This window comes from Streptomyces sp. NPDC006691 (assembly GCF_042869955.1).
GTDB lineage: Bacteria > Actinomycetota > Actinomycetes > Streptomycetales > Streptomycetaceae > Streptomyces.
Map to the genome: position 1 here is coordinate 1 of NZ_JBIAGW010000019.1, position 57,671 is coordinate 57,671.

Sequence of the window (57,671 nt, forward strand, 5' to 3'; positions counted from 1 at the left end):
ATTTCCTCGGTGCCTTTCAGGTTCTCCCTCTCGGGTTTCCCTTTCCGGCGGCTCCGACTCTATCAGATCCTTTCGGGCCCGATTCCCGGTCTCCCGGGGCCAAGTCGGCTTGTCTTCACGGCCGTTGGGCCGTTCCGACTCCCGAACCCTAGCGGATTTTCCCGGCAACCCGTAATCGGGGCTTCCGGTCCCCATCGAAATGAATTCGGCATGCCGAAAACATTCCCGGTCGGGAGATCGTGCTGAGTTGGGGTGCCGCAGAATCTGCGGCGGATGGTTGTCGCAGAACCGATACGGCTCCGTGGCAACCCGAAGAACTTTACGGATCGGGACGGCCCGTGTCAACCCCGGCCCCGGCTCCTGTCCACTGGTTTTTCACCGGGTCTCCGTCGCGGGGCCCGTCACCCTCCCCGCCCCCTCGCTGAACGTCTCAGTCGAGGTCGGTGAGCCGGCCGCCCGCGTCCGGCTGGGCGTGCTCGACCCTGCGGAGCAGGCGGATCAGCATCTCGCCCAGGACGCCGCGCTCCTGCGGGGAGAGGTCCTGGAGGAGCTCCTCCTCGAAGTCGCTGGCCATACGCATGGCCTCCAGCCACTTCGTCCGGCCCTCGTCCGTCAGCTCGACGATGACGCGCACCCGGTTGTTCTCGTCCCGGTCGCGCGTGACCAGGCCCTCGCCGGCCATGCGGTCGATGCGGTGGGTCATCGCGGCCGGGGTGAGGCCGAGGCGCTTGGCGAGTTCGCCGGGGCCCAGACGGTAGGGCTCGCCCGCGAGCAGCAGGGTCTTGAGGACCTCCCACTCGGCGTTGCTGATGCCGAGCGCGGCGACCTGGCGGCCGTACGCGACGTTCATCCGGCGGTTGAGGCGGCCCAGGGCCGACACGACCTTTTCGACCTGGGGGTCGAGGTCGCGGTACTCCCGCTGGTACGCGGCGATCTGCTCGTCGAGGGTCGGCTCCTGTGGGCCGTCGGGCTCGGCGGGCTCGGGGGTCTCAGCCATGTCGCGAGTATGGCACGGGGTTCGTTGGCGTCTAAGTCCTTGAGTGTGTATTGTTAAGGCTCTAACTTTAGTGTTGAAGTCTTCAGATCTGAGCCCTTCACGTTCGAGCCCAGCGGCTCACGTCCCCGGGCGCCCCAGGTTCTCCAAGCTTCCAGACCCCCAAGGTGGTGAGTGTGACCAAGGCGATGGGTGCAGCGATGCGCCGGATCCAGGCAGGTAACGCGCTGAGCGCGTTCGGACTCGGATTCACCGTTCCGTACCTCTATGTCTATGTGGCCCAGGTGCGAGACCTCGGTGCGACGACGGCCGGTGTCGTGCTCGCCGTCTTCGCCATGGCCGCGCTCGTGGTGCTCCCCTTCACCGGTCGCGTCATCGACCGGCGCGGGCCGCTGCCGGTGCTGGTGGGCGCGGCGCTGCTCGCCTCCGTCGGCGCGCTGAGCATGGGCTTCGCCTCCAGCGTGCCCGCCGCCGTGGCCTCGGCCGCGCTGCTCGGCGCCGGCACCGCCGTGATGCAGCCCGCGCTCGCGACGATGATCGTCTGGTGCTCCGGTCCCGCGACCCGCACCCGCGCCTTCGCCATGCAGTTCTTCCTGCAGAATCTCGGGCTCGGCATCGGCGGGCTCATCGGCGGCCAGATCGTCGACAAGAACCGCCCGGACACCTTCATCCTGCTGTTCTCCATCGAGGCCGCGATGTTCCTGGTGCTCGCCGGAGTCGCCGCGTCCGTGCGCATGCCGCGCGCGGTCGCCGTTCCGGACGCGCGTCCCAAGGGTGAGCAGGACGCCGGCGGCGGGATCCGGGCGATCCTCGGGCACCGGGCGATGGTGCAGCTGTGTGTGCTCGGCTTCGTGGTGTTCTTCGCCTGCTACGGCCAGTTCGAGTCCGGGCTCGCCGCGTACGGCACCGAGGCCGCGGGGATCCAGCCCTCGACGCTCGGCCTCGCGCTGGCCGCCAACACGGCCGTCATCGTGGTCGCGCAGTTCCTGGTGCTGAAGTTCGTGGAGCGCCGGCGCCGCAGCCGTGTCATCGCGTCCGTCGGTCTGATCTGGGCCGTGGCGTGGATCGCGGCCGGTTACGCCGGGCTCGGGCACGGCAGCCAGGCGATGGCGACGGCCGCCTTCGTCTCGACGTACGCCCTGTTCGGGCTCGGCGAAGCGATGCTGTCGCCGACCGTGGCGCCGCTCGTCGCCGATCTCGCGCCGGAGTCGATGGTCGGGCAGTACAACTCGGCGTTCGCACTGGTCAAGCAGCTCGCGCTGGCCGTCGGTCCGGCGGTCGGCGGGCCGATGGGGGCCGCGCTGCACGGCCCGTACATCGTGACGTTCGTGCTGTTCTCGCTCGGGATCACCTTCCTCGCGCTGCGGCTCGGCAAGAAGCTCACGCTCGCGCAGGACCATCCGATGCTCGCGAGCGGCTCGCGCGTGGTCGCGGTGCACCTGCCGGAGCAGGCACCCGCCAACGCCTGACCCGGCCGGGGCCCGCCCGTCGGAGCCGGCCGCAGTCGATGCGGCTCGGCTCCCCGGCGGGCCCGCGCCCGGAGCGAGAGCGCTTCCGCAGCCGCCGTCCGTCTCCCCGTGGGCGTATCGCTCGTGGATCGTCGGCCACGGCCGAAGCGTCCCGGCAGGCCTCAGGGCCTGCCCGGCAGCGCGAACTCGCACCACACCGCTTTGCCGCCGCCCGGAGTGCGGCGCGAACCCCAGGACGAGGCGATCGTCGCGACGATCGAGATGCCTCGTCCTGCTTCGTCCCCGGGCTCGGCGCGGCGGCGCCTCGGCAGGTGGTCGTCGCCGTCCGTCACCTCGATGATCAGGCGGCGGTCGGTGCGGCGGAGCCGCAGGCGCATCGGCGGGGTGCCGTGCTGGAGCGAGTTGGCCACCAGCTCGCTCGCGGCCAGCACGCCCAGGTCGCGCAGCTCCACCGGGAAGCGCCAGGAGGCGAGCACGCCCGAGGCGAACGCCCGGGCGCGCGGGGCCGCTTCGATGCCGCCGAGCAGGTCGAGGGCCGCGTTGTGGAAGAGCTCGGCGGCCGGGCCCGTACGGGCGGGGTGCTGGCAGACCAGGACCGCGACGTCGTCGTCGTGTTCGGCCGTGACGCCGAGCGAGCGCAGCAGCCGGTCGCACACCACCTGCGGGGTGCCGACCGCGCCGGACAGCGCGCGCTCCAGGGCGGCCACGCCCTCGTCGATGTCCTCCCGGCGCCGCTCGACCAGGCCGTCCGTGTAGAGGACTGCGGTGGCGCCCGGCGGCAGGGCGATCGTGCCCGAGGTGTGCAGCCAGCCGCCGGTGCCGAGCGGCGGGCCCGTCGGATCCTCGGCGCGGTGGACGGTGCCGTCCTCATGGCGTACCAGAACGGGCAGGTGGCCCGCCGACGCGTACACCAGGCGGCCCTCGTTGGGGTCGTGCACGGCGTAGACGCAGGTGGCGATCTGGCTGGCGTCGATCTCGGCGGCCAGGCCGTCCAGGAGCTGGAGCACCTCGTGCGGGGGCAGGTCGAGGCGCGCGTACGCCCGCACCGCGGTGCGGAGTTGGCCCATCACGGCGGCGGCGCGCACGCCGCGGCCCATCACGTCGCCGATGACGAGCGCCGTGCGTCCCGCGCCCAGGGTGATCACGTCGTACCAGTCGCCGCCGACCGCCGCGTCCGTGCCGCCGGGCTGGTAGGTGGCGGCCACCCGCAGGTCGTCGGGCTGCTCCAGCTCCTGCGGGAGCAGGGAGCGCTGGAGGGTGACGGCGGTCTCGCGGTGGCGGCGCTCGCTGGTGCGCAGCCGCTCGGCGGCCTCGGCGTGATCGGTGACGTCGGCGGCGAAGACGAGCACGCCGCCTTCGGCGTGGCCGGGGACCTCCACCGGGGTGCACGTCACCGTGTACGACCCGGCGGCCCGGGTCTTGCGGGACTTGACCGTACGGGGCTTGCCGCTGCGCAGCACCTGGTCCATCAGCGGGAGCAGGCCGAGCTCGTCGAGCTCGGGCAGCGCCTTGGCGGCCGGGGCGCCGAGCGGGCGGTGGCCGAAGGCCGCGGCGTAGGCGTCGTTGACGTACGCGATGCGGTGTTCGGGACCGTGCAGGAGCGCGACCAGGGCGGGGAGCTGGCCCAGGACGTCCCGCACGGAGAGGTCGTCCAGGACCGGGGGCTCGGCCGTGTCGTCCGGCCAGGGCTGCGGCTGCGGCCCGGATTCGCCGCGGGCGGCGGGCACGGAGCCCCGGTCGGTCCGTGCTGCGGCGCGGCGCTGCGTACCGGGGAGCCGGGCGCTCCAACGCGTGAAGTTCACGGTGTTCCAAGCCTCGTGTGTTGCTGCGGGTGCTGTGCTGCCGGTGCCGGCCGCGGGGGCTGTGCCGCCGGTGGTGTGGTGCCGGTCCTGGTGCGGTGCTGGGTCGGTCGCGGGATCACTCTGTGCAGGTGTGGGCCCACCTATGGTCACACGTCCAGTGTGACGGACCGCACTGACAACCGTCAGTCGTCGTGGGGCGACGGGCCCTTCGCGGGCAGGCCGCCGCCCGCGGCGATCTCGAACTCGGCCCGCGGGTGCTCCAGCGAGCCGAGCGAGACGATCTCCCGTTTGAAGAGCCCGGCGAGGGTCCATTCGGCGAGCACCCGGGCCTTGCGGTTGAAGGTGGGGACGCGGCTCAAGTGGTAAGCGCGGTGCATGAACCAGGCCGGGTAGCCCTTGAGTCTGCGGCCGTAGACATGGGCGACGCCCTTGTGCAGGCCGAGGGAGGCGACCGAGCCGACGTACTTGTGCCGGTACTCCTTGAGCTCGCCGCCCCGCACCGCCGACGCGATGTTCTCGGCGAGCACCTTCGCCTGGCGCACGGCGTGCTGCGCGTTGGGCGCGCACTCCTTGCCCTTCTCGTCCGAGGTGAGGTCGGGGACGGCGGCCGCGTCGCCGGCCGCCCAGGCGTGTTCGGTGCCGGCGACGCGCAGTTCGGCGGTGCACTCGATCCGGCCGCGTTCGGTCAGGGGCAGATCGGTGGCGGCGAGGACGGGGGCGGGCTTGACGCCCGCCGTCCACACGACGGTCCGGGTGGGGAAGCGCGCGCCGTCGCTGAGGACCGCGACCCGGTGCTCGCAGCTGTCGAGCCGGGTCCGCAGGCGTACGTCGATGTTGCGGGCGCGCAGCTCGCGGATCGCGTACCGGCCCATCTCCTCGCCGACCTCGGGCAGGATCCGGTCGCTGGCCTCGACGAGGATCCACTTCAGGTCCTCGGGGCGGATGTTGTGGTAGTACCGCGCGGTGTAGCGGGCCATGTCCTCCAGCTCGGCGAGCGCTTCCACGCCCGCGTAGCCGCCGCCGACGAACACGAAGGTCAGGGCCGCGTCGCGGATGGCCGGGTCGCGTGTCGACGAGGCGATGTCCATCTGCTCGATGACGTGGTTGCGCAGGCCGATGGCCTCCTCGACGGTCTTGAAGCCGATGGCGTGGTCGGCGAGGCCGGGGACCGGCAGGGTGCGCGAGACCGAGCCGGGCGCGAGGACGAGTTCGTCGTACGCCAGCTGGATGGTGCCGGTGCCGTCCTCGGGCGAGGCGAGGGTGGTGACGGTCGCGGTGCGCCGCGCGTGGTCGACGCGGCCGGCCTCGCCGATGACGATCCGGCACCGGTCCAGGACCCGGCGCAGCGGCACCACGACATGGCGCGGGGAGATGCTTCCGGCCGCCGCCTCGGGCAGGAACGGCTGGTACGTCATATACGGGTCCGGGGCCACCACGGTGATCTCGGCCGCCCCGCTCCGCAGCTCTGCCGTGAGCCGCCGTTGCAGGCGCAGCGCCGTGTACATCCCGACGTATCCGCCGCCGACCACGAGAATGCGCACAGGTTCTGTCACCACCCCATGACGCAACGGGCCTCGGGCTTTGTCCACAGCCCCGACAAATTGTGTGACTGGAGGGTGCTGCTGGGGCGGGTGGCGACTTCTCGCAAGGGTGAGGACAGATCCGCAGGTCAAGGGGTGAGTGACACGTGCTGGGGCGGGCCCGATTCGGTCAGGTTTCGGTCTTTGGTCCGATCGGGGGGCACACCGTGCGGAGGAACCTCTTCTGAATTGAGTCCGGCTCAACTATGTTCGTATTCCGTCGAGGTGCCGGGTGATGACCGGGTCTCGGCTGTCAGGGGCGGGGAGTCTCCGGGGGGAGACGTTAATACCGGGGGATAAATGCACATTCAGGACTCTCATTGGCAGACCGCCGTCGCGGCGTCCGACGGCAACGGTCGCGTGGGTACGGGTCCGAGCGGCGGCGGATCGCGTTCCGCGCCGTTGCGGGTGGATGCCCAGCGCAACCTTGAGCACGTACTGCGCGCGGCGCGCGAGGTGTTCGGCGAGCTCGGCTACGGGGCGCCGATGGAGGACGTGGCGCGCCGGGCCAGGGTCGGGGTGGGCACGGTCTACCGGCGCTTCCCCAGCAAGGACGTCCTGGTGCGGCGGATAGCCGAGGAGGAGACGGCGCGCCTGACGGACCAGGCCCGCACGGCCCTCGGCCAGGAGGACGAGCCCTGGTCGGCGCTCTCCCGCTTCTTGCGCACCTCGGTGGCCTCGGGCGCCGGAAGGCTGCTTCCGCCCCAGGTGCTGCGGGTCGGCAGGGACGCCGAGCAGTCCGACGAGGTGCGCCCCGAGGGCGTACGTCCGGAGGCACCCCGGACGGACGGCTTCCGGACGGACGGCCCCCGGACGGATGTCCCGCGAGCCGACGGGCCCCGGGTGGATGGGCTGTCCCGTGTCGATGGGCTGCGGGCCGACGGACTGCGCGTTGACGGGCCGCGGGCCGACGGCGTACGCGACGGCCTCGACGAGGCGCGGGTGCCGCAGCAGCGTCAGGTCGGCACGGCCGATCAGGGCGCCGGCTGGGGCCGGGTCGTCGAGCAGCGGGCGGCGTCCGAGCCGGAGCTGGACGACGCGGGAGCGGCCGAGCTGCTCGACGTGGTGGGGCAGTTGGTGGACCGGGCCCGTGCGGCGGGTGCGCTGCGCGTCGATGTGACCGTGGCCGATGTGCTCCTGGTGATAGCCACGGCGGCGCCCTCGCTGCCGGACGCCGCCCAACAGGCGGCGGCCTCGGCGCGGTTGCTCGACATCCTCCTGGAGGGGCTTCGCTCACGCCCGTCCTGACGGTCAACTCGCGTACGCGTCAGGCGGGTTGAAACCCGACGGACGACCTCGACCGAGCCTGGCAGCCTTCCCCGAAAGAGTGACGGCTAGTGCTCGGGTGCGGTAAGTGTCCCCGGATGAGTGGTTGCCGGGTCTGACACTCGGCTCCGCTTGCGCTCTGTGGCAGGCTTGCCCGGTGGTCGGGTCTGGGCGTGCTTACGGGAGCTTCCGCTATGGGCGTTGAAGAGCGGGACGAGTCACTCTCGGACGGCGGCGGCCCCGAATCGGGCGGCCCCGGGGGTGGTCGTCCGCCGCGCCAGGTGCCGAGCCAGGGCGGTCCCGGCAAAGCCGTGCCGGGCGGCTCCGCGTCGGTGCCGGGGCAGAACGTCACCGGTTCCGGTTCCGAGCACCTGGGTGCGTCCGAGTTCGGCGTGAACGAGCTCGGGGTGAGCGAGCCGGGCGTGAACGAGCCCGGCGGGACCGTACTGCCCGGCCCCTGGGGGCCGATGGACGGGGTCGGCGAGCCCGGCGCGAGCGTGCCGTCGCAGCGCGAGGGCGGGCTTCGCGACGGCATGACGCTCGACCTCGCCGAGGCCGGCCAGTCCGACGCGGACCTCATCCACGCGATGCGGGCCGGTGACGACAGTGCGTACGAGCAGCTGTTCCGGCGGCACTCGGAGGCCGTGCGGCGCTATGCCCGCAGCTGCTGCCGTGACGCGCACACCGCGGACGACCTGACGGCGGAGGTCTTCGCGCGCACGCTCCAGGCGGTCCGCGGCGGAGCCGGGCCCGAACAGGCCGTGCGGGCCTATCTGATGACCACCGTGCGCCGGGTCGCGGCCTCGTGGACGAGGACCGCCAAGCGGGAGCAACTGGTCGACGACTTCGCGGTGTTCGCGCAGCAGTCGGCGCGGTCGTCCGAGGTGTCCGACGACGACACCATCGACCTGGGCGCCGATGTGCGGGCCATGCACGAGGCCGAGCAGACGCTCGCCATGCAGGCGTTCCGCTCGCTGCCCGAGCGCTGGCAGGCGGTGCTGTGGCACACCACCGTCGAGGAGGAGTCCCCGAGCGAGATCGCGCCGCTGTTCGGGCTGACCGCCAACGCGACGGCGGTGCTGGCCAGTCGGGCCCGTGAAGGACTCAAGCAGGCCTATCTCCAGGCCCATGTCTCCAGCGCGCTCACCTCCGGCGGGGACTGCGCGCGCTACGCGGACCGGCTCGGCGCCTATGCGCGCGGCGGCCTGCGGATGCGGGCCGAGCGCGGGCTCAGCAAGCACCTGGACGAGTGCGCCAAGTGCCGGGTCGCGGTCGTCGAGCTCAAGGACGTCAACGCCGGGATTCCCGCGCTGCTTCCGGTCGCGGTCATCGGCTGGTTCGCCGCCGGGTTCTCGCTCAAGGCGGCCGGGGTCGTCGCGGGCGGTGCCGCCGGGGCCGCGGGCGCCGGTGCGGCGGCCGCGGCGACGGGTGGCTCGTCCGGCGGTGCGGCGGGGGGTGCGGCCGGAGGTGCGGCGGCCTCGGAGGGGCTGGGCGCCCCGGCCAAGGCCGGTATCGCGGCGGCGGTGGCCGTCGCGGTGGCGGCGGGGGTGGTGTTCGCGCTGACCGGCAACGACTCGGCGCCGCCGAAGCCGGACGCGAAGCCGCCCGCGGTGGCGCCCGTCGCTCCGCAGAAGCCGCCGCCCCCGAGTCCGTCACCGCCCTCGGCGCCGGCGCCGGTGCCGCCCGCGCCCGCCCCCTCGCCCCCGCCGAAGAAGCCGGCCGCCCGGCCGACCCCGCCGAAGCCGACGCGTCCGGCGCCCGTGCCGCCCCGGCCGGCGCCGCCGAAGCCGACCCCGCCCCGGCCGACGCCTCCCCCGCCCCCGCCCGCGCCGACGGTGTTCCAGGTGAACCGCCTGGACTACGGCATCCTCGGCGACGGCACCAAGCCCGAGGTGCGGCTGGGCGGGTCCAGCTGGCTGTGGCAGCGCTCCGGCATGAGCGTGGGCGAGCACCGCTACGCGCACGGGGTGACCGTGCACGGCCGCTCCTCGGTGACCATCGACCTCAACCGCCAGTGCCGTACGTACGACGCGTACGCGGGGGTGGACGACCTCACCATGGGGCTCGGGGCGGTGCGGTTCTCCCTCTACGGGGACGGGGCGAGGCTGTGGCGGTCGCCAGTGCTGCGGGGTGGCGATCCCGCGGTGCCGGTGCACGCCGACATCTCCGGCCGCCGCACGATCCGGCTCGTCGTCGAGCCGGCCGGCCCGTTCGGCGGGGTCGCCCTCGCGGACTGGGCCCAGTCCCGGATCGGCTGCGGCTAGGGCCCCTCCGCGGCCCGGGTCGGCTCACTGAGGGGGCTGTGCCTTCGGCTCCGGCCTCGGGATGCCCCCGTGGTGGGTGCGCTCTGCCTCTGGGGCCGGCCGGGGAACCGGATCCCCGCGTGTGGTGGTCGAGTGCGGCTCGCTCGGGGGCCGTTCGCACCGTTCCCCCGCGACCCTGCGGGCGACCCGGCACCTCGATGCCGCGCACGGACACGGGCCCGCACCCTCGTAGGCGACCCGGCGTCCGAAGGCCGCGGCCCAGCGATCGCAGCCACCGCGGCCGAGCCGCGCGCAGGCACCCACCCGCACCCCCCGTAGGGACCCGGCGCCGAACTGTCCGGGACCGGACTACGTGGATCCGAGTTCGGTCAGGAGGTGCAGGGCTTCGGCGGGGGTCAGGGGTGGGGCGGTGGTGGCCTCCATGTATTGCTCGGGGGTGAGGGCCTGGTGGGCCCGGGTCGTGATGGCGGCCTTGACGGACCGTTCCGGGAGGGACCGCGGGATCGGGCCGCGCCAGACGGAGGCCGCCGCGAGGACCCGTACCGCGGCTTCGTGCCGGTCCAGGTCGCCGAGCAACTGGGCGGCACGCTCGGCGAGATGGGCCAGGACCATCTCCGTGCAGGCGGAGTCCAGCGCCGTGCGCAGCGCGTCCGTCATGGCGCGCAGACCCGCCGAAGGCCCCTCGTCGGCGGCGGCGATCCGGGCGCGCAGGCCGTCCAGGAGCGCGACGAAGTGCGCGGGCGGGGGATCGAACGCCGCGAACTCGCGGGCCCGCGCGTGCAGGGTGCGGGCGGCTTCGACCTCGCCCCGGTCGAGCGCGACGGTGGCGAGCACCGAGTGGACGTAGGGCATCGCGTCGGGCACCCGGTAGCGGTCCGCCTCCGCCGCGGCGTTCCGGAGGTGTTTCTCGGCAGCCGCCAAGTCGCCTTCGCGATAGGCGAGTTCACCCACGCGGGCGGTGAGGAAGGGCGCCTCCTGGTGGGCACCCACCTCGCGGGCCAGCTGGAGCGCCTCCTCGTAGGCGGTACGGGCCGGCTCCACGAGGCCGCGCACCATCGCCGCCTCGGCGGCGGCCCCGGCCACCTGGGCGCGCATCCAGCGGTCGCCCACCCGGCGCCCGAGTTCGCGCAGTTCGGCGAGGTCGTCGTCGATGTCCGCCATGCCGCCGGGCACGTCCATGCTCATGTGGGTGCGGAACATGAGGGACACCCCGACCGCCCAATCGGATCCGTGGAGGCGGCAGTTGGCGACGACCGCCTCGATGGAGGTGCGCACCATCTCGGGGGTGTCGGTGCGGAACGTCGTGAACGGCCACAGCAGCCCCGGGAAGCGGGCCGCCTGCGGGCCGCCTGCCTCGAAGGCCTTGCGCAGTACGAGGATGCGCTCCTGCACCCCGGGGTCGGTGAATTCGGACCGCTGGTCGGAGTCGGACAGCAGGAAGAAGCGGAGCAGGTCGAGGTGGAGGCGCGGCCAGTGGCGCGGGTCCGACTCGTCGGTGGGCGCAGGCGAGAGCGCCGTGATGGCCCGGGACCAGTTGGCGCCCTCGTTGCGGTAGTTGCGCAGCCACCAGAACCAGCCCATGTCCAGGGCGAGTTCGGCGGCCGCCGCCTCGTCGGGGGCGGGCCCGGCCGTGGTGCGGCGCAACACGGCCCGCACGTTGTCGAGTTCGGTCTCCAGGCGGTCGATCCAGGGGAGCTGCTCGTGCGAGCGGACGAGCGGTTCGGCCCGGCGGACCAGGTCGCGGTAGTACGCGGTGTGGGCCCTGGCCGCCTCGCGCAGCGCCTCGGGGGTCTCGGCGGCCCGCTCGGCGGCGTACTCGTGGATGGTCTCCAGCATGCGATAGCGCATGCCGGTGCCGTCCGCCGCGGGTACGGCGACGACCAGGGACTTCTCGACGAGGGCGGCGAGCTCGTCGGGGCCGCCGCACACCGCCTGGGCGGCGTCGAGGTCCCAGCCGCCGGCGAAGACGGAGGCGCGGCGCAGCACGTCCCGCTCGGCTTCGTCGAGCAGGTCCCAGGACCAGTCGACGACGGCTCGCAGGGTCTGCTGCCTGGGCAGTACCGTGCGGCTGCCGGTGGTGAGCAGGCGGAAGCGGTCGTCGAGGCGGGCCGCGATCTGACGCGGGGTGAGCAACCGCAGCCGGGCGGCGGCCAGTTCGATGGCGAGCGGCAGTCCGTCGAGGCGACGGCAGATCTCGGCGACGGCTTCGGGGTCGGCGTCCGGGTCGAAGTCGGGGCGGACGGCGCGGGCACGCTCGGCGAACAGGCGGTGGGCCGGGACGGGCGCGAGCGGCTCGACGGGTCGGACCGCCTCGCCGGGCACGCCGAGCGGTTCGCGGCTGGTGGCGAGTACGCGGAGCCGGGGACAGCGGGTCAGGAGCGTCTCGGCGAGGTGCGCCGCGGCGTCGATGACGTGCTCGCAGTTGTCGAGGACGAGCAGCGTGTCGGGCCGGCGGGAGAGGTCCTCGACGAGCCGGGCCGTCGGGTCGTCCAGGGCGGCCTTGGCGCCGCCCTGCGCCAGCAGCGTCGTCTCGCGCAGTCCGAGCGCGGAGACCACCGCTCCGGGCACGGCCTCGGGCTGGTCGAGCGGGGCGAGTTCGACGAGCCAGCTCTCGGCGGGCGCCGCCGTTGCGGCCTGTTCGGCGAGGCGGGTCTTGCCGGTGCCACCGGGGCCTATGAGGGTGACGAGCCGCGAGGCGGTCAAGTCGGCCTGAATAGCGGCGAGTTCGGCCTCGCGTCCGACGAAGGAGGTCAGCCGCGGGCGGAGGTTGCCGGGACGGGGAGGCGCCTCGGCGGGGCCGGTCGCGGGCGCCGACTCCAGCAACTGGGCGTGCAGGGCGGTGAGTTCGGGCCCGGGGTCGGCGCCGAGGGCATCGGCCAGAGTGCGGCGGGCCTTGTCGTACGCGGCGAGCGCCTCGGCGCCGCGGCCCTCGGCGCGCAGTGTACGGATGAGCTGCGCGTGCAGCGTCTCGTCGTACGGGTGGGCGCCGAGCAGTTCCGTCAGCTCGGGCAGCAGCCCGCTCGTGGCGCCGCGCCGCAGGTCCGCCTCGATGCGGCCCCGGCGGGCGGCCAGGTACTGGGCCTCGGGACGCAGGGCCGCGTCGCGTTCGGGCAGGTCGGCGAGGGCGGGGCCGCGCCACAGGGCGAGGGCGGCGCGCAGGGTGTCGGCGGCGGCCCCCGGGTCACCCGCGGCGAGCTGGGCCGCGCCCTCGGCCGCGCGGTCCTCGAAGACGTACAGGTCAATGTCGTGGCGCGCGGCGAGCAGCCGGTATCCGCCCGGCCCCGACTCCACGGCCGTCCGGCCGACCGCCCGGCGCAGCCGGCCCACCAGCGCCTGGAGGGCGGCGGGCGCGTCCTGGGGCGGGTCGTCGGCCCATACGTCGTTGATGAGCACGGACACGGAGACGGGCCGGGGGGCGCGGGACGCCAGGGCGGTCAGCAGCGCGCGCACCCTGGGCCCGCCCAGGGATATGGCGGTGCCCCGCTCGTCGTACGCCTCCGTGGCGCCCAGGATCAGGTACCGCACGCGCTCATTGTGACGGGCTTTGGCCGGGAGGGGTGAATCGTTTTCCTCCGGGCACCCCGGGCCGGTTCCAGCGGGCAACCTAACGGGCGCGCGGGGCCGATTCCCTGCGGGCAACCTGCCGGACACCCCGGGCCGGTCCCAGCGGGCAACCTGCCGGGCGCGCGGGGAGCCGCGCACCCGGCCCACCGACGGGACACCGCGTCGCACCCGGCCCACCGACGGGACACCGGATGGGGCGGGGCTTCAGGACCGCAGTGTCGGCCGTCGGGGCGGCACCACTCCGCCCGCCACCGCGCGCTGACGGGGAGCCGCCGTGCCCGTCCAGCACGTACCCCGGCGGGCCAGCAGCCGGCGCAGCCACAGTTCGGTGGAGATCAGGTCGGCCAGGCCGTCCAGCGGAAGGGGTTCACCCGCGGCGGCCGCCCGGACCGCCCGGCGGACCGTACGGGCCTCGATCAGGCCCGCGTCCGCGAGCAGCGGCGCTTCGAAGAGGGAGATCAGCGGATCGGCCGACTGGCGCAGGCCGGCCCGGGCGACGGCGGCGGAGGGGGTGAGGGAGGGGGTGCCCCAGCCGGGGGGCAGATCGCGCACCCCGGACGCCGAGAGCACCGTGCGCAGGATCGAGGCGCGGGCGCCGGGCTGGACCCGCAGCGATTCGGGCAGGGCGCGGCAGGCCCGTACGACCTGGTTGTCCAGGAAGGGGGCGTGCAGGCGCTGGCTGCGCACCTCGGCGGCCTGTTCCAGGACCCGGTGATCGGCCGCGTACCGGGCGAGGGCCGCCGACGCGCGGGCCTCGCCGGGGCGCAGCGAAGGGGCCGGGCGGGTCGCCGAGGCCATCAGGCGTACCGATACTTCGGCGAGCGCCTCCCCCGTCAGCCAGCGTGCGGCCGGGCCCGGACGGGTCCAGGACAGGGCGGCGAGCGAGATCGACAGCGGGCTCGCGCCGTCGTCGAAGCGGGGCTCGCGCAGGGCGTCCGCCGCGGATTCGATGCCGGTGCGGTAGGGGGTGCGGGCCAGTCGGCGGGCCGCGCGGTAGACGGTGAGGGGCACGAACAGGGAGTTGGCCGAGGGGCCGCCGGCCTTGGCGAGCGCGGTGGCCGGGCGCAGCAGATGCCGCCGCTGACGGTCCATCAGAAGGTCGGCCAGGCGCGCTGGATGGGCGTCCAGGACCTGCCGTGCGCCGCTTCCGGTGAAGTGGTCGGCACTGCCCGACAGGAGGCGGCGGCGGTGGCGCGGGGCCGCGATCAGGGAGGGGCCGGGCTCGTCGGTGAGCGGGCCTTCGAGGTCCGCGTACGGCAGGGACTCCTCGTCGCCGGTCACCACCACGTGGTGCAGCCGGGGGTTGGCGGCCATCGCGCCGGCCCGCTCCAGCTCCGCCTGCCGGCCCGCGCCCGGCACGGTCAGGTCGTTGAAGGTGACGGCCAGCAGCCGCTCGCCCGCACCGGTGCCGTGGCCGAGGACGGTGCCGGGTACGCCGGGCAGACCGGCCGCGAGCAGGGCGAGGGTGGCGGATGCGGGGCCGCCGGAGAGGTCGGACCCTATGCCGGGGGCAGGTCCCCCGCGGGCGGCGCGCCGCTCGGCGGGACCCATGCCGGGGACCGGGCCGGGGTCGGGCGGCAGGGTCTCGGGGGCGTGCCGGGGCGCGGTGAGCCTGGCCCGCACCGCGGACACCAGGGCGTCGCGCACTCCGTCCACCGCGGCGGCGGGCGGCAGTTGGGGCGCGGCGACCGCGAGGGAGGCGACCGGCTCGTACCCGGTGATCTCGCGCGAGCCCTCCCGCAGGACCAGCGCGTGGCCGGGCGGGATGCGGCGTACGCCCGCGTACGGCGTGGAGTCGCCGAGCGCCTCGGGCACATCGGGGCAGGCGAGCAGGGCGGCGAGGTGGCCGATGTCGAGCTGGGCCTCGATGAGGTCGGCGAGCGGAAGTGCCGCCGTGCCGTAGGCGGTTCCGCCCGCCCAGGGGGTGTAGAAGACGGGTCTCGCCCCCGCCAGGTCGCCAACGACCGTGACGCGTCTGGCCACTTGGGCGACGGCCGTATAGCTGCCGGGCCAGGCAGAGAGGTGGCGCAGTGCGCCCCCGCGCGCGGCGAACAGGCCGACGCGCAGCTCCTCGTCGGTGGCGGCGCAGCAGCCGAGGACGGCGAGCCGGGTGTCGGTGCCGACGCTGACGATGCGGATCTCGTCGGGCCGCCAGTCGCCCACCGCCCACAGCGGATCCGGGTCGCCCCACAGGAGTTGGGCCCCGACGGGGTGGACGGTACGGCCCTCGTCGGGCTCACCGACGGCGCCGGCCGTGCCGTATCCGCCCGCCGCGTACGCGCCCGTACCGTAGGTGTTCGTGCGGAAGCTTGCGGCGACGCTGCTCCACCCCACCAACCATCGCATCGCGCCTCCACAGGCTGTGGACAACTCGTGGACAACCCCGGACCGGCCCTCCGCGTGCCGCCCTGCCGGGAGGGTCCGTACGGGCCGAAGGAGGTCCGGGCCCCATGCTGCCACGACAAGGGCACGCCCGAGGGGCCCCGGGTAGCGGGCGCAACAAGTGAATTCGCCCCGGCGGGTGGCCGATTGGCATCGTTCTCGGGACGTACGGGACGGGTCCCGGGTGATCGACGGGACGGTCCGGAGGCCCGGGGGGAGGGGCGATATTCGGCCATTCTCCGGCCGTTGAGCAACGCTCACACGCGTCTCCGGAGACCCTCAACGCACAGTCCGGGAGGCGCTGTTCGCCTCCCGGACCGGTCCGCCGCCCGCGGGGATTGAGGCGGCGGTGTCCCCCAGCCCACTGGATCCATGCAGCGGGCCGACCCACGCACCACACATGGAAGCGTCCCCCTGGTGGACCGGCGAGAGCGCACGGCCGGGCGCACGGCCACACGGCGGGAGCGCGGCGGCGGCCACTCCCGCCGCACCCCGGCGCAACGGGTCCCGCGGCCGAGGCGCGCCCCCCGGGGTCGGCAACCGGCCGTACGGAAAACAATCTCGCCATACGGAAGACCGCCTCTTAACGGTCGGGATGCGGCGAACTACGCTGTGTTTACTGCTGTTCCTCACGGGTGGCATATTCCCGAGGGCTCGGCCACATGCTTTTGCGGCCGACGATCCGGACACCACACCGCCCGGGGGAACGCCGTCTGTGTCGAGGGGTGGCGCATGTCCAGGGAGCAACGCGGGCCGAACGAGAAGCTCGGCACCGTTCTCGCCCTCGCGGGAATCAGCAATGCCGGCCTGGCGCGACGGGTCAACGACCTCGGCGCGCAACGGGGCCTGACCCTTCGTTACGACAAGACCTCCGTGGCCCGGTGGGTCTCCAAGGGCATGGTGCCCCAGGGCGCCGCGCCGCATCTCATAGCCGCGGCCATCGGCGCCAAGCTGGGCCGGCCCGTCCCGCTGCACGAAATCGGCCTCGCCGACGCCGATCCGGCCCCCGAGGTCGGGCTCGCCTTCCCGCGCGACGTGTCGGAGGCGGTGCGCTCGGCGACCGATCTGTACCGGCTGGATCTGGCCGGGCGGCGGGCCGGCGGCGGCATCTGGCAGTCCCTCGCGGGCTCCTTCGCGGTCAGCGCGTACGCGACGCCCGCGTCCCGCTGGCTCATCACGCCCGCCGACTCCTCGGTGGCCCGCAGCACCGACCTGACCGACCTGCCACCGCTGAAAGTCGGCCACAGCGATGTGGCCAAGCTTCGCGAGGCGGCCGAGGACGCCCGCCGCTGGGACTCCAAGTACGGCGGCGGCGACTGGCGTTCGTCGATGGTTCCCGAGTGCTTACGCGTCGACGCCGCCCCGCTGCTGCTCGGCTCGTACAGCGACGAGGTGGGCCGTGCCCTGTTCGGCGCGACCGCCGAACTGACCCGGCTCGCCGGGTGGATGGCCTTCGACACCGGCCAGCAGGAAGCCGCCCAGCGCTACTACATCCAGGCCCTGCGGCTCGCGCGCGCCGCGGCCGACGTGCCGCTCGGCGGCTATGTGCTCGCCTCCATGTCGCTCCAGGCCACCTACCGCGGCTTCGCCGACGAGGGCGTCGACCTCGCGCAGGCCGCCGTCGAGCGCAACCGCGGGCTCGCCACCGCCCGCACCATGTCCTTCTTCCGCCTCGTGGAGGCACGCGCCCACGCCAAGGCCGGCGACGGGCACCCGGCCGAGGCCGCCCTGAAGGCCGCCGAGGCGTGGCTGGAACGCTCGCGCGAGGGCGACTGCGACCCGTCCTGGCTCGGCTTCTACTCCTACGACCGCTTCGCCGCGGACGCCGCCGAGTGCTACCGCGACCTGAAGGCGCCCCGGCAGGTGCGGCGCTTCACCGAGCAGGCCCTCTCGCGGCCCACCGAGGAGTTCGTCCGCTCGCACGGCCTGCGCCTGGTGGTCAGCGCGGTGGCCGAGCTGGAGTCGGGGAACCTGGACGCGGCCTGCGCGGCCGGCACCCGGGCCGTCGAGGTCGCGGGCCGGATCTCCTCGGCCCGTACCACCGAGTACGTACGCGATCTGCTGCACCGCCTGGAGCCGTACGGGGACGAGCCGCGCGTCGCCGAGCTGCGCGAACGGGCCAGGCCGCTGCTCGTGACCCCGGCATAGGGTCGCCGTCGGACGTTTACCGGGATTGTCAGTGGGCCAGTGCAGTATGTGATGAGGGGGTCCGGGGCCGTCCTCCGGGAAGACGCGACCGGGGTGGGAGGTGCCTGGGTGACGACGTACGACTGCGACGTGCTGGTGGTCGGCGGCGGGATCGTGGGTCTGTCGACGGCGTACGCCCTGACGCAGGCCGCGCCCGGGACGCGCGTGGTGGTCCTGGAGAAGGAGAGCGGCCCGGCCCGGCACCAGACGGGGCGCAACAGCGGGGTCATCCACAGCGGCATCTACTACAAGCCCGGCTCGCTCAAGGCGCGGTTCGCGGTGCGCGGGGCGGCCGAGATGGTGGAGTTCTGCGCGCGGCACGGCATCGCGCACGAGGTCACCGGCAAGCTGATCGTGGCCACCGAGCGCGCCGAGCTGCCGCGGCTGCACGCCCTGGTCCAGCGCGGCCGTGAGAACGGCATCCCGGTACGGGAGTTGGGCCCGGCCCAGATAGCGGAGTACGAGCCGGAGGTGCGCGGGCTCGCGGCGATCCACGTCTCCACGACGGGGGTGTGCGACTACGGGGCGGTCGCGGCCCGCCTCGCCGAGCTGTCCGGCGCCGAGGTGCGCTACGGCGCGGAGGTCGTCCGCATCGACCGGCGCCCCGAGCTCGGCGTCGCCGTGCGCACCGCCGACGGTACGGTGCTGCGCGCCCGGGCCCTGGTCAACTGCGCGGGGCTGCACTGCGACCGGGTGGCCCGGCTCGCGGGCGACGACCCCGGGGTGCGGATCGTGCCGTTCCGCGGCGAGTACTACGAGCTGGCCCGGCCCGGCCTCGTCAAGGGCCTGGTCTATCCGGTGCCGGACCCGGCGTTCCCCTTCCTCGGCGTCCACCTGACCCGGGGCGTCGACGGCACGGTCCACGTCGGGCCCAACGCGGTACCGGCCGCGGCGCGGGAGGGCTACGACTGGCGCACGGTCCGCCCGGCCGAGCTGGCCGGCACGCTCGGCTGGCCCGGCACCTGGCGGATAGCCCGCAGGCACTGGCGGTACGGGGCCGGGGAACTGCACCGGTCCTGGTCGAAGCGGGCCTTCACGGAGGCGGTGCGGCGGCTGCTCCCCGCGGTCACCGAGGCGGACCTGCGGGCCGCGCCCGCGGGGGTTCGGGCGCAGGCGGTCCTGCGGGACGGCACGCTGGTGGACGACTTCCTGATCCGGGAGTCGCCTCGCGCGATCCACGTCCTGAACGCACCGAGCCCTGCGGCGACGGCATCCCTCCCCATCGGCCGGGAGGTCGCCTCCCGCGTCCTGCACACCCTGCCCCACCCCTGACCCGGCCCCGGCCCCGCGGGCCCGGGCCCCGCCAACCCTGCCGCGGCTCTGCCCCGGGCACCGCCCCACGCGACCCGGATCCTGGCAACCCTGCCCTTCTCTGGCCCAGGTTCCGGGGCCCCTGCCCTGCCCACGCGCCGAGGCGAGCCTCTTGCGCAGTTCCCCGCGCCCCTCAGATCGCTCTCACCTGCGGAACCCGGTCGCTCCTCGCGCAGTTCCCCGCGCCCCAAAACCCTCGTCGTCCGCAGACCGCAGTCGCTCCCCGCGCCGCTCCCCACACCCCTGAGGGGCTGCTCTGGCCGAGGTGTCAGGGGGCGGCACCAACTGGCTCCGTCGAGCCTCGGCATACCCAGGGGCGCGAGGAACTGCGCGAACGGCCCAGCACGGTCCGCGGGCAAAGGCGGGGTTCAGGGGCGCGGGGAACCGCGCGAGAGGGACCAGCGCGGTCCGGGCCCAGCGCCGCGGAAGCCTAGGCCGCCGTAGAATTGGCCGCATTGTGTCTGAGCAGCCCCGCACCCCAGAGCCCCCCGCCCAGGCGACCGAGAAGGTCCTGCCCCGGGACAAGGCGCCCCGCTTCCCCGGCGGCCCCGCCGCCGACCCCGCGGGCTCGCACCACGAACGTCGCATCCGCAGCTTCCAGCCCCGCCGAAGCCGCGTCACCACCGGCCAGGGCGAGTACCTGGAACGCCTCTGGCCCCTGTGGGGCTTCGACATCGACGGGCTGCACAAGATCGACCCGGCCCGGATGTTCGACGGCCTCCCCGTCGTCCTGGAGATCGGCTTCGGCATGGGCGAGGCCACCGCGCAGATGGCCGCGGACGACCCCCGCACCGGCATTCTCGCCGTGGACGTCCACACCCCCGGCCAGGGCAACCTCCTCGGCCTCGCCGAGCGCAACGGCCTGAGCAACATCCGCGTGGCCAACGGCGACGCGATCATCCTGCTGCGCGAGATGCTGGAGCCGGACGCCCTCGACGGGCTCCGCGTGTACTTCCCCGACCCGTGGCCCAAGAAGCGGCACCACAAGCGCCGCCTCATCCAGCCCGAGTTCCTCTCGCTCGCCGCGACCCGGCTGAAGCCCGGCGCCGTACTGCACTGCGCGACGGACTGGGAGGAGTACGCCGAGCAGATGCTGGAAGTCCTCGACGCGCACCCCGACTTCGAGAACACCGTGGAGGGCGGCGGCTACGCGCCCCGGCCCGCGTTCCGGCCACTGACCCGGTTCGAGGGCCAGGGCCTCGACAAGGGCCATGTGGTGCACGACCTGATGTTCCGTCGCGTCGCGCACAGCGAATAGCTCACAGCGAATAGCTCACGGCGAATAGCTCGCGGCCAATAGCTCGCAGCAGCTGGCGGACGGTTCGGACCGGGCCGGGCGCGGCACGGCTCGTTGGTGCAGGCACCGTCGCGCATTGTCAGTGACCCTCGTTAGGGTCGTCTGGTGTCCTTCGAGTCGCTTCCGCATCGCCCGCCTCCCGGGCAGGCGCCCCAGCAGGCCGGGTCGGCCCTTCCGGCCCAGCCGGTTCCGGCGTGCGCGGAGGAACCCCGCTTCGACGGGGTCCCGCCGGACCGCGCGAAGTGGCGCTACCGTCCGCGCCGCGACTTCTGGCGCTCCAAGGCGGTCCGCGCGGGCGCACTGATCACCCTGCTCGCCCTGTGCGGCCTCGTCATCCTCGCGCTCGTACGGGACCAGACCGGCACCGAGGGCTTCCTGGTCGGGCTCGGGCTCGCGGTGCTTCCGGTGCCCCTGCTCGGCGCCGCGTTCCGCTGGCTCGACCGGGTCGACCCGGGCCCCTGGCGCAACCTCTTCTTCGCCCTGGCCTGGGGCGCCTGCGCCGCCGCGCTCGTGGCGATCATCGCCAACTCGTTCGCGACCCGCTGGATAGCGACGGCCACCGCCGACCCGTCGTCGGCCGACCACTTGGGCGCGAGCGTCATAGCGCCGATCGTCGAGGAGAGCGCGAAGGCGGCGGCCGTGCTGCTGCTCTTCCTGTTCCGCAGACGGGACTTCAAGGGCATCGTCGACGGCGTCGTCTTCGCCGGCTTCACCGCGACCGGCTTCGCCTTCACCGAGAACATCCTCTATCTCGGCAACGCCTTCGGCGAGGACCAGGCCAGTCACAGCGGAGGCCTCGCCTCGACGACCGCGGCGACCTTCTTCGTACGGGTCGTCATGTCGCCGTTCGCCCACCCCCTGTTCACCGTGATGACGGGCATAGGCTTCGGCGCGGCCGCGCTCGCGCCGGCCGGCAAACGGCTGCGGCGGGTGGCGTTCCCCCTGCTCGGCCTGGTGTGCGCGATGGGCATGCACGCCCTGTGGAACAGCTCGACGCTGTTCGGGGTGTACGGCTTCTACATCGTGTACGGGGCCTTCATGGTGCCGGTGTTCGGGCTGCTGACCTGGCTCGCGATCTGGAGCCGGCAGCGCGAGCTGCGTACCGTCGCCGCCGAGCTGCCCGCGTACGCCGCGGCCGGCTGGCTGGGCCCGGTCGAGCCGCTCGCGCTCTCCTCGATGCGGGCCCGCGCGACGGCCCGCGACTTCGCGCACCACCGCTTCGGCGGGAAGCGCGCGGCCCGGGCGGTCGCCGAGTACGAGGCGTTCGCGACCGCGCTCGCCTTCCTGCGCCACCGCGCGTACCGCAGCCGGGGCGCCACGGGACCGGGGCCCGACTTCGCCGCCCGCGAGCAGGAGTTGCTCCACCATCTGTGGGAGCGCAAGCCGATCGCGGGCCCGGCGCTGCTGTACGCGGCCGGAGCGACGGGACGCATCTGGGTGCCGCCGCAGCCGGGCCCGCCGCACCCCTACACCCAGCACGCGCAGTACGCGCCGTACGCGCCGCACCCGCACCCGCACCCGCACCCGCACCCGCAGTACGCCCCGTACGGACAGCCGGGCCCCGCCGCGGGCCAGGGCCCGGTCCACGGCCCGTACAACCCGTACAACCCGTACCTAGGCTGAGGCGGCGGTCAGCTCGGAGAGCTGGGCGTCGGTGAGTTCCAGGTCGGCTACCGCGAGCAGCGCCGGGAGCTGTTCGACGGTACGGGCCGAGGCGATGGGGGCGGCGACGGTGGGCCGGGCCGCCAGCCAGGCGAGGGCGACCGTGGCGATCTCCGCGTCGCGCTCTTGGGCGATCCGGTCGAGCGCGGCGAGCACCTTGCGGCCCCGCTCGGTGTCCAGGTGCTTGCCCGCGCCCTCGGCCCGCGCGCTGTCCACGCTCTGGCCGGGGCGGTACTTGCCGGTGAGGAAGCCGGAGGCGAGCGCGAAGTAGGGGACCGCGGCGAGGCCCGCGTGCGAGGCCGTGTCCTGGAGGGCGCCCTCGTAGGTGTCGCGGGAGACCAGGTTGTAGTGCGGCTGGAGCGCCGCGTACTTGGCGAGGCCCTCGCGGTCGGCGAAGTCCAGGGATTCCTGGAGCCGCGCGGGGCTGATGTTGGAGGCACCGAGTGCACGGACCTTGCCCTCGCGTACGAGCTCGTCCAGGGCGGTGACGATCTCCTCGACGGGGACGGAGGTGTCGTCGAAGTGGGTGTAGTACAGGTCGATGTAGTCGGTGCCGAGGCGGCGCAGCGACTCCTCGGCGGCGGCCTTGATGGTGCCCGCGGCGAGGCCCTCGTACTGGGGGTGCGAGCCGACCTTCGTGGCGACGACGACGTCGGCACGGTTGCCGCGGGCCGCCAGCCACTTGCCGATGATCGTCTCGGACTCACCGCCGGAGTTGCCCGGGGCCCACTTCGAGTAGCCGTCGGCGGTGTCGACGAAGTTGCCGCCGCCGGCGAGGTAGGCGTCGAGGACGGCGAACGACTGGGTCTCGTCGGCCGTCCAGCCGAAGACGTTGCCGCCGAGGGCGAGGGGGAACACGGAGAGGTCGGCGGAGCCGAGCGGGCGCAAGGAGGTCATAGCCCCCTAACCTCCGCCGCGGGCCCGCCTATTCCTACCCCTGGGGACCACCCTCCCACCGGTCGCCCGGGGTTGGTCGGCTCCGGACCCCAGAGAGGGGCCGGACCCCAGGGAGGCTCCGGGCCCCCAACCCCCGTTCGCGCCTCAGGGCAGCTCGTCCTCAAACGACTGCCAGGTGTTTATGCAGTCAGGCATTCAGGGGTTCAGGCATTCAGGGGTTCAGGGGTTCAGGCATTCAGGGGTTGAGCCCCTTCGACTGGAGCCAGGTCATCGGGTCGATGCCCGTACCGGACGGCGTGTGCACCTCCAGGTGCAGATGCGGCCCCGTGACGTTCCCGGTCGCCCCGACCCGCCCGATCACATCCCCCGTAGCCACCTTCTGCCCCACACTCACCGCGAGCGACGACTGGTGGCAGTACCAGAGCTCGCTCCCGTCATCGAGTTCGATGACCGTGCGATACCCGTACGCCCCCGCCCACCCCGCCGACTTGACCGTCCCGGAGTGGATCGCCTTCAGCGGCGTACCCGTCGGCGCGGCGAAGTCGAGGCCGGTGTGGTGGCCGGAGGACCACATTGAGCCGGCCTCGCCGAACGTCGAGGTGAGCGTGTACGAACCGACCGGCAGCGAGTAGCTGGCGGCGAGTTTGGCCAGCCGCTCCTCCTCCGCCTTCTTCGCCGCCGCGGCCTCCGCCGCCTCCTTCTCCGCGGCCGCCTTCGCCTCGGCCGCGTCCTGCTTGGCCTTGGCCTCTTCGGCCGCCTTCGCCGCCGCGGCCTTCTGCGCGGCCTCCTTCGCCTCGGCGACGGCCCCGGCCTTCTGCTGCGCGGCCTGCTGGAGGATCCGGGCGCGCAGCGCCTCGCCCGCGTCGGTGGCGCCCTGCTCGGCCTCGCTCGTGGTCAGGCCGGTCATGGTCAGCGGCGCGGCGGCGATCTTCTGCTCGGCCTGCGCGGCAGCGGTTGTGGGGCTGCTCGGGGTGTCGTGCGAGGCGACCAGCTCGCCGACGCCGGGCAGCGAGCCGAGGTGGGGCAGGTTCTCGCTGATGGAGTCGGGCAGGGATATGGAGACCGGCGGCTTGGCCTGCGCGGTGGCCATGCCGCCCGCACCGACGGCCGCGATGACGCCGACCCCGAGGACGGTGGAGCTGCGCGCGAGTCCGCCACGCTGCTTGGCGACTCTGTGTCTCCCCCGGACCGGACGTACGGACTCCTCGGTCGGGTCCCACTCCTCCCAGGTCTCGTTCTCGCCGGGTGCGTCCCCGTACAGGGAAACGGGAGGGAGGGGGGTGCCGAGGGCAGGCTCGCTGGACGCCACGGGGGGCGCTCCTTTCCTTCCTTCTCGCCTACCGGGTTAGCTGACGGGTTCGGAGCAGGAAGGTCTCCTACGAGCGCCCATGACGGACGTCCGATTCACCCCAAGTTGGTGGTTCCCCGGTTCCCCGAAGGGGATTCGGCGCAGGCGCGCGGTGCCGCCTTGGCGGCGGCTGGGACGACCGCGCTGCGTTATCGAACGTTAATAGACAGCGGGGGCGGATTCCAAGCCGTTCCCACTGATCATTAACGGCCAAGGCGTGGACTTAGTGCCCATTGCCAGGGCAAAACGGGCGAGTTGACGGCCTTTCAGAGTCGCTCGCGTCACACGCGTTTTCTGACGGTGTGTCAATTGTTATGCGCAGTGAGACCTTCCGGGCACCCACCGTGACGGCCCGGCGGAGCGCTCACCGGCCCCTCTCACGGCCGCCCGCCAGCCCCGCGCGCGACCGCTCACCGGACTCCCCCACAGCCGCCCACCGGACACCCTCACCGCCACTCGCCGGACACCCTCACGGCCACTCGCCGGACACCCCACGGCCGTTCGCCGGGCCTCACTTCACGATCGTCACCGTGCGCCGCCGGTCGGGCTGGCCCTCGGCCGGCCGGCCCACCGCGAGCAGCGCCATGTCGTCGCTCGTGCCGCCGCCCGTATAGCGGCGTACGTCGTCGACGAGCGCGTCCAGGACCTCGTCCGGGCCCGGGAAGATCGCGCCGCGGAGGCGGGTGGCGGGCTGGTAGAAGACGCCCGCCTCGTCGCGCGCCTCGGAGAGCCCGTCCGTGTAGAGCAGCAGCGTGGAACCGGGCGGGAAGGGGCGCACGTCCGAGCGGTCCGGCCACACCCCGAGGTCGGCCATGCCGAGCGGCAGCGCGGGCTCGCTCGGCACGAGCACGTCGAGGGACCCGTCCTGGTGGAGCAGGAACGGCTCGGGGTGGCCCCGGTTCACCAGGCGTACGGTGCCGTCGCCGCGCGGGATCTCGGCCAGCAGCGCCGTGGTGAACCCCTCGACCGCGTCGAGCCGGTCGCGCCGGGTGCCCTCGCGGGCCAGCGCCCGCTCCAGGCGCTGGGTCACCGCCTCCAGGGACGACTCCTGCTCGGCGGCCTCCCGGAACGCACCGATCACCACGGCGACGGCCTCCACCGCCTGGAGGCCCTTGCCGCGTACGTCACCGACGATGAGCCGGACCCCGTACGGGGTGTCCTGCACGGCGAACAGGTCCCCGCCGATGAAGGCGTCCGCCTGCGCGGCCTCGTACCGCGCGGCGACGTGGAGCCCGCCGATGCGGGACGCGGGCGTGGGCAGCACGGCCCGCTGCGCGGTCTCCGAGATGACGCGGGCGGAGGCGAGGCGCTCGCCGCTGCGGCGCAGGATGCGGTTGATGAAGAGGGCGAGCGCGCCCACCGTGAGCACGGTGAACAGCTCGCTCGCGCCTTCGCCGAGGTTGGGCAGATCATGTATGAACCAGAGCGCCACGACGGCGGCCACCGAGCAGAGGCCCACGGTGGCCGTGCCCCGGGCCGAGTAGAACGGCGCGGCGATGACCGGGGCACCCGCGAAGAGCGCGGCCGCGGTCAGGTCCGGCGGGGTGGAGGCATCGAAGACGAAGCCCACGATGACCAGTAGTACGGGCAGCGCCCGTACCAGGCGCCCTTCGCCCTCTGCTCGCTGCCGCACCCGTCCAGCCTGGCCCGTTTCGGCCCCGAAGGCGACTTGAGGCACCCAGGCGAGTGCCGGGCAGGCCGAGCGGCGGGCTGCGGGCGGTGCCGGGCCGCACTGCCGGGCCCTGGACCGGGCGGGGGCGGCCGGGTCAGTGGCGGCGGCAGCGGTGCGGGCCGGGGCGGCCCCGGGCGCAGCTCCCCCGGGTGTGCCGGTGATTGGCGGCCCGCTCGGGCACGCAGGGCAGCTCGACCCAGCCGCCCCGGTTCAGCCGGCATCCGTGGGTCGGAGCCGACATCCCGGCGACCGGCGCGACCCGGGCCGGTACGGACGGCCGGCCCGACTCCGCGCACCCGCCGAGCCCGAGCAGGCAGACGCCGACGAGCACCAGCGCACCCGCCGCCCCCCGCGGAGCCCGCGCCCACCAGCCACCCCTCGCCCGCCCACCCACTCGCTCACCCACCCGCTCAGCACCCGCTCGCCCAATCGCTCACGGCGAGCGCGAGACTACCCTCCGCCACCAACCTCGCCGGTCCGGGTGTCACCGTCCGAGAGATGCCGCTCGGCGTACACCGTCAGGGCATCCCGCACGAAGACGGCCGTGCCGGCGCCGTGCTGGTCGTAATTGACGCCGAAGCGAGGGTCGTCGACGTACATCTGCCCGAGCCCGATGACGTACGAGCGCCCGACGCTCGTGGTGGTGGACAGCCAGGTGACGTGCCGTCGCGCGATGTCCTGCGCGAGGTCGCCGTCGGCGGCGGCGCCCGCGCCGTGCGCCCGGCCCCAGTCCCGGGCGATGTCCTCGTGCTCCTTCAGGAAGCCCTTGCGCTGTGCCTCGGTGAGCGAGCGCCACCAGCGGTCGCTCTTCTCGTAGGCGTCCCGCCCCCAGCGCCGGCTCACCTCCTCCTCGTACTGGGTGTGGTCGAAGCCGTCGAACACTTCCTCGGCCATGAGTTCCTCTCCCCTCTCGGTCTTGTGCAGGGTGGTCCGCACGGACGCGATCTGCCGCGCGATGCGTTCGCGCTCCTGTTCGAGCAGGCGCAGATGGGTGCGCAGGGCGGCCGCCGGATCGCGCTCGCCCTCCAAGAGCTCGCCGATCACCGGCAGCGAGAGCCCCAGCTCGCGCAGGAGCAGGATCCGCTGGAGCCGGACCAGGGCGTCCTGGTCGTAGTAGCGGTAGCCATTGCTCCCGATACGGCTCGGGGCGAGCAGGCCGAGGTCCCCGTAATGCCTGAGGGTGCGGCTCGTCGTCCCGGCCTTCTTGGCGATCTCCTGGATCGACCACTCCTTGCCGTTCACACCGCCCAAGCTAGATCTTGACGTTGCGTAAAGGTCAAGGTGGAAAGGTCAAGGCGTACCGGCCCGCGGGGGAACGCGAAGAGGCCCGGCACTTGGTGACAAGTGCCGGGCCTCTTCGTTCAGTAGCGGGGACAGGATTTGAACCTGCGACCTCTGGGTTATGAGCCCAGCGAGCTACCGAGCTGCTCCACCCCGCGTCGGTAAACACAACTGTACGCCATCGGAAGGGGTGCCCCGAACCATTTACGGCGACGGCACTCCGGGACCTCGCGGGCCGCGTCGCGGAACGGCAGCGCCCGGGTCGGCTCGCGTCCGCTAGGCGTGGCGCCCCGGGGCTGGCTATCGTGCAGCGGGTGCCCGTCCCTTCCCCCGCCGCCCGACGCCCGCTGCTGTTCCTGGACGTCGACGGACCCCTGATCCCCTTCGGCCGCCCCGAGGGCTACCCGACGTACCCGGGCGCCCACACCACCAACCCGCTCCTCCCCCGGCTGAACCCGGCCTACGGACCCCGCTTCGCGGCGCTGGCGCGCGACTGCGACCTCGTGTGGGCGACGACCTGGATGGCCGAGGCGAACGAATGCGTCGCCCCTCGCCTCGGCCTGCCCGAGCTGCCGGTGCTGCCCTGGCCGGAGGAGTCCCCGGAACCCGAAGAGGAGGCCGAGGGAGAGCGACTGGGCCTGCACTGGAAGACCCGCGCCCTGCTCGCCCACGCCGACGGCCGCCCCTTCGCCTGGCTGGACGACGAGATCGGCGACGCCGACCGAACCTGGATCCCCGCCCACACCCGAGCCCCGGTGCTGCTCCACCGCGTCGACCCCCGCGAGGGTCTTACGGATGCGGACTTCGGGCTGGTGGGGACGTGGGTGCGGTCCGTCACCTCCTAGATCGCGGCCGCCCGGCCCAGCACCAGGAAGCTCTGCGCGCCCAGGCCGACCGCGAGATACGCGTAGAGCGACGCCGTACCCAGCACCCCGGCCCCCGCCACGTGGTCGATCCACAGGGCCAGCCCGATGTGCACGGCCACCGAGGCCACCCAGAGTCCAGTGGTGGCCGCCGTCCCCTTCCGCAGGACCTCACCCTGCGCGCCACGCCACACTCGTACGGTCCGCGCCCTGGCCACGCCGAAACCACCCGCGACGGCCAGGCTCGCCCCCAGGAGGGCGACGGGTAGCACGGTCAGGGAGCGGTGCGCGGTGACCGACAGCACACCGAAGGCGATCCCCCCGACCCCGAGCACGCCCAGGACGGCCAAGCCGATCAACGACCCCCCGCGCCGCACCGGCCGGGTATGCACCTGCCGTCGCACCACCAGTCCGACGACGATCACGGCCATGACGAACGAAGCCCCGCCGTTCGCGCCTTGCACCCGCCAACCCCCTTGCGCGTGAGCCTCGTTGGGCCAGAACACCGGCGCTCATCAACGCCCCCTCCCGCCCACCCTCCGAGTCAGACGCGCCTCCCGCCAGGCCGGTTGCCCCAACTCCCCGATCAGGCCCACCCCTCATAGTGCCGAGTCCCGCGGCCCGGCCCCGGCGGGTCGGCCGCCGCGCGTGATGGACACAGCGGCAGGCGGCGCAGAGTCCCCTGCCACAGCGCCAGGCGGGCAGAGTCCCCTGTCTGCGGACGCCGAGCGACCCGTCCCGCTCACGGCCTACGCTGCCGCCACCGACGGCCATGCCGGAGAAGGCGAAGGAACCACCCCGTCCCGGCCGTTCGGCCACACCCGTCAATCGGCCGGCTGCCGGTGCCCGCCGAACGATCGAGGTGTCCCCTCTCCGATCTCCGTGGCCGCCCCCGCCTCTCGCAGCATGGCGACCGCCGCATCGGCCGTCTCGCGGGCCACTTCGTGGAGGATCACTACCGGCAGTTGGAGGGTGAGTTCCTTGCTGCGCCACAGGCTGAGCCCGGTCAGCCGACGCAGCACCCGCAGGACCTCGACCCGGCACGCCCCCACGGAGGTGAGGACGACCGAGCAAGGGGGCTCGTCACAGATCAGCTCGAAGTACTGGGTCCCCACCATTCCCCTTTCGTGACGCCGCAGACGCCACAATCCGCCATCAACTGCCGCACAGAGAAGCCTCTCTGACGCAGCCTCACAATGCAGAATCGAGCCATGCCCACTGAGCTCGTTCCGGCCGCTGCCCAGCCCCTCTCCGCCCCGGCCGGCGCCACCCATGTTCCGCTCGCCGCACGGATGGCTGCCCGGCTCGCGGGCGAGGGGTCGTCGGTCGTCGACCGTGTTACCGAGGCGGCCGACACCGTGCCGTCCGCATCGGCATTCCAGTCTTCGCTGTAGCTCCGAACACGCGCCCCCTGCCTGGCCTTCCGGTCGAGCAGGGGGCGCTTCTGCGTGGTCGAGGCGTTCTATCAACCCCGACTGGTCTTGACCGCGTCGGTGTACAGCTCGGTGGTCAAGTCGTCTTCCTCGATACCGAGTTCGCCCAGGACGGCGCGGACGTCTTCAAGGGCCGCATCGACATCGTCCTCCTCGGCGAGCGTCTCCAATTCGATGAACGTGCCGTCGGTCTCCGGGACGCGGACGAGCGTGGCAAGCATCTTGCGGCCATCGGCCTGGAAGTCGTAGTTCCTGCATCGCTTCTCGAACTTGATGAGCGGTACGTACCCGAGCCCGCGGAGTACGGCGTGCACGGCCTCGGAGTCACTGACGCTCGTCTCGTGCTCCGGCTTCGCGCCCGATGCCTCGTCGACCTTGGCGCCCTTGAAGGTCAGCAGGGTGCGGGTTTCGTCCGTGCCATGGATGGTTCGGACGCGCAGCTCTTGGTCGCCGCTCTCCAGTCGGCCGGCGGGGTCGTCATAGTAGGTGTCCTGGTACACCTCGGCCCGCACCGTGGCCCGCTCATCCAGTCGCTTGAGTACCGACTCGGGCGCATGAACTCGCGCTTTCAGCTCCGCCTCGATCACCAGCGATCGCCTCCCCTACACCGTGCGTTCGGCCCCGTCGACAATCGCCTGCACCATCCGCCGGAACCCGCGGTACAGGGGCCCGTGCCGTGTCTCCATCACCTTGTAGCACGCAGACTCATGCCCCTCCCAGCCTGCGTCAAATGCGCCTACGAACATCGTCGAATCGGTGCGGATCACCCGCCACGTCGGCAGCATGCTGTACCGGTAGACCTGTACGTCGCACGTGCCGGCCAGCTCCCGCAGCCGCGCCTCGGCCAGGCGCACACCGCTCGCCAGGGATTCGACCGACTCGCCGATCTCGGCAGCCCGTTGAGCGAGCGCGTGGGACTCGGGATCGAGCAGCAGAAGACGCACCCGCAGGCCGTGCCCGCCCTGCTCGCGCGGCAGACAGGCCCGGAGCAGGGAATCGTTAAGGCCGATCAAGCCGAGGCCGCGGACCGCTAGAACGTCGAGCTCCCGCGCCGCGCGGGCCTGTTGTTGAATCTCCTCGCGCGCAGACGCCTGGGCTGCGTAGACGCGCACCACTTCGGGGAATGCGGCCAGATCGAAGGCGGCCCCGCCGGACCGCTTCTCCCGGCTGGCGGCGAGGCCGAGGAGGTGGCGGGCGTCGTCGGGCATGTCGAGGCCGTCCGCAATCCGCTCGTACACGTCGAGGCGGGACACCTCCCGATGTCCGTTGATGATCTCGTTGACGCGGCCCTGTGCCATGTCGACGGCCGCGCCGATTTTCGCCTGGCTGGCCCCGGAGTACTGCTGCACGCACCGGAAGACTGCGCCCATGTCGCGGCGGCGTAGCGCCTGGCGGACCTCAGCCGAATCCCAGGCCCACAGGGGCAGGTCGACTCCCGGCGTGATCGGCTGCACGGCCAACTCCTCTATCCGTGAACGGGATAGGAATCCATCTCACCGTGAGATTACCGCTCGGACATCGAGCGACCACGGTGCGTCACAAGATCCTTGATGCCGACGTGGCCGACGGCGGAGGCATCCATGAGCACACCCGCATCCCACCCCTTGAAGGACGCGGACAGCACGGCAATCTCCGACTGGCTCGCCGCGAGCCTGAACACCCCCGGCAACGCCCACCGCCAGTAAGCCCAGACCACCGTCGCCGGCCTCGCACTCGGCCGACGGTTCGGCGCCGTGCGGCTGGCGGACCAGATGGTTTACGCGGTGGCGACCAGCGGGCCCGCGATGACGACGGCATCCGCCGTACTGGGCGCCCTGGGCGGCCCCGTAATCCCACGCTCCGCACAGCCGCCGCTTCTACGCCCTAGTCCCCGCCTCTCCGCCCGGGCACGTCCTCGGCCCGCACGCCGAGTACCTGGGCCTCGGTTGCTTCCTCGGCGTGCCCCGGGTGGGCGATGACCAGCCCGATGAGCTCGCGAGCTACCGGTTCGTCCCCATGGCCAGGCCGGGCACCTTGTGTGATCCGAACCGCGTGCTCGGCCTGGTCGAGACAGGCACGGCCGTGCTCAACAGGAGGGCCGAGTCATGAGCCAACCACGGACCTCCAGCGCCTACGTCACCCCGGAATGCCGCGAGGCCCGCAACCTCTACTGCCGCGGCGGACACCTGCTCTGCCCCGGCCCGTTCGAGGTACGGCAGCCGCCGAGCGCCGTGGCGATCGAGGTACTCAGATGCGCCTGTTCCTGCCACGACGCCAACCACTGACTCCCCGCCCCGGCCAAAACTCCCTGACAGGACCGCGACCGGGACGGGGCCAAGCACCTCGCCTCAGCCAACGGAGGCACTACGTGCACCACCAGACGACAGCACGAACCCTTCTCTCCGACGCCCAGTTCAACGACGTCCGAGCGACGATCCTCGACAACAACCCGGGCATGGAACCCGACCTCGCGTCCCGCATCCTCACCGACGCGCTCGCGTTCGTCGCGGTAGCAGCCTCACGCGGCGGCCGCGGCCTGGTCCCGAGTCGCGTCGTCGACGACGGCTGGCATGCCCTGATCCTGCACACCGGCCTCTACCAGAACCTGTGTGCCCGACTGGGTGGATTCGTCCACCACGCCCCCGAGCGCCCCGACCCGGGTCGTTTCGACTCGGCCGTACTGGCGCGGACCATCGCCGCGATCGAGAGCGCCGGGTACAGCGTGGACGTCGATCTGTGGGGGTCGCCCGATGCCGAGCTCGTCTCGGTGGCCGCCAAGTGTCAGCACTCTGACGACGGCGGTCCGATCGTCATCATCCCTAAGCCCAAGGGCTGACACCCCCTACCCTGTGGGCCAGGAGGTAGGCATGGAAAACCAGAAGTGGACGGACCCTCGGTACGCCGAGCTCGTCGAGGACTGGCGACGCGCCCAACCGTATCGCCGTCCGGCCAGAAGCTGGCGGCGAGCACAGGACGAAGAGCCGAGTCCGGTTCGGGGCTTCCTCGTGCCACGGTCTGAGGCCTGACGAACATCGGCCCCGGCCATCAGTGCTCCCCCGCGGTGATGGCCGGGGCTTTCCACTGCGCTGATCTCCGCTCCCCGCCGCCGATCCGGCAAAGAGCGGGCAGGACCCGTTTCGGCTGTGCCCCCGGGAGACCGAGCCGGACCGGCGCGAGAAGGCCCCGGCCGGGAGTGCGGACCCGACCGGGGCCTTCGTGTGCTCGGAACCATGATCCATAGCACTTCGGCCGAGCATTGGCCGAGTTGGCGATTCCCAAGGGCTCCGGACGCACCGAAGCCCCAGCTCGGTACCCATCTGAGCTGGGGCTTCTCGGTAGGCCATGTCGGACTCGAACCGACAACCAACGGATTAAAAGTCCGCTGCTCTGCCAATTGAGCTAATGGCCCTTGGCGAGTCACCCCCGAGCATAGCCGGACGGCGCCCGGCAGCCGATCGGGTATCGGTTGTCGGGCCCGTCGCGGGTCGGGGGTCGGGGTGCCGAGGCCCGGCGGATACGGACAGAGCGGGGCGAATCTCCGCTCTGGGCGGGGGCGCTCCGCCCCGGGTGTCATGCGCGGGCTCACTCCCGCGGCGCCCCCGCCCCCTCCGGCCGCAGGAACCAGTGCCGGGCCGAGGCCAGCCACCACACCGCGGCGAAGCCCAGGACCGCCAGGACCGCGACCGGGGCGTAGTTGAAGGTCTCCCAGGTGACCGGGGAGACCTGCGGCAGCATGAACAGGACTGTGATGACCGCCACCCAGCCCACCGCCACGATGCCGATCGGGCGCGACCAGCGGCCCAGGTGCCAGGGGCCCCGGGCGAACGCGTCGCCGCGGAACAGGCGCAGCAGGGTGGGGATCACGTACGCGATGTAGAGGCCGATCACCGCGATCGAAGTCACCGCCGTGTAGGCCGTCACATTGATCAGGTACGGGAGGCCGAGGACCAGTGCGGCGCCCGCGGCCAGCCAGACCGCCGCGACCGGGGTGCGGGTGCGCGGGCTCACCGTGTGCCACAGGCGCGAGAACGGCAGCGCGCCGTCGCGCGAAAAGGCGTAGATCATGCGGGAGTTGGCGGTCACGGAGGCCATCCCGCAGAAGAGCTGGGCGCCGATCACCACCAGGAGGAGCAGCTTGCCGCCGGTCGCGCCGAGCGAGTCCAGGAGGATCTGGGCGGGGGGCGCGCCCGTGTCCGAATTCAGCTGGGTGTCGTACGCGCCGATCGCGTACGTGAAGCCGAGCAGGAGCACGAAACCCGCTATCCAGGACGTCCAGATGGAGCGGACGATGCCGCGCGGGCCGGCCGTCGAGGCGTCGTGGGTCTCCTCCGTCATGTGCGCGGAGGCGTCGTATCCGGTGAAGGTGTACTGGGCCATCAACAGGCCGATCAGCACCACGTACAGGCTGTTGGTGAAGCCGGTCTCGTTCACGAAGTCGGTGAAGACGAACGAGGTCGAGCGGTGGTGGTCGGGGACGAGGGCCAGCGCCGCCACGATCGCCAGCACGCCGAGCACGTGCCACCACACGCTCACGCTGTTGAGGAACGCCACGATCCGCACGCCGAAGGTGTTCAGGAGTCCGTGCAGGAGCAGGATCGCGGCGAAGAGCAGGATCGTGCGGGCGGGGGTGACCCCGAAGCCGAACTGAAGGTTCAGGTACGCCCCCAGGAAGGACGCCGCGCCGAAGTCGACGCCCGCCGTCACCGCGATCTGGCCGAGGACGTTGAACCAGCCCGTGAACCACGCCCAGGCCGCGGCCTGCCGGGGCGGCGCGAGGCGGTGGGCCCAGAAGTAGAGGCCCGCCGAGGTCGGGTAGGCGGAGCAGATCTCGGCCATCGCGAGGCCGACGATCAGCGTCATCAGGCCCACCGCCACCCAGCCCCAGGTGATGAGGGCGGGGCCGCCGGTCTTCATGCCGTACGCGTACATCGTCAGGCAGCCGGAGAGCACCGAGATGATCGTGAACGAGACGGCGTAGTTGGAGAACGCCGACATGCGCCGGGCGAGGACCTGCTTGTAGCCGAGCTGGGCCAGGAGTTCCTCGTCGGTCGTCGCGCCGGGGCTGCCTGGTGTCTCCCCTGGAGTGCCTTGTCTCTCGGGGGAGTTGGGGCTGGCGTCGTTTGTCATGCCCCCAGCGATTCCCAACCCGCGGGTGGGGCATGCGCCGGCGAAGGGCCGAGATGGCCGAGATGCAGCGGTCGGGAGGGTTGGGGTCCGGAGGGTTGGGGTTCGGAGGGTTGGGGTCCGGAGGGTTGGGGTCCGGAGGGTTTCAGAGGGTTCACAGGGCCCGGAGGGTCCGCAGGGCACGGGTTCGCGGCCACGGAGCCCCGGGGTGCGCACCTGCCGGGCGCGGCTCGGCCCACGCAAAAGGGCCCGTACGCCACCGGGCAGGTGGGGTACGGGCCCTGATGAGCCGTCAGGTAACGGGATCAGCCGTTGCGCTTCCAGCGGGGCTTGTCGTCGCGGCGGCCGCCGAAGGAACCGGTGTTGGTGCCGGTGCCGCGGTGCTCGTCACGACGGCCGTACGGACGGTCGTGGCCGCCGGAGCGGAAGCCGCCGCCGGAGGGACGGTCGTCACGACGGTCGCGGTTGAACGGACGGTCGCTGCCACCGCGGTTGAAGCCGCCACCGGAGGGGCGCTCGTCACGACGGTCGCGGTTGAAGCCGCGGTCGCCGCCACGGTCGTCGCGGTTGAAGCCGCCCGAGGGACGGTCGTCGCGGCGGAAGCCGCCACGGTCGCCACCGCGGTCGTCACGGTTGAAGCCACCCGAGGGACGGTCGTCACGACGGAAGCCGCCGGAGGGACGGTCGTCGCGGCGGAAGCCGCCACGGTCGCCACCGCGGTCGTCACGGTTGAAGCCACCCGAGGGGCGCTCGTCACGACGGTCACGGTTGAAGCCGCCCGAGGGACGGTCGTCACGGCGGAAGCCGCCGGAGGGGCGCTCGTCACGACGGTCGCGGTTGAACGGACGGTCGCCGCCACCGCGGTTGAAGCCGCCCGAGGGACGGTCGTCGCGACGGTCGCGGTTGAAGCCGCCACGGTCGCCACCGCGGTCGCCACGGTTGTCGCGGCGCTCGAAGTTGCCCCGGTCGTCACGGCGCTGGAAGTTGCCGCGGTCGTCGCGGGATTCCTGAACCGGCACGGCAGCGGCGGCGGCAGCAGCCGCGACCTCGGCCTCGGCCTCGGCGGCGACCTCGGCGACCGCGGCCTCCGGGTCCTCGCCGCGCTCGCGGGCGGCGCGGGCCACCAGACGGTCGGCCTCCTCGCGGAGCTCACCGGCCCGACGGGTCAGGCGCTCCAGCTGCTTGGTGAGGTCGGCGACCTCGCGCTCGGCCTGCTTGGCCGAGTTGTTCGCGGAGTCGGCCTGGACCTCGGTCAGCGAACGGGCGCCGGTGATCTCGGCGACCTCCGGGTCGAACGCGCCGGCGCTCTGGATGATGTGGCGCGAGGCGTCGACGCCCGCGTCCTCCATCAGCCGGAAGATCTGGCGGCGCTGGTGCGGCAGCGAGAGCGAGACGACGACACCGGACTTGCCGGCACGGGCGGTACGGCCCGAGCGGTGCAGGTAGTCCTTGTGGTCGCCGGCCGGGTCCACGTTGAGCACCAGGTCGATGCCGTCGACGTGGATGCCGCGGGCGGCGACGTCGGTGGCGACCAGGGCGTTGACGTAGCCCTTCTTGAAGTCCTCAAGGACGCGGGTACGGGCGCCCTGGGTCATGCCGCCGTGCAGCGCGTCGGCCTTCACGCCCGACTCGCAGAGCTGCTCGGCGATGCGGTCCGCGCCGAGCTGGGTGCGGACGAAGATGATCGTGCGGCCCTTGCGGGCGGCGATCGCGGCGGTGACCGGCGCCTTGTCCTTGGGCTTCACGACCAGGACGTGGTGGGTCATCGTCGAGACGTTGCCCTGCGCGCTGTCGACCTCGTGCGTGACGGGGTTCGTCAGGTAGCGCTTGACCAGGGTGCTGATCTCGTTCTCCATGGTGGCGGAGAAGAGCATGCGCTGGCCGCCGCCGGGGATCTGGTCGAGCAGCTCGGTGACCTCGGGCAGGAAGCCCAGGTCGGACATCTGGTCGGCCTCGTCGAGGACGGCGACCTGGACGTTGGCGAGCGAGCAGGCGCCGCGGTTGATGAGGTCGCGCAGACGGCCCGGGGTGGCGACGAGGACGTCGACGCCGCGCTCCAGGGCGTAGATCTGGTTGCTCATCGAGGTACCGCCGCAGACGACCTTCATCTTCAGGCCGAGCACGTCGCCGTACGGCTGGAGCGCGTCCGCGACCTGCATCGCGAGCTCACGCGTCGGCGTGAGGATGATCGCGCGGGGCTTCTTCTTCTCGGTGTGCCCGCCGGCCAGCGCGGCCAGGGTGGGCAGACCGAAGGAGAGGGTCTTGCCGGAGCCGGTACGGCCACGGCCGAGGATGTCCTTGCCGGCCAGGGCGTCCGGGATGGTCGCGGCCTGGATCGGGAAGGGGGTGGTCACCCCGTTCTGGGCGAGCTTGCGCACGACGCCCTCGGGCAGACCGAGGTCCGCGAAGGTGACGGTCGGCTCGGTGTTCTCGTCCGCCTCGGAGTCGGATTCGACGATCTCGACGACCTCGATGACGTCGGAGGCCGCTACGGCCTCGACGACGTCGTTCTCACGGGCCTCGGTGGAGTCGTTGTTCTCGTTCTCGGGCAGGACGGAGTGATCAGTGCTGGAAATGGACATGCGAAATGCGAAACCTTCCGGAGTCTCGGCACGCGCCCGTCAACTCCGTGAATTCGCAATTCGACCGCCTCAATGCGGTCAGCCACGGCTAGGGAGAGTACGCGCCACACGGCGCTCTTCTGTGTCGGCGCCGGGCAATGGGATCAAACGATCTACTACCATACGCACCCCCACCCCCCTAAGGCAAACCGAGTCCCCCTAAACCGGTCCGACCTGCGGTGATGCACTGGGCTCCGGCTGGAGCGGAGCCTGGTTCGTGCGCAGCGCGCTGTTGTGCGTGTCGGCCCCCGGAGTCGTCGACGGGGAGGCCGGCGGAAGCGAGACGGGCGGCGGGGGCGGGGACGAGACCGGCGGCGGGGCCGGCACCGAGTGGGTGGCCGACGGGGCCGGCCGCGAGGGGGCTCCCGGCGACGGCTTGGCCGGGACCGGGACGCCGGGCTTCGGGTGCGCGCCCGCGGAGGGCACGGCCGCGCCGGACGCCCCCGGCGTCCCGCTGGCGCTCGGCGCCCCGGCCGAGCCGCCCGGCGCCTTCGGGTCGTGCTTGCCGGTACGTTCCCGGGTTTCGCCGGAGCCGCCCTTGCCCTCGTCGGAGCTGGCGGCCTCGCCGTGCCGCCCGGCGGACACCGACGGCCTCGGCTTCCCCTCGTTGTCGCTCACGCTCATGCAGCCCGCCGACGCCGTGAGCACCAGGACGGTCACGGCCAGCTCGGCCAGGCGGACAGGGGTGGTCAACTGGCGCACGGGGGCACCTCCGGAACACGGGAGTGGGGTCACACGTTCCAACTCCCGGCCCCCCACCGGGGACACGCCCGGGCCGCACCCGGCTTGTGCCCGACATCCGTCCGAGCGCGCGGGGCCGCCGGGGCGCGGGGCGGGAGGTGCGAGGTGGGGCGGGGTGAGAGGTGCGGGGCGAAATCAGTGGCACCCGGGCCTGTTCGGCGGTGAGACACGTCCGGCGGTGAGATCAGCCGTGGCCGAGGGCGTACGGGGTGGGCCGACGGGATCAGCCGTACCCGAGCAGGGCGCGGACCGCGGACACGGTGGGCGGGATCAGCCGTAGCCGAGGGCGTGGAGGCGCTCGTCGTCGATGCCGAAGTGATGGGCGATCTCGTGAACCACCGTCACCTCCGTTTCGGCGACGACCTCCTCGCGCGTCTCGCACATCCGCAGGGTGGGACCCCGGTAGATGGTGATCCGGTCCGGGAGCACCCCGGCGTACCACTCGCCCCGGTCGGTGAGCGGGGTTCCCTCGTAGAGGCCGAGCAGCTCGGGGTCGTCGGGGGCCGGTTCGTCCTCGACGAACACCGCGACGTTGTCCATCAGCCGTGTCAGCTCGGGCGGGATCCGGTCCAGCGCCTCGCCGACCAGTTCCTCGAACTCCTCGCGCGTCATCTCCAGCACCCGGCCATTGTCGGTCACGCACCGGCGTTCGGGCGCGTTCGGGCGCGTTCGCGCGGTCGTACCGGCCCCGCCGCGCGCCGCCGGGACCATGCGGAGAGGCCCCACGGCGGCCGGGGCGCGGCGTCCTCGGCGCACCCCCGCGTGACCTCCCGGGAAACCGTTTTGGCGATACCTCCCCGCATCCCATATGCTTCTCACGTCCCCGACGCGCTGCGAAGCGCCCAGGCGGGCCAATTAGCCCTCATCGTCTAGTGGCCCAGGACGCCGCCCTTTCAAGGCGGTAGCACGGGTTCGAATCCCGTTGGGGGCACGCACAATCCTGTGCGAGACTTGGTCTCGCGCAAGCTTGGTCCTGTGGAGCAGTTTGGAGTGCTCGCCACCCTGTCAAGGTGGAGGCCGCGGGTTCAAATCCCGTCAGGACCGCTGCGGTTCACTTCGGTGAAGCGCGTGGCTGGGTAGCTCAGTTGGTACGAGCGATCGCCTGAAAAGCGATAGGTCGCCGGTTCGACCCCGGCCCCAGCCACAACACTGAAAACGTCCCGGACGGCATGCCGTCCGGGACGTTTTTCATGGCGTCCGGCGCACAGGCCGTCGTCGCGGGCGCACAGGCCGTCTTCGCGGTGGCTCAACACCGCTTCGATGCCCATCTCCGTCCCGTTGCCGCGTACCTGCCCCGGACACCGGCCGAGACCGTGAGGGCCCGCGGGACGCACGGTTGCGCGCGTACGGCCCGCACGGCTCCGAGGGATCCCCCGTATTCCCCCGCATTCACCGATGAGATCGCGGACGGCGCTGATGGGACGCGGCCGGGGGCATCCGCCGTGGCTGCCGCACCCGGTCCGGTTGCGGACCCGGTCGGCCCGTTCGCAGGCAGGATCTACGTGGGCGTGGACAGGACGACCGTGCGTGGCGGCTGCGGGGACTGGGCCGGAGTGACGTGGGCGGTGCCCGTGCGGAATTCCTGGGGGCTCATGCCGCGGACGCGTTTGAAGGCCGTCGAGAGGGCGAAGGCCGAGCTGTAGCCCACCCGGCGGGCCACCGTCGCGATCGTGGCGTCGCGCTCGCGCAGGAGGTCCGCGGCGAGGGCCAGACGCCAGCCGGTCAGGTAGGCCATCGGCGGCTCGCCCACGATGTCGGTGAAGCGGCGGGCCATGGAGGCCCGCGAGACGCCGGCCTTGAGCGCGAGTTCCCCGACGGTCCAGCCGTGGGCGGGGTTCTCGTGGAGCAGCCGCAGGGCCAGGCCGACCACCGGATCGCTCTGGGCGCGGTACCAGGACGGGGACCCGCTGTCGGGTTCCGCGAGCCAGGTGCGCAGAGCGCCGACCAGCAGCAGGTCCAGCAGCCGGTCCAGGACGATCTCCTGGCCCGGTTCGTCCCTGGAGATCTCCGAGGCCAACAGGGGCACCAGGGTTCCGTCGGCGGTCTCCGCCGGGCGGACCAGGATGGCCGGCAGCGTGGTCAGCAGCCGGCGGCCGATCTCACTCGGCGTCTGGTAGGTGCCGCTCAGCATCACCGCCGAGTCGACGTCCTGGAAGCCGTCGCCCCAGGTACGGACGCCGAGCGCCATCCGCTCGGTGACGTCCTCGCCCTCGCGCGTGCTGCACCGCTGCTGCGGGCCGACGATGACCTGGACCGGCGTGTCCGGGGCGTCCGCGAGGGTGTACGGCTCGGGGCCCCGCATGACGGCCATGTCGCCCGGGCGGGTCAGGATCGGGGTGCCGTGGTCAGGTATCAGCCACGCCTCACCGTGCACCATCGTCACGACGGACAGCGGGGCCCGGTCTTCGATGCGCAGTGACCAGGGTGGGTTCAAGACGGACTTGAGGAGGAAGGCACCCCGGGCCTTCGGGGCTTCGAGGAGGCCGGTCAACGAGTCCATCCATACATCCTTCCCATACATCCTTCCAAAACAGCCCGAGGAAGCGCCCGCTCTCCGTCGGGGGGTTTCAGGAGAGCGGGCGCCGTTCCGGGAGGGGTGGACCAGGTGGTGCGGCGGGGCTAGGCCGCTGCCGCCCGGCCGTGCAGCGTCAGTACGCGGCCCAGCGCGGTCAGGGCCGCCGTACAGGCCACCGTGCGAACGAGGTTGCCGGAGGTCCAGCGGTTGCCGAAGCGGGAGCGGGCCGCCGCGGCGTCTGGCCCGGCCAGTGCGAGCTGGTTGTTGAGAGGGATGTTCACCATCGCGGTCACGGCCATCGACAAGCCGTACAGCGCGAAGGCGAGCCAGCCCCAACGCGCCGCGTTCGGGCGGCCGCCACGCTGCTGTTGCGAGGCTGCCAGCCCGGTCGCCAGGAAGGTGCCCAGGAAGAGCAGGCCGAACAGGCCGTTGTCGATGGCCTCGTTGATGTTGCGCATGGCCGTCACGTAGGTCTGGTCGTCGCCACGCCCCAGACCCGGCATGACCGAGACGTCGAACGCGAAGTAGAGGCCGGCCATCAAGCCGGTGCCCACCGTCGCCGCCACCAGGGATACGGACTCCTTCGCCGTGGCGGTCACGTCAGACGTCCCAGACCCCGGCGGCCGCCGCGTCGCGGGCGAAGTCCGCGAAGTCCTTGGGCTTGCGGCCCAGGGCCTCCTCCACACCGTGCACCAGATGCGCGTTGCGTCCGTCCAGGATCGTGGTGAACAGATCGGCGAACTCCTCCGGGAGGTCGTTGTCGCGCAGCACCGCGCGGTACTCCTCACTCGTGACCGTGGTGTACGTGATCTCGCGCCCGGTGGCCTTCGAGATCTCGGCGGCCACATCGCTGTAGCTGAGCAGGCGGGGTCCGGACAGCTCGTAGGTCTTCCCGATGTGCTGGTCGTCGGTCAGCGCGGCCACCACGACGTCGGCTATGTCGTCGGCATCGACGAAGGCCTCCACGGCGTCGCCGGTCGGCAGGGCGAGCTCGCCGGCCAGTACGGGATCCAGGAAGAAGCTCTCGGAGAAGTTCTGGTTGAACCAGCTGGAACGCACGATGGTCCAGTCGGCGCCGGAGGCCTTCAGGTTGTTCTCGCTGACCTGTGCGGCTTCCTCACCGCGCCCCGACAGCAGCACCAGGCGACGCACGCCGCTCGCCACCGCCATCTTGGAGAACGCGCCGACCTGCTCCGCGGCCCCCGGGAAGGCGAGGTCGGGGTGGTAGGTCACGTACACCCGGTCGACGCCGTCCAGCGCCGGCCCCCACGTGGCGGGCTCGTTCCAGTCGAAGGCGGGCTCGCCCGTCCGGGAACCGATCCGGACCTGACGGCCCTGGGCTGAGAGCTTCTGGGCGACACGTCGGCCGGTCTTGCCGTGACCGCCGATAACGAGGGTGATCCGCGTGTTCTGAGTCATGAGTGCAGTCAAGTCCAGTCCCGCGAGACGCACCATATCCACGAAGCTCAGGTTCATACGCGTGCGTCCAAGGATCAGGAAACGGGCGGCAGAATCCGCCAACGCCCATAGGATCTCCGCGACTTGACGATTTCACGACCGCTGTCCTGAAAGCTCCCGCGACCGGGAACTCCGGGGCGTACGAGCAGGGGGACACGATGGAGACCGCGCGCTTGGCCTCGCTCATAGCGGCCACCGTCACGATGGGCCTGGTCAGCGGCCTGTTCTACGGTTTCGCCATCGCCGTGATGCCAGGCCTCAAAGGCGCCGACGACCGTACGGTCATCGAGGTCATGCAGCGCGTCAACGTGGCCATCCTCAATGGGTGGTTCATTCTCGGCTACCTCGGCGCGTTCGTCTGCACCGCCCTGGCGCTGGCCCTGCACGTCCCGTCCGACGGCCGCGCCGTGCTGCCTGCACTGATCTCGGCCCTGGTCTGCTGCATCGTTTCCATGGGCATCACGAACAAGGTGAACATCCCCCTGAACAACGCCCTTGAGAACGCCGGCCCGGCCGCAGCCGGCCGCGAACCGGCCGCCGTTCGCCGCGCCTTCGAGGGCCCCTGGGTGCGCGCCAACGTCTGGCGCACCGTGCTGTGCACGGCCTCAACCGGTTTTCTGGCCTGGGCCTTGTTCCTGCACGGCAGGATGCGCTGAGCGCCGGCCGCCGGTCGGCGCGGCGAGGTCAGCGGGTGGCACGTCCGTAGAGGACGAGGGCGCGGGAGAGGGCCGTCAGGGCAGCCGTGCACAGCAGGGTGCGCATGATGTTGGTGGTGGCCCAGGTGCCCTTGAACTTGTCGACGATCGAGAAGTCCGTCATCTTCGCCGCGTTGCCCGCGTCGGCCAGCTCGTTGTTCAGCGGGATGTCCACGGAGAAGGTGATCATCAGGACGACGAGGTAGGCCACGGATGCCGCCCCCACCCAGATCGCCACGGTGCGGCGGCCCTTGCGGAACTCGACGACCGCCGAGGCCGCGGACGTCAGCAGCGCGAGCACGAACACCATGCCGAAGAGCCCGTTGCCGTCGATCGCCTTGTTGAAGGACTGCATCGCGGTGACGTACGTACGCTCGTCGCCCGCCGCCAGACCCGGCATCACGGAAATGTCGAACGCGAAGAAGAGGCCGGCCATTAACCCTATGAGGATCGTCGAGATCAGGAGAAGGGCGGTCGCCACCTTGCTGCTCCCGGCGGCGGGCGCCGGCCCGGGCGGGCTTGTGTACGGACCGGGGCCGCCACCGGGATACTGCTGGTAGCTACCGGCAGGATTGTAGTTCATGGCACGTCCTCATCTCAGATGGTGGGAAAATCACCTGTCGCTCTTCATGCACGCATCCGATGGCATCATTCCACGTATCGGGCCGTTCACCGGAGGCACCAAGCGGAACCAGGCACGCCATTTAATAAAGCGGTCGCTCAAAGGGAATGTCGATCCCCTTTTCCGTCGATCCGACCTTAGCGGATTCTGAAGTTGCCCATCATTCCCATCACCTAATGATCCAGAAGGTGGCAATCGTGGACGTATGTCCCTTTGTTGCGTTCTGAAGGTGCCGTTCAGCTTCACCACCCCGCCGGGGAAGAGGCGGACCGTGCGCGTGCGGCCCACCTCGGCCGGGCCTCGCGACATGGCCGTGCCGCACTCCCGGCACCCGGAGCCGGACCGGATGCGTACGGGGCGGCGCGAGATGATCACATTCGCATTCGTAACGGTTCAGAATCCCGAGCTGCGGTACCAAGCCGAGGCGCAGCACCCCCGCCGTCCGGTCCGGCGTCGCGGGAGTGCCCGAGGCACAGCGGCGGGCGCCGGGGCAGCCGGGCGTGCGACGGCTGCCGCCGCAGGTGAGCGGCGGCAGCCGTCGAGCGGATGGATCAGGCGTCGGGAATGGACGGTACGCGGTGGGCGGACGCGCCGTGGGCGCCTTCGGTGACCGCCGTCAGGACCGGCTCAAGCGCGGTGAAGCGGCCCGGGGCCCGCCACGGCTCCTGGGCGCGCAGCAGCCCCAGGTACGCGGCCTCCGTCTCGGGCGCCGGGCTGATGCCCAGCTCCTCCGCCAGCACCTCGCGCAGCTGCTGGTAGCTCCTGATCGCCTCGGCACGGTTGCCCGCCCGGGTGTGAGCCGTCATCCGGCAGCGGTAAGCGCTCTCCCGGAACGGTGCGCGGCGGACCGCCTCCTCCGCGTATCGCAACGCATGGTGTTCGATACCGAGACTGGACGAGGACAGGCTCGCGATCTCCAGGGCCTTGAGGCGGACTTCTTCGAGTTGCTCGCGCATCGTGTTGACCCACTCGCCCTCGCGCGAGGGAAGGAACGAACCACGCAGGCTGGTCACCGCGCCGGCCGCGAGCTGCTGGGCCACCACAAAGGAGCCGTTTGCGAAAGCATCGGCAGCTTCGGTCACCGCGGCTTCCGCGCACTCCACGTCCACGACCACGTCCTGCGGCAGCCGCAGGATGTAACGGCCCCCCTGCGCCACCAGCGGAGTGACCCCGGGCTGATCGTGCGAAGTCGTGACGAAGGTGCGCACACGGCTCACGACGCTCCGCAATGCGGACGCCCAGGTGTCCGGAAGCCCCTCGGGCCACACCGTTTCCGCTAATTGGTGCCGTTCCGTACCGACGTTCCGCTCAACAAGCATCCGAGCGAAAGCCACCTGCGCCTGGGCACTCGAAAGACGCCGAGGTGGACCCCCGTTTGTCTCGATTGTGACTAGATTGATGAGCCTGATCATCACTTCAGCTCCCCCAAGCTCGTGCATAGCTTCTCTTAGCTTGTGCGCCCAGAGGATATGTACGGGCTATCAGCGGATGTCAACCGGGATAGCAAATAACAGTACGACAACGCTGTGTGTCCCATCCTCCGTAGCGGTCTTGCGCCGCTATTGCGCCCCGCGGGCATTAATGAGTTCCGCCAGGGCCCGCCCGAAAGAACGCCGGGTCACTTATGGGGTTCCGGATTCGCCGGATGCTCGCGACGAGGAGAAGTAGTGACCGTATCCGCCTGGGACCGCCTCGAACCGAAGCTGTCGTACTTCCGCGACCGGGTGCGGTCTCTTGAGTACGAGCCTGCCCGTAAGAACAGCTTCGTCGCCTACACCGTCGAGCGCGATTCGGCGTACGCGGACCAGGACGGTCGGCGCCTGCTGATGATGTCCGGATACAGCTACCTGGGTCTGGCCGGGGACGAGCGCGTCGTCGCGGCGGCCAAGGCCGCCGTCGACCGCTACGGCACCGGCAACCACGGGGTCCGCGCGCTGGCCGGCTCCACGCCGCTGCACGAGGAACTGGAGGCCGAGGTCGCCCAGTTCGCCGGCCGTGAGCAGGCCCTCGTCTTCGGCTCCGGCTATGCCGCGAACGTCGGCACCGTCGGCGCGCTGGTCGGTCCCGGCGACACCGTCTTCATCGACAAGTACGACCATGCCAGCATCGTCGACGGATGCAAGCTCTCCGGCGCCACCGTCGTCCGCTTCCGCCACAACGACGTCGCCCACCTGGAGCGCCGCCTCAACACCGCCCCCGACACCGGCGTCCGCCTGGTCATCGTCGACAGCGTCTACTCGATGGACGGCGACATCGCCCCCCTCCTCGACCTGCGCAAGGTCTGCGACACCCACAACGCGCTGCTGATGGTGGACGAGGCCCACGCGCTCGGCGTCATCGGCGCCACCGGCAAGGGCATCGAGGAGCACTTCGGTCACGAGGCAAAGGTCGATGTCAAGCTCGGCACCCTGTCGAAGGCCGTCCCCTCCATGGGCGGCTGGGTCGCCGGTTCCGCCGAACTCATCCACCACCTCAAGTACGCGGCCCGTCCCTTCCTCTTCTCCGCCGCCCTGGGTCCGGCCCAGGCCGCCGCTGCCCTGGAGTCCCTGCGGATTCTCCAACGCGAGCCGAACCGCGTGGAGTTCATCCAGCGCGAGTCCGCCCGCTTCCGCTCCCTCCTCCACGAGTCCGGCCTGAGCACCATGGAGAGTGAGACCGCCGTCGTCCCACTGATCGCCGGGTCCGACACCGCCGCCTACGACTTCGCCACTGTCAGCCGCAAGAACGGCGTCATCGGCCTCCCGGTGGTCACCCCGGCCGTCCCCAACGACCTGGCCCGGCTGCGCATCGCCATCACCGCCGCCCACACCACGGCCGACATCGACTTCGCCGCCGAGGCCTTCATCTCGTCGGCCCGCCAGTGCCGGATCATCTGAGCGCCCTCACGACCGTCCCGTACCCGCCTCTTACGCCTCAGGGAGCAGACATGCCTCGATCGCCGAGGGGCAGTTCGGCGCAGCCGTCCGTGGCCATCACCGGCATGGGCGTGGTCACCCCCGGCGGATGCACCCCGGACGAGCTGTGGAACACGCTGCGGGCCGGACGGTCCACCGCCGCCGAGCTCACCCATTTCGACCTTGGCCGCCACCGGGTACGGATCGGCTGCCGGGTCCGTGGCCTGGGCGGACTCGACGGGCTCGTGCCGGCCAAGGACGTCCGCCGTATGGACCCCTTCGCCCACTACGGCACGGCCGCGGCTCTCGCCGCGCACCGCGACGCGGGATCGCCCACCGCCGAAGCCGGACGCACCGCCGTCGTCGTCGGCAACGCTGTTGGCGGCCGCGCCACCAGCGACTTGGAGTCCGCCCACTTCAGCGCGGGCGGACCCGCCATGGTCAACCCGCTGATGCCGCTGATGACGATGCCCAACGCGGCCGCCGCCCAGATCGCGATCCGGCTCGGCTGGACCGGTCCCGCCCTGACCGTCGCCAACACCTGTGCCAGCGGCGCCGACGCCGTCGGCCACGCCCTGATGCTGCTCCAGACCGGCCGCACCGATCTCGCCATCGCGGGTGGCTGCGAGCACACCCTCACTCCGGTCACCCTGGCCGGTTTCGGCAACCTCAACGCCGTTTCGCTGCGTAACGACGACCCGGAGCACGCCTCGCGCCCCTTCGACAAGGACCGTGACGGCTTCGTCATGGGCGAGGGCGCCGGTTTCGTCGTCATGGAGCGGCTGGAGGACGCCCGCGCGCGTGGTGCGAGGACGTACGGGCTGGTCGCCGGATACGCGGCCACCGCCGACGCCCACCACCTCTCGAAGCCGCTGACCGATGGTGCGGGAGCCGCGGCTGCCATGACCGGAGCCATCGTCGACGCCGGTCTCGTCCCCGGCGACATCGTGCACGTCAACGCCCACGGCACCTCCACCCCGCTCAACGACCGCTCCGAGGCTGCCGCGCTCGCCAAGGTCTTCGGTGCCTCCCAGCCGCCGGTAACGGCCCCCAAGTCGGTCATCGGCCACCTCATCGGCGCCGCCGGGGCCGTCGAACTCATCGCCACCGTGCAGGCCATGCGCAGCAGCGAGGTACCACCCACCGCCAACCATGAACAGCTGGAGCCAGGAATGGACATCGACGTCGTCCACGGCGCACCCCGCGCCGTGCGCTCGGGACCCGCGATAACGAACTCATTCGGTTTCGGCGGCCACAACTCCTCCCTCGTGGTGACGCCGGCATGACGCTCCTGTCGGCCCCCTCGGCCCCTCCGATCCCCGCACAGGTCCGGACGGTCACCGTCACCGAGCCCGGGATCACCGGGTTCCGCCGCACCGTCCGGCTGGGGCTGCCGGATGCCGCGCCGGGTCAGGCCTGCCCCGTCCACGCCTTCGTCCTCGCCCACACGGTGGCCGAGGAAACCGTCGCCGCGCTGACCGCGGCCGAGCCGGGCCCGGTGTCCGTGGTGCACCTCGGCCAGAGCATCCGCACCGTCCGGCCCGTCCGGGCCGCCGAGCAGGTGACCGTACGGCTGGACGTGCTCGGTGTCCGCAAGCAGCCGCAGGGTGCACGGGTCGAGCTGGGGGTGGAGCTCGTCGGCGAGGACGGCCCGAGCCCCTTCGCGGAACTGGTCATCTCCACCCTGCTGGTGGGCGCGACCCTGCTGGAGCCGTATGGCACCGTCGCGGGCACCCCCGCCGCGCCCGCCGCGGTGGGCAGCGGCGAACCGCAGAGGGCGGCGCACACGCTGACCACCGACTGGATCGGTGCGTACGCTCACGCCTCCGGCGATACGAACCCCCTTCACCTCGACGCGGACGCGGCCCGTTCAGCCGGGTTCGACACCGTCATCGCGCACGGCATGAGCGTCGTCGCCCTCGCGGTGGAGGAGGCCCTGGACCGCTTCGCGGCCGGCGACTCCTCCAGGGTGCGCGGCCTCGGCTGCCGCTTCTCGGCCCCGGTGCCTCCCGGCGTATCGCTGGAGATCGTCTTCCGGCCGGACGCCGGGGCCCACACCGTCCGCTTCACCTGCGAGACGCCGAAGGGCGTGGCCGTGAAGGCGGGCTGGATCGAGTTCGCCGCCCCGTCGGCAGGCGGCCCCCGATGACCGGCCCCGCACCCGGCAGTGCGCAGACACCCAGGGGCTCGGCCGCCGACCCCGCCGGGCTCGGCATCGTCGCGGGTTTCCTCACCCAGGTCAGGACGCGGCCGGACGCCACGGCTCTCGTCCTCGACGCGGCGGAAACCAGCTATCGCGAGCTGTACGAACTCGCCCGGCAGGAAAGCGGGCGGCTCGCCTGCCTGGATCTGGCTCCGGGGGTGCCGGTCGGCGTCCTGGCCGACAAGTCACCCGGCGCCGTGGCACTCGTACTCGCCTGCCTGCTGGTCCGGCGACCGGTGATGCTCCCGTCCCCTGCCCTCGCCGACACTTTGCTCGCCGACCTCTTCGCGCAGGCCGGCTGCACCCATGTCCTCGCACCCGGCGGGGAGCCTGCCAGGGTCGGGCCCAACGCGGCGGTCGCGGCCAAGCCGCTCCCGGCTGAGGAGGCCGCCGACGTGGCCTTCATGCTCACCACCTCCGGCTCCACCAGCCTGCCGAAGATCGTCCCGCTGAGCACGGACGCCGTGGACCGGTTCACTCAGTGGGCCGGCCCGGCCTTCGGGATCGGCCCTGGCCGTACCGTCCTCAATTACGCCCCCCTCAACTTCGACCTGTGCCTGCTCGACGTCTGGACCAGCCTCGCCCGCGGCGCGAGCGTGGTGCTCGTCGACCCGGCGCTGGCCGCCCACGGCCACCATCTGAGCGATCTGATCCTTCGCCACCGCGTCCAGGTCGTCCAGGCCGTCCCGATGGCCTTCGGGCTCCTGAGGGAGGCGGCGGACCGGAGCGGTGACCACTTCCTCAGCGTCGAGCACGTGATGTTCACGGGCGACGCCATCCCCGACCGGACCCTCGCCGCCCTGCCCGTCCTGTTTCCCGAGGCCCGGTTCCACAACATCTACGGCTGCACCGAGACCAACGACAGCTTCATCCACGAGGTCGACACGCGTGCCGCCTCCCTGGGGGCCGTACCCATCGGCCGGCCGCTGCCCGGCGTACGGGCCCTCGTTCTCGACCCCGACACCAACACCGTCGTCGAAGGGACAGGAAGCGGGGAACTCTTCGTCTCCACGCCTTTCCAGGCTCTCGGCTATCTCGACCGCGCCCGGCACGCGGGCAAGTTCACCTCCCACCCGCTCGGCCTCGACGACCGCCGATGGTTCCGCACCGGCGACCTCGTACGGCGCGACGCCGCCGGCAACCTCCATCTGACCGGTCGTACCGACTTCCAGGTCAAGGTACGGGGAGTCGCCGTCAACACCGCCGAGATCGAGAGGGTCCTGCTTGCACACCCCGGCGTACTGGAGGCGGGCGTCGCCGCCCTGCCCGACCCGATCGCCGGCAAGGCACTCGTCGCCTGCGTCCAGCGCGCCCCCGGTTCCGCCCTGACCGGGCTGGAACTGCGCAAACACTGCGCCCAGCGCCTGCCGAGAGCCGCGGTGCCCCATCGGCTCACCCTCACCGACGCGCCGTTGCCGAAGAGCGCCAACGGAAAGGTCGACCGCAACGCGGTCGCCCCCCTCGCTCAGCTGAGCTCCACCACCACGCCCGTCGCCGCACCTCTCACCGAAGGAACCGCGTCATGAGCAACATCGACACCATCAAGAACTTCGTCGTCACCGAGTTCCTCCCGGGCACCGCGGCCGACGAGCTCTCGGCCGATCACGACCTGCTCAACGACGGGGTCATCGACAGCCTGGGGGTTCTCAAGCTGATCGCCTGGGTCGAGGACCGCTTCGAGATCGCCATCGGCGACACCGACCTGAACCCCGACAACTTCCGCAGTGTCGCGGCGATCGAAGCCTTCATCACCGAATCCCGCCGCACAGCGGACGCGTAGCACCACCCGCCCTTTCATCCCTGACGCATTCCTGCTTCAGCCCTGACGGAGATGAGCGAGAAGGAGCCCGACCGTGCACGACGCCCTCACCGGCCTGCTGGAGCGGCAGGCCCCGGTCGGCCGCGAAACCTGGCGGTCCTGGTGGGACCAGCTCGGCGACGGCAGCCTCGACCGTGCCGAGGCCGTCGCCCTCCTTGCCGCTCTGAGCAGCGTGCTCCCCGACCACCGGACCCTGTCTCACCTGGTGGACTCACTCGCCGAGCGCCGGACGGCGAACACGGTGCCCGCCCGTTGGGAGGGCACCGTCAACATCGTTGGCACCGGGGGCGGGCCAGGGACCTTCAACATCTCCACTGCCTCGGCCTTCGTCGCCGCGGCCACCGGTGTCAAGGTCGTCAAGAGCGGCTCGCGGGCCTACACCAGCCAGCTCGGCTCCGTCGATCTGCTGGAACGGCTCGGCGTCCGTCTGACCTCCTCCCATGCCCAGACCGAGGACACCCTCGCCACCTACGGGATCGCCTTCGCCGGGCCCTTCGTCTACCCCGCGCAGCTGACACGGCTGGCACGGACCGTCGCCCCGCTGAGCATGAAACCCTTCGGCCGCTTCCTGAACGCCCTGGGCCCCTTCCTCGCGGACCTCCCGGTGACCGCCCAGGTCACTGGCGTCTCGGCGAACGCCCCCCTCGACACCCTGCGTGAACTCGCGGCGGCCACCACCGGCCGCCGGATCTGGCTGACCTCGAACACGAGTGGCGCGGACGAGCTGCTGCCCTTCGTGACCAACACCGTTCACTGCGAAGACTCCCGGACCCTGATCATCCGGCCGGGCGAACTCACCCCGGGCGAAGGCTCCTTCGAGGATCTGCGGCCCGCCGCGGAGCCCGCCGCGGCGGTCGATCACTTCCTGTCCGTCCTCTCCGGTACGGCGGGCGCGGTGGCCACCCGCACGGTCTGCCTGGGTGCGGCCGCCCTGGCCGTGGCCGCCGGCACGCACCCGGACTGGCGCTCCGCGTTCTCGCTGGCCGAGGAAGCGGTCGAGTCCGGCGCCGCCTACGACCTGGCTCGGGCCGCGCAGGCGGTGGCCCGTGCGTGAACCCGCGGCCGTCACAGCGACGACGACCGGGACCGGCACGGCCGGGACGGACGCGCTCCCCTCCGCCGGAGGAGCGTCGGCGCCGGCGCCCTTCTTCGCACACCGCGCCCCCGGCCGGGGCCCGGGACTCGCGGTGTTCCTCAACGCCGGAGACCCGCCGCTGCCGGTCCTGCGGGACCTGGTCCTCATGCTCGACGAAGAGGGGGTGGACTGCCTGGAACTAGCCGTCCCTTTCCCTGATTCGGTCACCGACGGGCCGGCCGTTCGGCGGTCGGCGCGTCGGGCGATGGACCGGGGCGGGGCGGGGCTGGAAGACGTACTCGCCTTCCTCGCAGGCATACGGCCGCAGCTCACGCGGACACGGATCGCGTTGCTCGCCGACTGGAGGTACTCCCTGGGCCACCGGGACCTGGCCGCCGTCACCCGGGACATCGCCACTGCGGGAGCAGATGGTCTGCTCATCCACGCGTTGCCCCCGCGCCTGCGCGAGAGGCACCGGGAGTCCGCCGCGGCCGTCGGGCTCCCGATCGTCACCACCTGCTATGCCAAGAGCTCGCCCGAGGTCCAGGCCGAGGCCGCCGCACACGCCTCCGCCTACCTCTATCTCGTCGCCCACTACGGACGCAGCGGGACCGCGCCCGCCGCCGGCCACGCCGCGCTGGCCCGGACGGTCAGCGGGCTCCGGACGTACACACACTCCCCGATCGCCGTCGGCTTCGGGGTCAGCACGCGGCAGGACGTGGAGGCCGTCGGGGCCAGTGGCGCCGACGCCGCCATCATCGGCTCCGCCGCGGTGTCCGCGGTGGAGCGGGCGCAGGAAGCCGGTCTCGACGTGACCGTGGCCTTCCGCGACTTCGTCCGCTCGGTCCTGCCCGTGCCACCGCGCTGAACCCTGCCCAGTTGCAGTTCCACCATCCATCCGGAACAGGAGAATTCCATGATCATTCGTGACGTCGAGTCGGTGAAGACCGTCGAGTGGGGCAACGGCCTCAGCCGCCGCTTCCTCGTCGCCGAGGACGGCTTGGGCTACTCGGTCACCGACACCACCGTGCGAGCCGGCACCAAGTCCCGTCTGGAGTACGTCAACCATCTGGAGACCTGCTACTGCATCGAAGGCTCCGGCGAGGTCATCGAGCTCGACGGCACCTCGCACGAGATGGTCCCGGGCCGGATGTACGCCCTCGACCAGCACGATGCCCACTACCTCGTCGCCAGTCCGCACGAGGATCTGCGCCTGGTCTGCGTCTTCTCGCCCGCCCTGCGCGGCGACGAGGTCCACAACCTGGACGCGCACACCTCGTCCGCCTACTGAGTACCGCGACCGAAGCACCGCTCGTCCGAATCGAATCATCAGTCCGATCAAAGGGGTCCGTCGTGCTCCGTTGGAACACCGACCAGGCAGACCTGCGCAAAGGCCTGGAACGGTGGGGGGATGCGCTCAGCGCAGACCACATCGAACTCGACGAGCAGTCCGTCTTCCCGCATGACAAATGGAAGGTCGTGCGGGAAACCGGCGTCCTCGGACTGCCCTTCGACGAGGTCTACGGAGGCATCGGCCAGTCCCTCCTCACCACCATGTACGTGCTGGAGGGACTGGGCGCGTGCAACCGCGATTCGGGCCTCAGCTTCTCGGTCACCACGTCCATGTGCTCCACCGGAGTCCCGCTCCAGAAGTTCGGTACCGCGGGGCAGAAGGAGCGCTACCTGCCCGGGATCTGCTCGGGCGGGATGATCGGCGCCCATGCCATCACGGAGGCCGAGGGCGGCTCGGATGCCATGGCGATGACCACCAAGGCCGTCCGTGACGGGGACGACTTCGTCCTCAGCGGCAGCAAGGTGTTCGTCAGCAACGGGCCGGTCGCGGATGTGATGGTGGTCTACGCCCGGACCCATCCGGACGGCGGCCCGCTCGGGACGACGGCTTTCCTGGTGGACCGGAACACCCCCGGACTGACCGTGGGCAGCCCGGTCAAGAAGATGGGGTTGCGGACCTCGCCGTTGAGCGAACTGTTCCTCGACGAAGTCCGGGTCCACACGAGTGCGGTGCTCGGCCGGACCGGGGGCGGGTTGCTGGTCCTGGACCATGTGATGAAGCGGGAGATTCTGTTCTCCTTCATCGTCAACGTGGGCGAAATGCAGCACCGCCTCGACCGGTGCGTCGACTACGCGAAGACGCGCAGGTCGTTCGGAAAGGCGATCGGTTCGTACCAGGGCATCGCCAACAAGATCGTCGACGCGAAGATCCAGCTGGAGACCGCCCGTAAATGGCTCTATGACACGGGCGAGAAGCTGGAGGCCGGCGAGGACGTCACGATGGACCTCGCCATCGCCAAGCTCATCACGAGCGAGAGCAATCTGGCGACCAGCCTCACCGCCGTACAAGTCTTCGGCGGCCACGGCTACATGTCTGAATACGGCCTGGAACAGGACGTGCGCAGCGCCGTCGGCGGCACCATCTACTCCGGCACCAACGAGATCCAGTACAACCGGATCGCCTCACAGCTGGGGCTCGGCAAGTGACCGCCCAACGCCCGCTGCCCTCGCCCTTGTTGAAGGTCTGCGGGGCCACGACCCCGCAGGACATCGAGGCGGCGGCCACCGGGGCGCACTGCGTGGGACTGTGGCACGGCGTCTCCGGCGGCGCGTCGGAACTGGACCCGGACGAGCTCGCCACCCTCTCCTCGGCCGCCCGTTCGGCCGGCCTGCTGCCGGTCCTGGTCACGTTCCTGGCCGCCCCGGACCGGCTGGCCGACACCGTGCGCCGCACCCGTGTCGGCTGGGTGCAGCTGCACGCGTACCAGCCTCCGGCGATGGTGCGAGCCCTGCGCGGGGCACTGCCCGATGAGGTGGGCATCGTCAAAGTCCTGCACATGGAGAAGGGCGGCGGCTGTGTGGAACGCCCGCTGATCGGCGCGTACGAGCGGGCCGGCACCGACCTCTTCCTCCTCGACACCACCACGGAGAACGGCCGGATCGGCAGCACCGGCCGCACCCTCGACCCGGCCCGCGTCAGGGATCTGCTGCCCCTGCTGTCCCGGCCCTTCCTGCTGGCCGGTGGCCTGACCCCGGCCGGCCGCCCCGCGTACGAGGAGACCGTACGCCACCCCGGATTCCGCGGCATCGACGTGGACACGGCGGCGCGTGACCCGTCGACCGGTAGCTTCGGGGCGGCGGAGATCGCAGCCCTGGCTCACGCCTGGTGCACGGACAACACCCCTGTGCCCGACCACCCCCGGATGGAGCCGTCGCGATGACGAAACGGAACCGTACCGAGTTCCCCTTTCTCGAAACCCTCCTGGCCTGCCCGGCACCCGTGGTGATGGAGGTGAAACGGCGCGACGCACACGGCTTCGACCTGCTCGGCGGCAGGACTCCGGCCGCGATCGTCGGGGCGTACGAAACGGCGGGAGCGCCCTGCATCTCGGTGGTGACGGGCCGCTGGTTCGGCGGCTCGCCGGCCCTGCTGCGGGACGTCGCGGCGCTGACCGACCTGCCGCTCCTCCAGAAGGACTTCATCACCAGGAAGGACCATGTCCACACGGCGAAGGAGCTCGGCGCGTCGGCGGTGCTGCTGACGGCAGCCCTGCTGCCCGGGTCAAGCATGCTCACGCTGGTGACGGAGTGCCTCCGGAGCGGCCTCACCCCCTTCGTCGAGATCACGAAGGAGTCCGAGCTCGAACAGATCCGCCATCCCGCCGAGTGTGTGATCGCGGTCAACAACAAGGACATCAAGACTCGTGAGCGCGGCGCCGGTGACCTGGGCCGCTCCCTGGATCTGCTGCCGGCGATCCGTGCCACCGGCACCGCGTGCCCGGTGAGCGCGAGCGGCATCGACGGCCCCGCCGTCGCCGCCGGGCTCCTGGACGCCGGATTCCGCGGGCTGCTGGTGGGCACATCGCTGCTGCGCAGCGGGTCGCCGACGGCGTGGATGGCCGCGGTGGCGGGTGCTCGGGCGGGAGCGGTCCGATGACGACCACACAGGACGGCAGGCCCGTGTACAGGCTGAAGCCGATGGGTGTCCCGCTGTCGGCGATCCTGGCGCTGCCGGAGGGCCGGGCCGTCCGGTCCACGATCCTCGCGATCCACGGCCGGGGCATGCGGGCGGCGTACTGGAACTCCTTCATCCCGCTCGCCACCGGCCTCGGGCATGCGGTGCTGGCCGTTGACCGCCCCGGGTACGGCGACTCGGCGCACCTGCTTCCCGAGGGCCAGCCCCTGGCCGACCAGGCCGAAACGCTCCAGGCAGCCCTGAAGGACTACGCCTGCGGACACGACATCGGCGCGGGCGTCTTCCTCCTGGGCCACTCGGACGGCGGCAAGGTGGCCTTCCATGCGGCCGCCGCGGCCGACGGCATACGGCTGCTGGGCCTGGACGTCTCGGGCGTCGGCTACCAGTACCGTCCACAGGCCCTGCGCCTGCCGGCCACCCTCAGCGGCGGGGCCATCGGGCTCAACTGGGGCCCTCTGCGCCTCTACCCGCACGGCACCTTCCGGGACAGCCGCGCCCTGCTGTCTCCGACCCCGCCGCGCGAGTCGGCCGAGACGGTCCACTGGCCCGCCCAGTACGAGGCCCTCGCGCCGAACGTGCGTGTCCCGGTCCGGCTCACCTTCGCGGAGCACGAGGCGTGGTGGCGCCTGGACGAGCCCACACTGGCGTCGATGGCCGCCCTCCTGGCCTCGTCCCCGCGGGTGACCGTCGAGCACCTCCCCGCTGCGGGCCACAACATCAGCCTCGGCCACACGGCCACCGCCTACCACCTACGCGTCCTGACCTTCTTCGAGGACTGCCTCCTGGCCGCGCGCTCCTGACGCGCGGCGCGCCCTCGGCGGCGGGGTCGTGGCGGCATTGCGGGGCATGGCCGTGAGGTGGCCGGTGACCGCGGCCGGGCGACCCGTGCCACCTCCCCGGCGGGCGCGTGGGCCGGCACGAGTCGGTCGTACGCGTGCCGGCGTACGCCCATGAGGCGGATCGCCGAGGTCTCACAGGACCGGTACAACGCAGAACGAGGACGGCCCGGACGAACGCCCGGCGGCACGCGGGGCCCCGGGTGCCGAACCCGTGGCGGGCCGAGGGCGGTCAGGTGATGGACACGCCACTGTCGATACTGACGACCTGGCCCGTCATGCAGTCCTGGTCCAGGAAGAGCCCGAGGCTGCGGGCTACTTCTTCGACCGTGACGAAGCGGGGGACAGGGGCCTTGCCCTCCATCCCCTCGATGACGCGATCCGGGAGGGTCCGCGTCATTCCCGTGATCATGAAGCCGGGCGACAGCGCGTTCACCGTCACCCCCCGTCGGCCGCACTCCGCCGCGAGGGTGCGCGTGAGGCCGATCAGACCTGCCTTGGACGCCGAGTACGCCGTCTGGCCGGCCGTCGCGATGATGCCTGACGGGGAGACGATGTTGATCACCCGGCCCCACCGCTGCCGCAGCATGTACGGCACGGAGACCCGCGCGGTGTGGAAGGATCCGATCAGATTGGTCTGGATCACCTGCGCCCAGTCCGCCGGGTTCTGCATCGCCATCAGACTGTCCTTGCGGATGGCTCCGTTGTTCACAAGGACGTCCACCGGCCCGAGCTCGGTGGAGATTCGCTCGTAGAAGGCCCGGGTGGCCTCCCACGAGCCGATGTCACCCGTCACCAGGACGGACCGGTTCGTCAGCTTCTCCTGAACGGCCTCGGCAGCCTCCCTTGAGCTGTTGTAGTGGACCGCGACCCGGCAGCCCAGCGCGTCCAGCTGGAGTGCCAGCGCCTGTCCCAGTCCGCCCGAGGCGCCGGTCACGAGCGCGACGGGGTGCTCCGGACGCTGACCCGTATCGTTCTTGCTCATGCTGGGGTGCCGCCCCATTCCATCAGGATCGAACCCCACGTCATGCCGGCCCCGAAGCCCGCCAGCAAGACCTTGTCTCCCTGCTTGATCCGACCCGCTTCGAGGGCTTCCGTCAGCGCGATCGGAATCGACGCCGAGGCGGTGTTGCCGTATTTCTCCAGGTTGGTGACCAAGGACTCCTGCCGCAGCCCGGTGTGCGCCAGGATCGAGTTGATGATCCGGATGTTGGCCTGGTGCGGAACGACGTGGTCGACGTCCGCCGCGTCCACCTTGGCGCCCTCCAGCGTCTCGCGGACCGTGCGGACGGTGTAGCGGACGGCGTTGAGGTAGATCTCGTTGCCGTTGATCTGCGCGTAGTGGAGGCCCGCGGCCACCGTCTCCGCGGTGGTGGGCATCCGGCTGCCACCGGCGAGCACCTTGAGCGAGCCGGCGCAGGAGCCGTCCGCGCCCAGGTTCCACGCCTTGACCCGGTTCTCCGCGGCCGGCTTGAGGACGACCGCACCCGCGCCGTCCCCGACGAGGATGGACAGATCCCGGTCGGCAGGGTTGGCCGTCAGGGTGTGAGTGTCGGATCCGATCAGCAGGATCGGGCGGGGGTCGATGGCGATCAGCGCCATCGCGGACACCAGCCCGTAGACGAAGCCCGCGCATTCGGAGTTGATGTCGTGCGCGCTCCCCGAGATGCCCAGTTCATGGTGGACAAACGCGGACGTCGCCGGAGACGGTTGCTCGGGAGTGGCGGTCGCGACCATGAGGTGGGCGATGTCAGCGCCGGTCAGGCCGGCCTTCTCCAGGGCGTGTCGGCCGGCCTCGGCGGCCAGGGACGCTGTGGTCTGCCCCGGAC

Annotated in this window: 48 protein-coding genes, 5 tRNA genes and 1 riboswitch (1 of these 54 running past the window's edge); of the genes, 27 read left to right on the forward strand and 26 right to left on the reverse strand. The window is 71.9% G+C overall.

Annotation, left to right across the window (positions count from 1 at the left end):
• Positions 1-430: 430 nt before the first annotated feature.
• Positions 431-997, reverse strand: a complete 567-nt coding sequence (locus tag ACFYNP_RS30660; protein WP_388418793.1) for a MarR family winged helix-turn-helix transcriptional regulator — start codon at positions 995-997, stop codon at positions 431-433.
• A gap of 185 nt (positions 998-1,182) precedes the next feature.
• On the opposite strand from ACFYNP_RS30660, the gene ACFYNP_RS30665 reads away from it, so the two are divergent.
• Positions 1,183-2,463, forward strand: a complete 1,281-nt coding sequence (locus tag ACFYNP_RS30665) for an MFS transporter (protein ID WP_388790263.1) — start codon at positions 1,183-1,185, stop codon at positions 2,461-2,463.
• 161 nt (positions 2,464-2,624) lie between these two features.
• On the opposite strand, the gene ACFYNP_RS30670 is transcribed toward ACFYNP_RS30665, so the two are convergent.
• A complete protein-coding gene (locus ACFYNP_RS30670) occupies positions 2,625-4,265 on the reverse strand; it encodes a SpoIIE family protein phosphatase (protein ID WP_388418796.1) in 1,641 nt (546 codons plus the stop codon).
• A gap of 182 nt (positions 4,266-4,447) precedes the next feature.
• Positions 4,448-5,821, reverse strand: a complete 1,374-nt coding sequence (locus ACFYNP_RS30675) for an NAD(P)/FAD-dependent oxidoreductase (protein WP_388790054.1) — start codon at positions 5,819-5,821, stop codon at positions 4,448-4,450.
• A 324-nt stretch (positions 5,822-6,145) separates the two neighbouring features.
• On the opposite strand from ACFYNP_RS30675, the gene ACFYNP_RS30680 reads away from it, so the two are divergent.
• On the forward strand, positions 6,146-7,093 hold the full coding sequence (locus ACFYNP_RS30680; protein ID WP_388790057.1) for a TetR/AcrR family transcriptional regulator: 948 nt from the start codon (positions 6,146-6,148) through the stop codon (positions 7,091-7,093).
• A 212-nt stretch (positions 7,094-7,305) separates the two neighbouring features.
• A complete protein-coding gene (locus ACFYNP_RS30685; RefSeq protein ID WP_388790059.1) occupies positions 7,306-9,375 on the forward strand; it encodes a sigma-70 family RNA polymerase sigma factor in 2,070 nt (689 codons plus the stop codon).
• A 348-nt stretch (positions 9,376-9,723) separates the two neighbouring features.
• On the opposite strand, the gene ACFYNP_RS30690 is transcribed toward ACFYNP_RS30685, so the two are convergent.
• A complete protein-coding gene (locus tag ACFYNP_RS30690) occupies positions 9,724-12,900 on the reverse strand; it encodes a BTAD domain-containing putative transcriptional regulator (RefSeq protein WP_388790063.1) in 3,177 nt (1,058 codons plus the stop codon).
• A 243-nt stretch (positions 12,901-13,143) separates the two neighbouring features.
• A complete protein-coding gene (locus ACFYNP_RS30695) occupies positions 13,144-15,285 on the reverse strand; it encodes an asparagine synthase-related protein (protein ID WP_388418808.1) in 2,142 nt (713 codons plus the stop codon).
• Between the two features lie 768 nt (positions 15,286-16,053).
• Between ACFYNP_RS30695 and ACFYNP_RS30700 the strand changes: the two genes are divergently transcribed.
• The 4 genes from ACFYNP_RS30700 to ACFYNP_RS30715 all read left to right on the forward strand — a co-directional run bounded on the left by ACFYNP_RS30700 (position 16,054) and on the right by ACFYNP_RS30715 (position 21,739).
• On the forward strand, positions 16,054-17,469 hold the full coding sequence (locus tag ACFYNP_RS30700) for an MFS transporter (protein ID WP_100579725.1): 1,416 nt from the start codon (positions 16,054-16,056) through the stop codon (positions 17,467-17,469).
• Between the two features lie 51 nt (positions 17,470-17,520).
• Positions 17,521-18,780, forward strand: a complete 1,260-nt coding sequence (gene lhgO, locus ACFYNP_RS30705) for an L-2-hydroxyglutarate oxidase (RefSeq protein ID WP_388418812.1) — start codon at positions 17,521-17,523, stop codon at positions 18,778-18,780.
• 550 nt (positions 18,781-19,330) lie between these two features.
• Entirely contained in the window at positions 19,331-20,077 is a 747-nt protein-coding gene (gene trmB, locus ACFYNP_RS30710; RefSeq protein WP_388790266.1) for a tRNA (guanosine(46)-N7)-methyltransferase TrmB, read from the forward strand.
• Between the two features lie 144 nt (positions 20,078-20,221).
• Positions 20,222-21,739, forward strand: coding sequence for a PrsW family intramembrane metalloprotease (locus ACFYNP_RS30715; protein ID WP_388790066.1), 1,518 nt, complete (start codon positions 20,222-20,224; stop codon positions 21,737-21,739).
• Here the strand turns inward: ACFYNP_RS30715 and ACFYNP_RS30720 are convergent.
• The 5 genes from ACFYNP_RS30720 to ACFYNP_RS30740 form a co-directional block, all read right to left on the reverse strand.
• Entirely contained in the window at positions 21,731-22,675 is a 945-nt protein-coding gene (locus tag ACFYNP_RS30720) for an aldo/keto reductase (protein ID WP_388790068.1), read from the reverse strand. The genes ACFYNP_RS30715 and ACFYNP_RS30720 overlap by 9 nt on opposite strands.
• 235 nt (positions 22,676-22,910) lie before the next feature.
• Positions 22,911-23,984, reverse strand: coding sequence for a M23 family metallopeptidase (locus tag ACFYNP_RS30725; protein WP_388790071.1), 1,074 nt, complete (start codon positions 23,982-23,984; stop codon positions 22,911-22,913).
• 10 nt (positions 23,985-23,994) lie between these two features.
• A riboswitch (cyclic di-AMP (ydaO/yuaA leader) is annotated at positions 23,995-24,135 on the reverse strand.
• 399 nt (positions 24,136-24,534) lie between these two features.
• Entirely contained in the window at positions 24,535-25,656 is a 1,122-nt protein-coding gene (locus ACFYNP_RS30730; protein WP_388418824.1) for a PP2C family protein-serine/threonine phosphatase, read from the reverse strand.
• A 489-nt stretch (positions 25,657-26,145) separates the two neighbouring features.
• A complete protein-coding gene (locus ACFYNP_RS30735; protein WP_388790074.1) occupies positions 26,146-26,937 on the reverse strand; it encodes a MerR family transcriptional regulator in 792 nt (263 codons plus the stop codon).
• Positions 26,938-27,060: 123 nt separating this feature from the next.
• Positions 27,061-27,134 (reverse strand) — tRNA-Met (locus ACFYNP_RS30740).
• A 156-nt stretch (positions 27,135-27,290) separates the two neighbouring features.
• Here ACFYNP_RS30740 and ACFYNP_RS30745 point away from each other — a divergent pair.
• Positions 27,291-27,821 (forward strand): HAD domain-containing protein, encoded by a 531-nt coding sequence (locus ACFYNP_RS30745; RefSeq protein WP_388790077.1) that lies wholly within the window; start codon positions 27,291-27,293, stop codon positions 27,819-27,821.
• Here ACFYNP_RS30745 and ACFYNP_RS30750 read toward each other — a convergent pair.
• A complete protein-coding gene (locus ACFYNP_RS30750; RefSeq protein WP_388790080.1) occupies positions 27,818-28,303 on the reverse strand; it encodes a hypothetical protein in 486 nt (161 codons plus the stop codon). The genes ACFYNP_RS30745 and ACFYNP_RS30750 overlap by 4 nt on opposite strands.
• A 360-nt stretch (positions 28,304-28,663) precedes the next feature.
• Positions 28,664-28,957: a ribosomal protein L7/L12 gene (locus ACFYNP_RS30755; RefSeq protein WP_388790082.1), complete on the reverse strand. Its 294-nt coding sequence runs from the start codon at positions 28,955-28,957 to the stop codon at positions 28,664-28,666.
• Between the two features lie 93 nt (positions 28,958-29,050).
• On the opposite strand from ACFYNP_RS30755, the gene ACFYNP_RS30760 reads away from it, so the two are divergent.
• Positions 29,051-29,233: a hypothetical protein gene (locus ACFYNP_RS30760; protein ID WP_388418840.1), complete on the forward strand. Its 183-nt coding sequence runs from the start codon at positions 29,051-29,053 to the stop codon at positions 29,231-29,233.
• Positions 29,234-29,304: 71 nt separating this feature from the next.
• On the opposite strand, the gene cyaB is transcribed toward ACFYNP_RS30760, so the two are convergent.
• Both cyaB and ACFYNP_RS30770 read right to left on the reverse strand, forming a co-directional pair.
• Entirely contained in the window at positions 29,305-29,859 is a 555-nt protein-coding gene (gene cyaB / locus ACFYNP_RS30765) for a class IV adenylate cyclase (protein WP_388790085.1), read from the reverse strand.
• Positions 29,860-29,874: 15 nt separating this feature from the next.
• A complete protein-coding gene (locus ACFYNP_RS30770) occupies positions 29,875-30,726 on the reverse strand; it encodes an XRE family transcriptional regulator (RefSeq protein WP_388418848.1) in 852 nt (283 codons plus the stop codon).
• A 630-nt stretch (positions 30,727-31,356) separates the two neighbouring features.
• Here ACFYNP_RS30770 and ACFYNP_RS30775 point away from each other — a divergent pair.
• A complete protein-coding gene (locus ACFYNP_RS30775) occupies positions 31,357-31,536 on the forward strand; it encodes a hypothetical protein (RefSeq protein ID WP_388790087.1) in 180 nt (59 codons plus the stop codon).
• Positions 31,537-31,619: 83 nt separating this feature from the next.
• Positions 31,620-32,087, forward strand: coding sequence for a glycine-rich domain-containing protein (locus ACFYNP_RS30780; RefSeq protein ID WP_388418854.1), 468 nt, complete (start codon positions 31,620-31,622; stop codon positions 32,085-32,087).
• A gap of 500 nt (positions 32,088-32,587) precedes the next feature.
• On the opposite strand, the gene ACFYNP_RS30785 is transcribed toward ACFYNP_RS30780, so the two are convergent.
• The 5 genes from ACFYNP_RS30785 to ACFYNP_RS30805 form a co-directional block, all read right to left on the reverse strand.
• Positions 32,588-32,660: transfer RNA gene (locus tag ACFYNP_RS30785), tRNA-Lys, on the reverse strand.
• A gap of 173 nt (positions 32,661-32,833) precedes the next feature.
• Positions 32,834-34,378 carry an amino acid permease gene (locus ACFYNP_RS30790; protein ID WP_388790090.1) on the reverse strand — a complete coding sequence of 515 codons (1,545 nt, stop codon included), beginning with the start codon at positions 34,376-34,378 and terminating at the stop codon, positions 32,834-32,836.
• Between the two features lie 302 nt (positions 34,379-34,680).
• A complete protein-coding gene (locus ACFYNP_RS30795; protein ID WP_388790092.1) occupies positions 34,681-36,957 on the reverse strand; it encodes a DEAD/DEAH box helicase in 2,277 nt (758 codons plus the stop codon).
• 198 nt (positions 36,958-37,155) lie between these two features.
• Positions 37,156-37,698, reverse strand: coding sequence for a hypothetical protein (locus tag ACFYNP_RS30800; RefSeq protein WP_388790095.1), 543 nt, complete (start codon positions 37,696-37,698; stop codon positions 37,156-37,158).
• Positions 37,699-38,007: 309 nt separating this feature from the next.
• Positions 38,008-38,358, reverse strand: a complete 351-nt coding sequence (locus ACFYNP_RS30805; RefSeq protein WP_199846692.1) for a metallopeptidase family protein — start codon at positions 38,356-38,358, stop codon at positions 38,008-38,010.
• 237 nt (positions 38,359-38,595) lie between these two features.
• Between ACFYNP_RS30805 and ACFYNP_RS30810 the strand changes: the two genes are divergently transcribed.
• From ACFYNP_RS30810 to ACFYNP_RS30820, 3 genes are all read left to right on the forward strand, one after another.
• Positions 38,596-38,668 (forward strand) — tRNA-Glu (locus tag ACFYNP_RS30810).
• Between the two features lie 38 nt (positions 38,669-38,706).
• A tRNA-Asp gene (locus ACFYNP_RS30815) sits at positions 38,707-38,781 on the forward strand.
• 26 nt (positions 38,782-38,807) lie between these two features.
• Positions 38,808-38,881 (forward strand) — tRNA-Phe (locus tag ACFYNP_RS30820).
• A 354-nt stretch (positions 38,882-39,235) separates the two neighbouring features.
• Here the strand turns inward: ACFYNP_RS30820 and ACFYNP_RS30825 are convergent.
• The 3 genes from ACFYNP_RS30825 to ACFYNP_RS30835 form a co-directional block, all read right to left on the reverse strand.
• Positions 39,236-40,237: an AraC family transcriptional regulator gene (locus ACFYNP_RS30825; protein WP_388418866.1), complete on the reverse strand. Its 1,002-nt coding sequence runs from the start codon at positions 40,235-40,237 to the stop codon at positions 39,236-39,238.
• 119 nt (positions 40,238-40,356) lie between these two features.
• Positions 40,357-40,851: a DUF1772 domain-containing protein gene (locus ACFYNP_RS30830; RefSeq protein WP_234376723.1), complete on the reverse strand. Its 495-nt coding sequence runs from the start codon at positions 40,849-40,851 to the stop codon at positions 40,357-40,359.
• A gap of 1 nt (position 40,852) precedes the next feature.
• The gene (locus ACFYNP_RS30835) at positions 40,853-41,671 is read right to left on the reverse strand and encodes an NAD(P)H-binding protein (RefSeq protein WP_100579843.1); all 819 of its coding nucleotides are present in this window, start codon (positions 41,669-41,671) and stop codon (positions 40,853-40,855) included.
• A 197-nt stretch (positions 41,672-41,868) separates the two neighbouring features.
• Between ACFYNP_RS30835 and ACFYNP_RS30840 the strand changes: the two genes are divergently transcribed.
• On the forward strand, positions 41,869-42,366 hold the full coding sequence (locus ACFYNP_RS30840) for a DUF1772 domain-containing protein (RefSeq protein ID WP_388790097.1): 498 nt from the start codon (positions 41,869-41,871) through the stop codon (positions 42,364-42,366).
• A 28-nt stretch (positions 42,367-42,394) separates the two neighbouring features.
• Here the strand turns inward: ACFYNP_RS30840 and ACFYNP_RS30845 are convergent, their stop codons facing one another.
• Together ACFYNP_RS30845 and ACFYNP_RS30850 are read right to left on the reverse strand one after the other, a co-directional pair.
• Positions 42,395-42,988, reverse strand: a complete 594-nt coding sequence (locus ACFYNP_RS30845) for a DUF1772 domain-containing protein (protein WP_388790100.1) — start codon at positions 42,986-42,988, stop codon at positions 42,395-42,397.
• Positions 42,989-43,578: 590 nt separating this feature from the next.
• Positions 43,579-44,244 (reverse strand): bacterial transcriptional activator domain-containing protein, encoded by a 666-nt coding sequence (locus tag ACFYNP_RS30850; protein WP_234376724.1) that lies wholly within the window; start codon positions 44,242-44,244, stop codon positions 43,579-43,581.
• A gap of 450 nt (positions 44,245-44,694) precedes the next feature.
• Here ACFYNP_RS30850 and ACFYNP_RS30855 point away from each other — a divergent pair, with 450 nt between their 5' ends.
• The 12 genes from ACFYNP_RS30855 to ACFYNP_RS30910 all read left to right on the forward strand — a co-directional run bounded on the left by ACFYNP_RS30855 (position 44,695) and on the right by ACFYNP_RS30910 (position 55,806).
• On the forward strand, positions 44,695-45,903 hold the full coding sequence (locus tag ACFYNP_RS30855) for an aminotransferase class I/II-fold pyridoxal phosphate-dependent enzyme (protein ID WP_100579799.1): 1,209 nt from the start codon (positions 44,695-44,697) through the stop codon (positions 45,901-45,903).
• A gap of 50 nt (positions 45,904-45,953) precedes the next feature.
• Positions 45,954-47,207, forward strand: a complete 1,254-nt coding sequence (locus ACFYNP_RS30860) for a beta-ketoacyl-[acyl-carrier-protein] synthase family protein (RefSeq protein ID WP_388418879.1) — start codon at positions 45,954-45,956, stop codon at positions 47,205-47,207.
• The gene (locus tag ACFYNP_RS30865) at positions 47,204-48,070 is read left to right on the forward strand and encodes a MaoC family dehydratase (protein ID WP_388790102.1); all 867 of its coding nucleotides are present in this window, start codon (positions 47,204-47,206) and stop codon (positions 48,068-48,070) included. The genes ACFYNP_RS30860 and ACFYNP_RS30865 overlap by 4 nt, the downstream gene beginning before the upstream one ends.
• Complete coding sequence (locus ACFYNP_RS30870) at positions 48,067-49,650, forward strand: AMP-binding protein (RefSeq protein ID WP_388790105.1); 1,584 nt, start codon at positions 48,067-48,069, stop codon at positions 49,648-49,650. Before ACFYNP_RS30865 ends, ACFYNP_RS30870 begins: the two co-directional genes overlap by 4 nt.
• Positions 49,647-49,904 (forward strand): acyl carrier protein, encoded by a 258-nt coding sequence (locus ACFYNP_RS30875; RefSeq protein ID WP_100579803.1) that lies wholly within the window; start codon positions 49,647-49,649, stop codon positions 49,902-49,904. Before ACFYNP_RS30870 ends, ACFYNP_RS30875 begins: the two co-directional genes overlap by 4 nt.
• Before the next feature lie 73 nt (positions 49,905-49,977).
• Positions 49,978-50,997 (forward strand): anthranilate phosphoribosyltransferase, encoded by a 1,020-nt coding sequence (locus ACFYNP_RS30880; protein WP_388790107.1) that lies wholly within the window; start codon positions 49,978-49,980, stop codon positions 50,995-50,997.
• The gene (trpA, locus tag ACFYNP_RS30885; protein WP_388790110.1) at positions 50,990-51,886 is read left to right on the forward strand and encodes a tryptophan synthase subunit alpha; all 897 of its coding nucleotides are present in this window, start codon (positions 50,990-50,992) and stop codon (positions 51,884-51,886) included. Before ACFYNP_RS30880 ends, trpA begins: the two co-directional genes overlap by 8 nt.
• A 48-nt stretch (positions 51,887-51,934) precedes the next feature.
• Entirely contained in the window at positions 51,935-52,309 is a 375-nt protein-coding gene (locus tag ACFYNP_RS30890; RefSeq protein WP_100579806.1) for an ectoine synthase, read from the forward strand.
• Between the two features lie 62 nt (positions 52,310-52,371).
• Positions 52,372-53,517, forward strand: coding sequence for an acyl-CoA dehydrogenase family protein (locus ACFYNP_RS30895; RefSeq protein ID WP_388790112.1), 1,146 nt, complete (start codon positions 52,372-52,374; stop codon positions 53,515-53,517).
• Positions 53,514-54,251 carry an N-(5'-phosphoribosyl)anthranilate isomerase gene (locus tag ACFYNP_RS30900; protein ID WP_388790115.1) on the forward strand — a complete coding sequence of 246 codons (738 nt, stop codon included), beginning with the start codon at positions 53,514-53,516 and terminating at the stop codon, positions 54,249-54,251. Before ACFYNP_RS30895 ends, ACFYNP_RS30900 begins: the two co-directional genes overlap by 4 nt.
• Positions 54,248-54,967: an indole-3-glycerol phosphate synthase gene (locus ACFYNP_RS30905; RefSeq protein WP_100579808.1), complete on the forward strand. Its 720-nt coding sequence runs from the start codon at positions 54,248-54,250 to the stop codon at positions 54,965-54,967. Before ACFYNP_RS30900 ends, ACFYNP_RS30905 begins: the two co-directional genes overlap by 4 nt.
• A complete protein-coding gene (locus tag ACFYNP_RS30910; RefSeq protein ID WP_388418901.1) occupies positions 54,964-55,806 on the forward strand; it encodes an alpha/beta hydrolase in 843 nt (280 codons plus the stop codon). Before ACFYNP_RS30905 ends, ACFYNP_RS30910 begins: the two co-directional genes overlap by 4 nt.
• Before the next feature lie 268 nt (positions 55,807-56,074).
• On the opposite strand, the gene ACFYNP_RS30915 is transcribed toward ACFYNP_RS30910, so the two are convergent.
• Both ACFYNP_RS30915 and ACFYNP_RS30920 read right to left on the reverse strand, forming a co-directional pair.
• Entirely contained in the window at positions 56,075-56,827 is a 753-nt protein-coding gene (locus tag ACFYNP_RS30915; protein ID WP_100579810.1) for an SDR family NAD(P)-dependent oxidoreductase, read from the reverse strand.
• Positions 56,824-57,671: the 3' portion of a 3-oxoacyl-ACP synthase III family protein gene (locus tag ACFYNP_RS30920; RefSeq protein ID WP_100579811.1), read on the reverse strand. 139 nt of this gene lie beyond the right edge of the window; only the last 848 of its 987 coding nucleotides appear in the window; its start codon lies beyond the right edge, outside the window — the gene reads right to left on this strand; its stop codon occupies positions 56,824-56,826. Before ACFYNP_RS30920 ends, ACFYNP_RS30915 begins: the two co-directional genes overlap by 4 nt.

Coding starts and splice junctions, on each gene's coding strand:
- ACFYNP_RS30660 (WP_388418793.1), bottom strand. CDS start 997: ATGGCTGAGACCCCCGAGCCCGCCGAGCCCGACGGCCCACAGGAGCCG.
- ACFYNP_RS30665 (WP_388790263.1), top strand. CDS start 1,183: ATGGGTGCAGCGATGCGCCGGATCCAGGCAGGTAACGCGCTGAGCGCG.
- ACFYNP_RS30680 (WP_388790057.1), top strand. CDS start 6,146: ATGCACATTCAGGACTCTCATTGGCAGACCGCCGTCGCGGCGTCCGAC.
- ACFYNP_RS30685 (WP_388790059.1), top strand. CDS start 7,306: ATGGGCGTTGAAGAGCGGGACGAGTCACTCTCGGACGGCGGCGGCCCC.
- ACFYNP_RS30695 (WP_388418808.1), bottom strand. CDS start 15,285: ATGCGATGGTTGGTGGGGTGGAGCAGCGTCGCCGCAAGCTTCCGCACG.
- ACFYNP_RS30700 (WP_100579725.1), top strand. CDS start 16,054: ATGTCCAGGGAGCAACGCGGGCCGAACGAGAAGCTCGGCACCGTTCTC.
- lhgO (WP_388418812.1), top strand. CDS start 17,521: ATGAGGGGGTCCGGGGCCGTCCTCCGGGAAGACGCGACCGGGGTGGGA.
- ACFYNP_RS30720 (WP_388790068.1), bottom strand. CDS start 22,675: ATGACCTCCTTGCGCCCGCTCGGCTCCGCCGACCTCTCCGTGTTCCCC.
- ACFYNP_RS30755 (WP_388790082.1), bottom strand. CDS start 28,957: ATGGTGGGGACCCAGTACTTCGAGCTGATCTGTGACGAGCCCCCTTGC.
- ACFYNP_RS30760 (WP_388418840.1), top strand. CDS start 29,051: ATGCCCACTGAGCTCGTTCCGGCCGCTGCCCAGCCCCTCTCCGCCCCG.
- ACFYNP_RS30775 (WP_388790087.1), top strand. CDS start 31,357: ATGAGCCAACCACGGACCTCCAGCGCCTACGTCACCCCGGAATGCCGC.
- ACFYNP_RS30790 (WP_388790090.1), bottom strand. CDS start 34,378: ATGACAAACGACGCCAGCCCCAACTCCCCCGAGAGACAAGGCACTCCA.
- ACFYNP_RS30795 (WP_388790092.1), bottom strand. CDS start 36,957: ATGTCCATTTCCAGCACTGATCACTCCGTCCTGCCCGAGAACGAGAAC.
- ACFYNP_RS30825 (WP_388418866.1), bottom strand. CDS start 40,237: ATGGACTCGTTGACCGGCCTCCTCGAAGCCCCGAAGGCCCGGGGTGCC.
- ACFYNP_RS30835 (WP_100579843.1), bottom strand. CDS start 41,671: ATGACTCAGAACACGCGGATCACCCTCGTTATCGGCGGTCACGGCAAG.
- ACFYNP_RS30840 (WP_388790097.1), top strand. CDS start 41,869: ATGGAGACCGCGCGCTTGGCCTCGCTCATAGCGGCCACCGTCACGATG.
- ACFYNP_RS30845 (WP_388790100.1), bottom strand. CDS start 42,988: ATGAACTACAATCCTGCCGGTAGCTACCAGCAGTATCCCGGTGGCGGC.
- ACFYNP_RS30860 (WP_388418879.1), top strand. CDS start 45,954: ATGCCTCGATCGCCGAGGGGCAGTTCGGCGCAGCCGTCCGTGGCCATC.
- ACFYNP_RS30865 (WP_388790102.1), top strand. CDS start 47,204: ATGACGCTCCTGTCGGCCCCCTCGGCCCCTCCGATCCCCGCACAGGTC.
- ACFYNP_RS30870 (WP_388790105.1), top strand. CDS start 48,067: ATGACCGGCCCCGCACCCGGCAGTGCGCAGACACCCAGGGGCTCGGCC.
- ACFYNP_RS30875 (WP_100579803.1), top strand. CDS start 49,647: ATGAGCAACATCGACACCATCAAGAACTTCGTCGTCACCGAGTTCCTC.
- ACFYNP_RS30890 (WP_100579806.1), top strand. CDS start 51,935: ATGATCATTCGTGACGTCGAGTCGGTGAAGACCGTCGAGTGGGGCAAC.
- ACFYNP_RS30905 (WP_100579808.1), top strand. CDS start 54,248: ATGACGAAACGGAACCGTACCGAGTTCCCCTTTCTCGAAACCCTCCTG.
- ACFYNP_RS30910 (WP_388418901.1), top strand. CDS start 54,964: ATGACGACCACACAGGACGGCAGGCCCGTGTACAGGCTGAAGCCGATG.
- ACFYNP_RS30915 (WP_100579810.1), bottom strand. CDS start 56,827: ATGAGCAAGAACGATACGGGTCAGCGTCCGGAGCACCCCGTCGCGCTC.